The sequence below is a fragment of the Mesorhizobium sp. M0633 genome (assembly GCF_040320645.1).
In the GTDB taxonomy this organism is placed as follows: Bacteria; Pseudomonadota; Alphaproteobacteria; order Rhizobiales; family Rhizobiaceae; genus Mesorhizobium.
Map to the genome: position 1 here is coordinate 1 of NZ_JAMYQC010000045.1, position 41,340 is coordinate 41,340.

Annotated in this window: 42 protein-coding genes and 2 pseudogenes; 24 read left to right on the forward strand and 20 right to left on the reverse strand. The window is 61.4% G+C overall.

The window, feature by feature from the left end; all coding sequences use genetic code 11:
* Positions 1 to 947, forward strand: a 947-nt coding sequence (locus NKI47_RS30885; protein ID WP_352594879.1) for a DUF3363 domain-containing protein, incomplete at its 5' end; no start/stop codon positions are given.
* A gap of 259 nt (positions 948 to 1,206) precedes the next feature.
* Here the strand turns inward: NKI47_RS30885 and NKI47_RS30890 are convergent.
* A complete protein-coding gene (locus NKI47_RS30890) occupies positions 1,207 to 1,434 on the reverse strand; it encodes a helix-turn-helix domain-containing protein (protein WP_352594930.1) in 228 nt (75 codons plus the stop codon).
* Between the two features lie 148 nt (positions 1,435 to 1,582).
* Between NKI47_RS30890 and NKI47_RS30895 the strand changes: the two genes are divergently transcribed.
* Positions 1,583 to 2,236 carry a hypothetical protein gene (locus tag NKI47_RS30895; RefSeq protein ID WP_023675581.1) on the forward strand — a complete coding sequence of 218 codons (654 nt, stop codon included), beginning with the start codon at positions 1,583 to 1,585 and terminating at the stop codon, positions 2,234 to 2,236.
* Positions 2,237 to 2,624: 388 nt separating this feature from the next.
* Here NKI47_RS30895 and NKI47_RS30900 read toward each other — a convergent pair whose 3' ends face one another.
* From NKI47_RS30900 to NKI47_RS30915, 4 genes are read right to left on the reverse strand one after another with little or no spacing between them, the layout of a single operon-like run.
* Entirely contained in the window at positions 2,625 to 2,798 is a 174-nt protein-coding gene (locus NKI47_RS30900; RefSeq protein ID WP_023675582.1) for a hypothetical protein, read from the reverse strand.
* Positions 2,799 to 2,830: 32 nt separating this feature from the next.
* A complete protein-coding gene (locus NKI47_RS30905; protein WP_352594881.1) occupies positions 2,831 to 3,958 on the reverse strand; it encodes a WD40 repeat domain-containing protein in 1,128 nt (375 codons plus the stop codon).
* A gap of 12 nt (positions 3,959 to 3,970) precedes the next feature.
* Entirely contained in the window at positions 3,971 to 4,294 is a 324-nt protein-coding gene (locus NKI47_RS30910; RefSeq protein ID WP_023675584.1) for a hypothetical protein, read from the reverse strand.
* Positions 4,291 to 4,764 (reverse strand): hypothetical protein, encoded by a 474-nt coding sequence (locus tag NKI47_RS30915; protein ID WP_023675585.1) that lies wholly within the window; start codon positions 4,762 to 4,764, stop codon positions 4,291 to 4,293. The genes NKI47_RS30910 and NKI47_RS30915 overlap by 4 nt, the downstream gene beginning before the upstream one ends.
* A gap of 550 nt (positions 4,765 to 5,314) precedes the next feature.
* Here NKI47_RS30915 and NKI47_RS30920 point away from each other — a divergent pair.
* From NKI47_RS30920 to NKI47_RS30965, 10 genes are all read left to right on the forward strand, one after another.
* Complete coding sequence (locus NKI47_RS30920; RefSeq protein WP_023760297.1) at positions 5,315 to 6,988, forward strand: aromatic/alkene/methane monooxygenase hydroxylase/oxygenase subunit alpha; 1,674 nt, start codon at positions 5,315 to 5,317, stop codon at positions 6,986 to 6,988.
* Positions 6,989 to 7,042: 54 nt separating this feature from the next.
* The gene (locus tag NKI47_RS30925) at positions 7,043 to 8,104 is read left to right on the forward strand and encodes an NADH:ubiquinone reductase (Na(+)-transporting) subunit F (RefSeq protein ID WP_352594884.1); all 1,062 of its coding nucleotides are present in this window, start codon (positions 7,043 to 7,045) and stop codon (positions 8,102 to 8,104) included.
* A gap of 47 nt (positions 8,105 to 8,151) precedes the next feature.
* Positions 8,152 to 9,210, forward strand: a complete 1,059-nt coding sequence (locus tag NKI47_RS30930) for an aromatic/alkene monooxygenase hydroxylase subunit beta (protein WP_352458621.1) — start codon at positions 8,152 to 8,154, stop codon at positions 9,208 to 9,210.
* A 16-nt stretch (positions 9,211 to 9,226) separates the two neighbouring features.
* Positions 9,227 to 9,598 carry an MmoB/DmpM family protein gene (locus tag NKI47_RS30935; protein WP_023675589.1) on the forward strand — a complete coding sequence of 124 codons (372 nt, stop codon included), beginning with the start codon at positions 9,227 to 9,229 and terminating at the stop codon, positions 9,596 to 9,598.
* A gap of 87 nt (positions 9,599 to 9,685) precedes the next feature.
* The gene (locus tag NKI47_RS30940) at positions 9,686 to 10,762 is read left to right on the forward strand and encodes an NAD(P)-dependent alcohol dehydrogenase (RefSeq protein ID WP_023675590.1); all 1,077 of its coding nucleotides are present in this window, start codon (positions 9,686 to 9,688) and stop codon (positions 10,760 to 10,762) included.
* A gap of 41 nt (positions 10,763 to 10,803) precedes the next feature.
* Positions 10,804 to 11,826 carry an amidohydrolase family protein gene (locus NKI47_RS30945; protein ID WP_352594887.1) on the forward strand — a complete coding sequence of 341 codons (1,023 nt, stop codon included), beginning with the start codon at positions 10,804 to 10,806 and terminating at the stop codon, positions 11,824 to 11,826.
* Between the two features lie 5 nt (positions 11,827 to 11,831).
* On the forward strand, positions 11,832 to 12,629 hold the full coding sequence (locus NKI47_RS30950; protein WP_023675592.1) for an iron-sulfur cluster assembly protein: 798 nt from the start codon (positions 11,832 to 11,834) through the stop codon (positions 12,627 to 12,629).
* Positions 12,630 to 12,705: 76 nt separating this feature from the next.
* The gene (locus NKI47_RS30955; protein WP_023675593.1) at positions 12,706 to 14,337 is read left to right on the forward strand and encodes a molecular chaperone GroEL; all 1,632 of its coding nucleotides are present in this window, start codon (positions 12,706 to 12,708) and stop codon (positions 14,335 to 14,337) included.
* 47 nt (positions 14,338 to 14,384) lie between these two features.
* Positions 14,385 to 15,428 (forward strand): NAD(P)-dependent alcohol dehydrogenase, encoded by a 1,044-nt coding sequence (locus NKI47_RS30960; RefSeq protein WP_352458624.1) that lies wholly within the window; start codon positions 14,385 to 14,387, stop codon positions 15,426 to 15,428.
* 98 nt (positions 15,429 to 15,526) lie between these two features.
* On the forward strand, positions 15,527 to 16,114 hold the full coding sequence (locus NKI47_RS30965) for a DUF1097 domain-containing protein (RefSeq protein WP_084640982.1): 588 nt from the start codon (positions 15,527 to 15,529) through the stop codon (positions 16,112 to 16,114).
* A gap of 101 nt (positions 16,115 to 16,215) precedes the next feature.
* Here the strand turns inward: NKI47_RS30965 and NKI47_RS30970 are convergent, their stop codons facing one another.
* The 3 genes from NKI47_RS30970 to NKI47_RS30980 all read right to left on the reverse strand — a co-directional run bounded on the left by NKI47_RS30970 (position 16,216) and on the right by NKI47_RS30980 (position 19,369).
* The gene (locus tag NKI47_RS30970) at positions 16,216 to 18,303 is read right to left on the reverse strand and encodes a sigma-54-dependent Fis family transcriptional regulator (RefSeq protein ID WP_352594889.1); all 2,088 of its coding nucleotides are present in this window, start codon (positions 18,301 to 18,303) and stop codon (positions 16,216 to 16,218) included.
* A gap of 100 nt (positions 18,304 to 18,403) precedes the next feature.
* Positions 18,404 to 18,877 carry a hypothetical protein gene (locus tag NKI47_RS30975; RefSeq protein ID WP_023675596.1) on the reverse strand — a complete coding sequence of 158 codons (474 nt, stop codon included), beginning with the start codon at positions 18,875 to 18,877 and terminating at the stop codon, positions 18,404 to 18,406.
* 186 nt (positions 18,878 to 19,063) lie between these two features.
* Positions 19,064 to 19,369 carry a ribbon-helix-helix domain-containing protein gene (locus tag NKI47_RS30980; protein ID WP_023675597.1) on the reverse strand — a complete coding sequence of 102 codons (306 nt, stop codon included), beginning with the start codon at positions 19,367 to 19,369 and terminating at the stop codon, positions 19,064 to 19,066.
* 238 nt (positions 19,370 to 19,607) lie between these two features.
* Here NKI47_RS30980 and NKI47_RS30985 point away from each other — a divergent pair, with 238 nt between their 5' ends.
* Positions 19,608 to 20,003: a VOC family protein gene (locus NKI47_RS30985; RefSeq protein WP_023675598.1), complete on the forward strand. Its 396-nt coding sequence runs from the start codon at positions 19,608 to 19,610 to the stop codon at positions 20,001 to 20,003.
* A gap of 100 nt (positions 20,004 to 20,103) precedes the next feature.
* Here the strand turns inward: NKI47_RS30985 and NKI47_RS30990 are convergent, their stop codons facing one another.
* A complete protein-coding gene (locus tag NKI47_RS30990; protein WP_352594892.1) occupies positions 20,104 to 20,526 on the reverse strand; it encodes a LysR substrate-binding domain-containing protein in 423 nt (140 codons plus the stop codon).
* On the opposite strand from NKI47_RS30990, the gene NKI47_RS30995 reads away from it, so the two are divergent.
* The gene (locus NKI47_RS30995) at positions 20,415 to 20,741 is read left to right on the forward strand and encodes a hypothetical protein (RefSeq protein ID WP_352594939.1); all 327 of its coding nucleotides are present in this window, start codon (positions 20,415 to 20,417) and stop codon (positions 20,739 to 20,741) included. The genes NKI47_RS30990 and NKI47_RS30995 overlap by 112 nt on opposite strands.
* Before the next feature lie 194 nt (positions 20,742 to 20,935).
* Here NKI47_RS30995 and NKI47_RS31000 read toward each other — a convergent pair.
* Together NKI47_RS31000 and NKI47_RS31005 are read right to left on the reverse strand one after the other, a co-directional pair.
* Positions 20,936 to 21,061, reverse strand: a pseudogene (locus tag NKI47_RS31000) (pyrroline-5-carboxylate reductase); the annotation flags it as partial.
* Between the two features lie 29 nt (positions 21,062 to 21,090).
* Entirely contained in the window at positions 21,091 to 21,864 is a 774-nt protein-coding gene (locus NKI47_RS31005) for a sulfite exporter TauE/SafE family protein (RefSeq protein WP_352594894.1), read from the reverse strand.
* 839 nt (positions 21,865 to 22,703) lie between these two features.
* Between NKI47_RS31005 and NKI47_RS31010 the strand changes: the two genes are divergently transcribed.
* The 4 genes from NKI47_RS31010 to NKI47_RS31025 are packed head-to-tail and all read left to right on the forward strand — an operon-like array spanning position 22,704 to position 25,168.
* Entirely contained in the window at positions 22,704 to 23,150 is a 447-nt protein-coding gene (locus tag NKI47_RS31010) for a thiosulfate oxidation carrier protein SoxY (protein WP_352594896.1), read from the forward strand.
* A gap of 21 nt (positions 23,151 to 23,171) precedes the next feature.
* Positions 23,172 to 23,498 (forward strand): thiosulfate oxidation carrier complex protein SoxZ, encoded by a 327-nt coding sequence (gene soxZ, locus NKI47_RS31015; protein WP_352594899.1) that lies wholly within the window; start codon positions 23,172 to 23,174, stop codon positions 23,496 to 23,498.
* Between the two features lie 53 nt (positions 23,499 to 23,551).
* Positions 23,552 to 23,893, forward strand: coding sequence for a c-type cytochrome (locus NKI47_RS31020; RefSeq protein ID WP_352594901.1), 342 nt, complete (start codon positions 23,552 to 23,554; stop codon positions 23,891 to 23,893).
* 6 nt (positions 23,894 to 23,899) lie between these two features.
* On the forward strand, positions 23,900 to 25,168 hold the full coding sequence (locus NKI47_RS31025) for an FCSD flavin-binding domain-containing protein (RefSeq protein WP_352594904.1): 1,269 nt from the start codon (positions 23,900 to 23,902) through the stop codon (positions 25,166 to 25,168).
* Positions 25,169 to 25,176: 8 nt separating this feature from the next.
* On the opposite strand, the gene NKI47_RS31030 is transcribed toward NKI47_RS31025, so the two are convergent.
* The 9 genes from NKI47_RS31030 to NKI47_RS31070 all read right to left on the reverse strand — a co-directional run bounded on the left by NKI47_RS31030 (position 25,177) and on the right by NKI47_RS31070 (position 34,428).
* Positions 25,177 to 27,303, reverse strand: coding sequence for a heavy metal translocating P-type ATPase (locus NKI47_RS31030; protein ID WP_352594932.1), 2,127 nt, complete (start codon positions 27,301 to 27,303; stop codon positions 25,177 to 25,179).
* 56 nt (positions 27,304 to 27,359) lie between these two features.
* A complete protein-coding gene (locus NKI47_RS31035; protein WP_352594907.1) occupies positions 27,360 to 28,088 on the reverse strand; it encodes a sulfite exporter TauE/SafE family protein in 729 nt (242 codons plus the stop codon).
* A 30-nt stretch (positions 28,089 to 28,118) separates the two neighbouring features.
* On the reverse strand, positions 28,119 to 28,241 hold the full coding sequence (locus NKI47_RS31040; protein WP_352450399.1) for a hypothetical protein: 123 nt from the start codon (positions 28,239 to 28,241) through the stop codon (positions 28,119 to 28,121).
* A gap of 153 nt (positions 28,242 to 28,394) precedes the next feature.
* Positions 28,395 to 28,619, reverse strand: a complete 225-nt coding sequence (locus NKI47_RS31045; protein WP_352528399.1) for a hypothetical protein — start codon at positions 28,617 to 28,619, stop codon at positions 28,395 to 28,397.
* Between the two features lie 151 nt (positions 28,620 to 28,770).
* A complete protein-coding gene (locus NKI47_RS31050; protein WP_352594910.1) occupies positions 28,771 to 30,435 on the reverse strand; it encodes a cbb3-type cytochrome c oxidase subunit II in 1,665 nt (554 codons plus the stop codon).
* Positions 30,432 to 31,874, reverse strand: coding sequence for a cbb3-type cytochrome c oxidase subunit I (locus tag NKI47_RS31055; protein ID WP_023718669.1), 1,443 nt, complete (start codon positions 31,872 to 31,874; stop codon positions 30,432 to 30,434). Before NKI47_RS31055 ends, NKI47_RS31050 begins: the two co-directional genes overlap by 4 nt.
* 146 nt (positions 31,875 to 32,020) lie before the next feature.
* On the reverse strand, positions 32,021 to 32,482 hold the full coding sequence (locus NKI47_RS31060) for a c-type cytochrome (protein ID WP_023718668.1): 462 nt from the start codon (positions 32,480 to 32,482) through the stop codon (positions 32,021 to 32,023).
* A gap of 11 nt (positions 32,483 to 32,493) precedes the next feature.
* On the reverse strand, positions 32,494 to 33,639 hold the full coding sequence (locus NKI47_RS31065; protein ID WP_352594913.1) for a metallophosphoesterase family protein: 1,146 nt from the start codon (positions 33,637 to 33,639) through the stop codon (positions 32,494 to 32,496).
* A 90-nt stretch (positions 33,640 to 33,729) separates the two neighbouring features.
* Positions 33,730 to 34,428 (reverse strand): carboxypeptidase regulatory-like domain-containing protein, encoded by a 699-nt coding sequence (locus NKI47_RS31070; protein WP_502898105.1) that lies wholly within the window; start codon positions 34,426 to 34,428, stop codon positions 33,730 to 33,732.
* A 196-nt stretch (positions 34,429 to 34,624) separates the two neighbouring features.
* On the opposite strand from NKI47_RS31070, the gene NKI47_RS31075 reads away from it, so the two are divergent.
* From NKI47_RS31075 to NKI47_RS31105, 6 genes and pseudogenes are all read left to right on the forward strand, one after another.
* On the forward strand, positions 34,625 to 35,230 hold the full coding sequence (locus tag NKI47_RS31075) for an SCO family protein (protein ID WP_352594916.1): 606 nt from the start codon (positions 34,625 to 34,627) through the stop codon (positions 35,228 to 35,230).
* A gap of 80 nt (positions 35,231 to 35,310) precedes the next feature.
* A complete protein-coding gene (locus tag NKI47_RS31080) occupies positions 35,311 to 35,553 on the forward strand; it encodes a hypothetical protein (RefSeq protein ID WP_352594919.1) in 243 nt (80 codons plus the stop codon).
* 173 nt (positions 35,554 to 35,726) lie between these two features.
* Positions 35,727 to 35,858: pseudogene (locus tag NKI47_RS31085) on the forward strand (5-aminolevulinate synthase); the annotation flags it as partial.
* A 93-nt stretch (positions 35,859 to 35,951) separates the two neighbouring features.
* Complete coding sequence (gene groL, locus NKI47_RS31090; protein WP_352594921.1) at positions 35,952 to 37,595, forward strand: chaperonin GroEL; 1,644 nt, start codon at positions 35,952 to 35,954, stop codon at positions 37,593 to 37,595.
* 525 nt (positions 37,596 to 38,120) lie between these two features.
* Complete coding sequence (locus NKI47_RS31095; RefSeq protein WP_352594937.1) at positions 38,121 to 38,735, forward strand: aquaporin; 615 nt, start codon at positions 38,121 to 38,123, stop codon at positions 38,733 to 38,735.
* 702 nt (positions 38,736 to 39,437) lie between these two features.
* The gene (locus tag NKI47_RS31105) at positions 39,438 to 41,156 is read left to right on the forward strand and encodes a recombinase family protein (RefSeq protein ID WP_352594927.1); all 1,719 of its coding nucleotides are present in this window, start codon (positions 39,438 to 39,440) and stop codon (positions 41,154 to 41,156) included.
* The last annotated feature ends 184 nt before the right edge of the window (positions 41,157 to 41,340 follow it).

Consider the following 41,340-nt stretch of genomic DNA (forward strand, 5'->3'; position numbering starts at 1 on the left):
CCAAGGGGCTCGCCGGCGACGAGATGATCGACCGGCTGTCGCTCGTCGTCGATGGCGTGGACGGGCGCACGCACTATGTCGAGACCGCCGATGCGGCAAAGCTAAATGACGTTCAGCGCGGCCATATCGTGGCGCTCGATCCCATCCTGCCGAAGGAAGAGCCGCGTTCGGCTGACCGCAACATCGGCAGCGTAGCCGGCGAGGACGGCGTCTATCGGCCGAGCAGACACCTGGAGGCGATCCGCGAGGCATTTTTGGAGCAGGGCAAGGACCCGGACGCCTTTGTCCGTTTCCATGTCCGCCGTCTCGAAGCGCTGCGCCGGGCCGGCCATGTCGAGCGCATCGACGAAGACCACTGGCGCGTACCAAAAGACCTGTCCGAGCGCGGCATTGCCTACGATGGCCAGAACCGCGCAAAAGACTTCTCCGTCCGCGTGCTTTCGACGCTCGATCTCGACGCGCAGATCGGCAGCGACGGCGCCACCTGGCTGGACCGGGAGCTGGCGGCCAAAAGCCCGGTGCCGCTGGTCCGGTCAGGCTTTGGTCTCGACGTGGATAACGCTCTCGACAGACGGGCTGCCCAGCTTGTCAGGATGGGCCATGCCGAACGCGACGCGACGAGCCGGACCATCACCTTCGCGCGCGACCTTGTTGCCACGCTGGAGCGCCAGGAGGTCACGCGCATCGGCAAAGAAATGGCCGCTGCACGCGGCCTCACCTTCGTGCCCGTCCAGCCCGGCAACCATGTCGGCGGCACGCTCCTTGGCTCGGTCCGTCTGGCCAGCGGGCGCTTCGCCATGCTGGACGATGGTCTCGGGTTTCAACTGGTGCCATGGCAGCCGATGCTGGACAAGCGCATCGGCAAGAACATCACTGGACTCGTGCAAAACAGCGGCGGCATTGACTGGAGCTTCGGCAGAAGACGCAGCATGGGGATTGGGATGTGAGGGTAGCGCGCATTAAACACCCGCGGGTAGGTCACGGTGCCGCGGGGCCGAGATCGTCAGCGTGCCGTTGGCCGGCGAGCCGCGCACGGCGAACAGAAACTCATCCTCAGTTGGCGGGACGTTTTTTCGTTCATAGAGACATTGCCCCGAGGTCATGCTGACTGCCACTGATCTGGCAGCGACTGCCGGCTGTGTATGCCGGTCGTCGGCCGTGGCTGAAAACGATCCTGAATCTTGCGCTCAACCGATCAGCAACCGGCTAGGGCCGCAATCTGACGCCCGGGCGATCGCCATTGGTAAACTCCACGCCTTCGGCTTCAAGAACGGTACGAATCTTTGCTTGGGTTTCGGCGGATACAATCGAACCGTTCTTACCATCGCTTTCGCAGCGCTTAATTGTCGGAACAGATACCCCCGCACGGCGAGCAAGCTCCGCCTGGGCGATACCAATCAACGCGCGGGCTGCCCGCATCTGTCCTGCTGTCACCAAGCCTGTTGATCCCTTTAGATCATTCCTATATGATCCAAAGGTATCAGCGATACCCTTGGGCCGATGGTCCGAGGTGCGGCTAGGCGCGGTGTTGGCGCACCGTGCCCAGCCTGACCACAACCCAAGCTTCTGAGGAGCTCGGATCATGGGTGATTCCGACAATACCACGACTCCGCCGTTCGTCACTCGCAGGGAAGTGCTTGCGGGAGGGATGATCACGTCCACTGCTTTGGGGCTTGAGAAAAGCGCTTCTGGCGGATCGCCCGCAGCCACGAGTATGCCTCTCGCCGACCCAGCGCTGGCGCTCTGGCACGAATGGGAGAGAGTCCACAAATTGACCGGGCAGCTCTGCCGTATGCAGCAACACCTGGAGACGAGGCTTGTTGAGAGCATCGGCTTTCCATGTGTGACCGTCCGCCTGCCGGAGGGAGAAGACGTGACCGTCCACTCGATCGGGGCGGTCAATGATGTACTCGGCAAAGGGCCCGACATGGCGGCTCTCCGCGAGAAGGCCGAAGCTGATTTGGCGGCACATCAGGCCCGCTGGGACGCGGCTGCCGAGGAGGGCGGCTACACCGCAGCGCTCAGGGACGAGCGCGAGGCTGGCGACCGGGCGGAGGATCTGCTTGAAGCGTTCTCAACCACCCCCGCCACGACGCTCGCCGGTGTGGCGGGCAAGCTCGATGCCGTATTGCGCGAGGGCGAAGCCTGGGAGGGATCCTCCGAATTCCCCTGGCCGCAAATCCGCTCGGCGCTCAGTGATCTGGTGCGCATGGTGCAAGAGAAGATGCCTGAATAGTTCTTTCACTGCGGGCGGTGTCCCGAGCTCCGCAAGTGGCGGGCTGGTGCTGTACAGTCGCATAATATGCGGCGTGGAACTCAACAGAGGACCTGATCAGGTTCCTGATCCATCACAACTTGCACCCTGGCAAATCGAGGTAGAAATCATAAGAGGCGGACCGTGAGTGGGGGTCGTTAGCGAAAGAAGGACCAGATTTGCATGTTCAGGAGCGCCGGCCGGCGGCCGACACCTCCGAAGAAAGATCATTGAGACGACTTCGGGCAAGCCCGCGCAGGAGCCCGACCTCATCTGGCGCGCCAGCCGGCATCACCGAGAAGGGCAGGCGAATGGCGTATCCAAACGGTTTGCCGCGCCTGCGTGAGTTCAATCCGTATGGATGCGAACCCTAGTTGGTCTTCAACTGGCCGACGCGGTTTTCCGCGATCCAGCGGGCGGCAAGCACCAGCGCGCCCATGCTGAAATCCTTGCCATGCTTGGCCACCATTTCTTCCGACAGCTTGGCCAGCCGTTCGAAAAATTCGTCCTTGCTCTCGTCCTCGGGGGTGGGTTCGGTCTCCATGTGATCCTCCTGTTTCATGTGGGCTGCGTCCGCTATTTGAACATCTGCGCGGGAAAGGTGACGATCGCGGCGGTGCCATCGACGGAACCCACCGCGAGGTGTCTGCCGTCGCCGGCCCAGGCAAGCGCGGTGACGGCGCTGCCCAAAGGCCTGATGAGGAGTTCGTCGCGCGCGCCGATCTGGGCGATGGTGATACGGCCGTTGGCGTAGCCCGCCGCAATCAGTTTCTTCTGCGGGTGCGCCGCCACCGCCTCGACAAGAACCAGCCCGGCGCGACCTGTCTCCAGCGCACCCGAGGTCTCGCCGCCAACAGGCGGGCCGGTCATCGACCAGCCGGCGATCCTGAACGCGCCGGACGCAAACAGCGCATGCGCCGGCTGGCTCCAGCACACGGTGCGGACCGGCGATGGAAACCCTGCGACGACGTCTGCTCTTCCATCAGCCAGACTAACCAGAGCAAAGCCGCCGGTTTCGAGCCCGCAGGCCAGCCAAGTCCCGTCTCTGCTCCAGCGGATCGACACCGGGCGCGCGGAAAGGGGGATGTCACGTATCAAGGCTGCGTCGCCTTCGACCGCCCAAATCGACAGCCCTTCGCCAAGGCCGCAGGCAAGTCGCCGCCCGCCCGGCGACAAGGCAAGGGCATCTGTCGACGATGTCACACCGCGTTCCAGCCGCGTGGCATTGCCTTGGCCGTGCGACAGGAAGACATCATGCCCGTTGCTGACAGCCGTCATGTCCACCTTGGCGCTGTGGTCGATGGCGACGACTCGTCCGTCGATCTTGAGCAGTGCGGCTGCGACGTCACCGCCGGCGCTCATGTGCAGTACTTCGCCGCTGGCCGCGCCGACGAGAAAGCCGGAATGCGCATAGGTGGCGAGCGGGACATCGCCGTCACCGAATGCCGCCGTGGCAATCAATGGCACTGGCGGCTTTTCCCTGGGGCGGATCGTCGTCTGGCCGAGATCGTTGCTCACCCTGATCCGCGCTTCCGGCGGCTCGTGATCCGCGACCGCGGCGATGGCGACGGTTCCGTCGACTGCGGTGAAAGCGACAGCCGAACCGTCGGCGCTGAAGCGCAGATCGGCGATCGCCGACGGCCGCTGCCAGCTGCGGGCCAGAAGGTCGAACAAGGTCAGGTTCTGCATCCTCTGCTGGTTCATGTTTCTCTCCCATCAGTCCTCGTTCGACGCTGCGGCAAGCTTACGGTCGACGTCCTCGACATCGCCCTCCGCAGCTATGATGCGATCCTCGCAAGCCGAGCACGCCTGCGCGATCACCGCCGCGTTCTGCCCTGCCTCATGCAAGTCCCGCACCAGTTGCTCGGTGGCGCCGCTTCTGCCGATTTCGAGTTCCAGGCGCAGCACGTCCATTTCGATGCCGGCGCGTTTCTGGTTGAGCCGCAGCGCTTCCGCGGTAAGCGCCGAGACGCTGGCGACGAGACGGAGCCGGCGAGCAAGCAGCGCGTCACGCCGGGCTGTGTGGGATCCTCCGGTCATTTTTCGCTCCCCAAAGGCCCCTGCGGTTTCTCGAAAGCCGACAGCAATTTGGGCAATGTGCCGGCCTGCGACTGGAACTGTTTTTCGGCCGTTTCGATGTGGCTCTTGAGCTGGTCCCAGATGTCGACGCGGATCATCGATGTCGTGTCACCGGTCAGGCGCTCGATCTCTTCGATGCGGAACTGGCGCGTCAGCGAAACCCCGGAAAACACGAAGTCGCGCAGCAGGATCGCATGGCTTTCGATGAACAGATGGATCATCGGATGCGTCTTTGTGGTGACGCCGCCGCCGGCAAGCTCGGCCCTGATGAAGTCCTGGAAATGGTTCTGCAGGCGGTGTTGGCTCTCGCCCATGAAGCGCATGACGAAGACCAGGTCGCGCGGCATCAGCTTCACGAGATCGCCGCTGACGCCATCGGCATGGCTGGATATTGGCTCGGGCGGTTCCCTTCGGTCTCTATCGTTCGGCATGGTCTTTCTCCAGCGCTAGGCCTGTGCGTGGGCCATGACCGTCAAATAGTAGAGATAGACGAAGAGTTAAACAGAAAATATGAGTGTTGGGATTTTCTGCAATTGCTAACTAAATATGCTGCGCGTGCGAATATACGGTAAATATTACAGGCGTAAGTTACAACTGTAAAAGAACGTTACAGTTGGCTGCCGGGTGCGCGCCGAAAGAGCGGCAATTTTGCTTTGAGCGCCAGCCATGGGACTGTTTCGAAACTGGCACGACGCTTGCACTGTTCATTCTCACAAGAAGCCCATCGCGCTTGACGCGGTGCCAAAAGAACGAAGGAACGGAGGAAGCAGAACCGCTTCGACACGCCCATCGCAGATGCGGTTGGCGCTGCGGCTCCCTGTCAGACGCCTCGAAACCTTTGCCCCGATCCACTTGAACGGCCGGACCTCGGGTCGCGCCTCGACGCGCAACGCTTTGTCATGCCGCTCGCACTCTCACTGGCGGTGCTTGCCGCTTCATGCCGGGGTCAAGGGACCTGCGGCTCAAACCTGGTGGAGGCTTATGACCATGACGTCTCTGACGCTCAACAAGATTACCTCGCAACGCGGAATCTCCGTCGGCGAGGCGACCAAGAAGATTGCCGATCTCGGCTGGAATCCGTCCTACGTGCAGGAAGCAATGACGTTTCCGACCGACTACAAGATCAACAAGACGCCGCGCGACCCGATGAAGCAGGTCCTGCGGTCCTACTTCCCGATGCAGGAAGAGAAGGACAACCGCGTCTATGGCGCGCTCGATGCCGCCTTGCGCGGCGACATGTTCCGCAATGTCGAGCCGCGCTGGGTCGAGTGGATGAAGCTCTTCCTGGCCATCATTCCCTTCCCGGAAATTTCGGCTGCCCGCTCGATGGCGATGGTCGCCCGCATCGCACCTGGCGAGGAACTCCGGACCGGTTTCACCATGCAGATGATCGACGAGTTCCGCCACTCGACCATCCAGATGAATCTGAAGAAATGGTACATGGAGAACTACATCGATCCGGCCGGCTTCGACATCACCGAAGAGGCCTTCGGAAAATGCTATGCCACCACCATCGGCCGGCAATTCGCGGAGGGCTTCATCACCGGCGACACCATGACCGCCGCTTGCATGTACCTGACCGTGGTCGCCGAGACCGCCTTCACCAACACGCTGTTCGTCGCCATGCCTTCGGAAGCCGCCCGCAACGGCGACTACGCGCTGCCGACCGTCTTCCTGTCGGTGCAGTCCGACGAGAGCCGGCATATCGGCAATGGCCACTCGCTGCTGATGGCAGCACTCAAGGAGCCGGAAAACCATCTCTTGCTGGAGCGCGACCTGCGTTACGCCTTCTGGCAGAACCATGCCATCGTCGATGCGGCAATCGGCACCTTCATCGAATACGGCACCACCAACCGCGACAAGAACAAGGAATCCTACGCGGAAATGTGGCACCGCTGGATCTATGAGGACTATTATCGCACCTACATGCTGCCGCTCGAGAAATACGGCATCAAGGTCCATCACGACGACGTCCAGGCGGCCTGGGAACGCATCACCAAGAAGAACTATGTTCACAAGGTAGGACAGTTCTTCGCGGTCGGCTGGCCGGTCAATTTCTGGCGCATCGAAGCCCAGACCGACAAGGACTTCGAGTGGTTCGAGCATAAGTATCCAGGCTGGTACGCCGAGTTCGGCGACTTCTGGAAATGGTACGCCAAGCTCAGCCACAAGGGCGAGAAGGTGCTGCTGTTCAACAGCGACGTCGGCTACGTCTACCCGCACCGCTGCTGGTCCTGCCTCGTCCCTTGCCTGATCCGCGAGGACATGGTGGTCGGCGAGATCGACGGCCAGCTGCACACCTTCGCCCATGAGCTCGACAAGTGGACCGCAACGGTCGCCTTCGCCGACGAGTATCAGGGCCGTCCGACGCCGGCGATGGGCCGCTTCAGCGGCAAGCGCGAGTGGGAGACGCTCTATGACGGCTGGGATCTGGCCGATGCGATCAAGGACCTGAACTTCGTCCGTTCCGACGGCAAGACGCTGGTTCCGCAGCCGCATCTGCGCTTCGACGACAAGGAGATGTGGACGCTCGACGATGTGCGCGGCAACAAGCTCGGATCGCCGCTCAACGCGCTGCGTGCCATGTCGCCCGCGGACCGCGAGAAGCACCTGGCGGAATACGCCAAGGGCTTCACCATCACCCCCTGCAACTGATCAGGCCAAAGGGGGGCGGGTTGGTCCCGCCCCTTCCTTTCACTGGAGGTCCGTATGTCGGAAACCCACACGGTCAGGCTCAGCCCGGTTGGCGTCGAATTCGACGTCGAGCATGGCGAAACGGTGCTCAACGCCGCCTTCCGCCAGGGCATTGCGCTGCCGCACGGCTGCAAGGAAGGGCAATGTTCGGCCTGCAAAAGCGTGTTGCTCGAAGGCGAAGTCGACATGCTGAAATACTCGACCTTCGCGCTGAACGACATGGAGAAGGAGAGCGGGCACGTCCTGTTGTGCCGCTGCATCGCCTTCTCCGACCTGGAAGTCGAGCTTCTCAACTACGACGAGGAGATTTTGGCGAAAGCGATCGCCGTGAAGACGTACAAGGGCCGGATTGCTCGCATCGAGCAGCTGACCCACGACATTCGCGGCATCGAGATCGAGCTCGGCTCCCCAATGAAGTTCTGGGCGGGGCAATATGTCGACATCACGGTTACCACGCAAAAAGGGGAGACGATTACGCGCTCGTTCTCCATGGCAAATACGCCGGACCAAACCGAAAAACTCTCCTTCATCATCAAAAAATACCCTGAGGGAAAGTTTTCCGGAGAACTCGATTCCGGAGGCATCGAAGCCGGAGCCGAAGTCACCGTCGTCGGACCCTACGGAACCTGTTTCCGCCGCGACGAACGGCAAGGACCCCTGATCCTGGTCGGCGCCGGCTCGGGCATGTCGCCGATCTGGTCGATCCTCAATGACCATTTGAAGAGCGGCGAGAAGCGTCCGGTCTATTTCTTCTACGGCGCCCGCACCCGCAATGACCTGTTCTATCTCGACAGGATCGCCGAGCTGGTCGGCAAACATTCCGACGTCACCTTCATTCCCGTGCTGTCGCACGCGAATGACGACGCCGAATGGCAGGGCGAACGTGGCTTCGTGCACCAGAGTGTCGACGCCGTGCTCAAGCAACTGGCGGTCGACGGGCAGGGCGATGTCCATGCCTGTGGCCCGCCGCCGATGATCGATGCGCTGCAGCCGGTGCTGTTCATGAACGGCTTCGAAACCGAGCGGATATTCTTCGACAAATTCACCACATCGGCGGGTGCAACGCCGGCCCATTGAGGGCGGCCGCGCCAAGCCAACCACAACTGCAACAAGGGAGAGAGACTATGCCTGCAACCTCGAGTTCAGTCGGATCCGGAGCCGCCGGCGCGGCGATCTTCGCCGACTCCGACAGCCGGAAATACCGGTATTTCGACCCGAAAGGCCAGCGAGCCACCCACTACGAGGACATGACGGTCGACGTTCAGCCCGACCCGGAACGCTACCTGATCCAGGACTGGATCATCTCGTTTGCCGACGGCAAGGGCGCCTATGTCAAGCAGAACACCGCCGCGCAGAGTTCCAACTGGCACGCCTTCCGCGCTCCCGACCAGGAGTGGGAGCGCACGCACTACCAGCGCCAGTCGAAGATCGAGACCATGGTGCAGAGCGTCATCAACAATGCGCGCAAGTCAGGCACCCCGAAGACCTTCGACAAGGCCTGGGTCAAGATCCTGCAGACACAGCTCGGCGCCTGGAAACACGCCGAATTCGGGCTCGGCACGTCGCTGATGCAGGCGCAGCGTTACGGCTACACACAGATGATCAACAACGCGACGCTGACCAACTCGTCCTACAAGCTGCGGCTTGCCCAGGACATCACGCTTTACCTCGCCGAGATCGGGATGGACCTCCCCGGCTGGGACGACGAGCTTGGCAAGAAGGCGTGGCTCGAGGACAAGAACTGGCAAGGCACGCGCGAGGCGGTCGAGACCATCATGGGCGCGACCGACTATCTCGAGCAGTATTTCGCCATCAACATCATCTTCGAGCCGCTGGTCGGCGAAGTGTTTCGCTCCGGCTTCCTGATGCAGATCGCCGCCGCCAACCATGATTTCATCACGCCGGCGGTGATTTCGGCAGCGGAGGCCGACTACGAGCGCAACCTCGCCAACACGATCGACCTCATGCACCTGCTCGCCAATGACGAGAAGCATGGCGCGGCCAACAAGAAGCTCTTCCAGGGCTGGGTCAAGAAACATGGCGCGCTCGCCGACAAGGCAGCCATCGGCCTGCAGCCGATCTGGTCGATGCCGCATTCCAAGCCGGTCGCATTCGCGGATGTCCGTGCCAAATCCGAGGAACGGATTGGGCAGATACTCGGCGAACTTGGCCTCAAGCGCTGAAACAGGAGAAATCGTCATGTCACTAGCAGCACGCGACGCAACGCATTCCAACATCTTCAAGGCGATGAAGGACATCACCTTCGAGCAGACGATTTCGCACCAGTGCGGCGTCACCATGAACGACTCGGTCGAAGCCAGGGCCATCGCTGAATTCATGGGCTTGAAACCGAACGTATCCGTCACCTACCAACCGGCGATGATCCGCATCGACGGCACCGGCAAGCTGATCTTCAAGATGGACGAGATCAGCGAATATCTCGGCCGCGAGATGACGGCGGAAACCTTCGAGGTCAACAGCTCCACCCACTACGGCCGCATGGTTCGCGTCGACGACAACACCGTGATCCTGTTCGGCAACATGGACGAGATGTTCGAATACATCGAATAGCCAGCGAAATGAGTGCCGGAAAGGCAGGTATTTTCCGGCACTCCACGCAAGTCGACTGAAAACTGCCGGACTGTAGAGGAAATACGAATGTCTTCGAAAATGAAAGCTGCTGTGTTTGTCGAGAAAGGCCGCATTGTCCTTGAGGACAAGCCAATTCCCGATATCGGGCCTCAAGATGCGCTTATTCGCGTAACCACCACGACCATTTGCGGGACCGACGTCCATATCCTCAAGGGCGAATATCCGGTCGTCAAAGGCCTGACAATTGGTCACGAGCCGGTTGGCATCATCGAGAAGCTCGGATCAAGCGTCAGCGGCTTCAAGGAGGGCCAGCGTGTCATCGCTGGCGCGATCACCCCTTCCGGCTGGAGCCATGCCTGCCTGTGCGGATGTGGTTCTCAGGATGGCGCCGGCACCAAGCACGGCTGGCAGGCGATCGGCGGCTGGAAGTTCGGCAATACCATTGACGGCTGCCAGGCCGAATATGTCCGCGTGCCGGACGCAATGGCCAATCTTGCGCCGGTTGACGACGGCGTCACCGACGAGCAGGTGCTGATGTGCCCGGATATCATGTCGACCGGCTTCGCCGGCGCCGAAACCGGGGGCATCCGGATTGGCGACACCGTTGCGGTATTTGCCCAAGGACCGATCGGTCTCTGCGCCACCGCCGGCGCAAAGCTCATGGGCGCAACGACGATCATAGCCGTCGACACTGTGCCGGCTCGCCTGGAGATGGCCCGCCGGATGGGCGCTGACATCGTCGTCGACTTCAAGAAGGAGAATCCCGTCGACGCCATCATGAGGTTGACGGACGGGCGCGGTGTCGACGTCGCGATCGAGGCATTGGGCACTCAGGCAACGTTCGAGGCCGCTCTGCGTGTTTTGCGTCCGGGCGGCGTGCTGTCCAGTCTCGGCGTCTACTCCTCCGATCTCAAGATTCCGCTCGATGCATTTGCCGCGGGCCTGGGCGACAAATCCATCCGAACGTCCCTTTGCCCCGGAGGCAAGGAGCGGATGCGCAGAATGCTGGGAGTGATCTCGGCAGGCCGGGTCGATCTCGGCGGCCTGGTCACGCACCGCTTCAAACTCGACCAGATCGAGGACGCTTATGAGCTGTTCGCAAACCAGCGCGACGGCGTCCTCAAGGTCGCAATCACAATCTGATCCGCAGCCATTCAAAGCAACGCATTCGCGTGGAGGAAAAAATGTACAGAACACCGGAAGGCAAGGACATTTTCGTGGTCGACGGCCACACCCATTTCTGGGACGGCAGCCCGGAAAACCAAAAGAACATCCACGGCAAGCAGTTCATCGAGTGCTTCTATGCCTATCACACTGGCTTGAGCCCGAAGGACCAGCTGTGGGAGAAGAGCAAGTTCGAGAAATACAGCGCCGACGATCTCTATCGCGACCTGTTCATTGACGGTCCCGACGATGTGGCGATCGTGCAATCGACCTATCTCAAGGACTTCTACAAGAACGGCTTCAACACGATCGAGCGCAACGCCGAGGTGGCCAAGCGCTATCCCGAGCGTTTCATAGTCAACGGCGCCTTCGATCCGCGCGACGGCGAGAAGGCACTTGAGTACATCCACTTCCTCAAGGAGACCTACAACGTCAAGGGCGTGAAGATGTACACGGCCGAATGGAACGGCGCTTCCAAGGGCTGGAAGCTCACCGATCCCGATGCCTACAAGTGCTTCGAACTCTGCGACAAGCTCGGCATCAAGAACATCCACGTGCACAAGGGTCCGACGATCATCCCACTCAGCAAGGACGCCTTCGACGTGCATGACGTCGACCACGCGGCGACGGATTTCCAGAACCTCAACTGGATTGTCGAGCATTGCGGCCTGCCGCGCCTCGACGATTTCTGCTGGATCGCGACGCAGGAAACCAACGTCTATGGCGGGCTAGCGGTGGCGCTGCCCTTCATCCATTCCCGTCCGCGCTATTTCGGCGAGGTCATCGCCGAACTGCTGTTCTGGATCGGGCCGGAGAAAATCCTGTTTGGTTCCGACTACGCGATCTGGACGCCGCGCTGGCTAGTCGAGAAATTCTGGGCCTACCAGATCCCAGAGGACATCGCCGCAGAACGTGGTGTGCAGCTGACCGACGAGATCAAGGAGAAGATCCTCGGCCTCAATGCGGCGCGTCTCTACAACATCGACGTGGAAGCCAAGAAGAAGGCGCTTGCCAGCTCGCCCTTCAGCATCGCGGCGGAGTAGGAGCCATGGCAACCGCCAGCGTTTCCGGCGGCCGCGAGAAGGAACTCTGGCGGCGCCTTGGTGAGGTCAACGACCCGGAACTCGACGAACCTGTCACCGAGATGGGCTTCGTCGAGCGGGCCGCGGTGACGGGCGATGGCAGCGTAGAGATCGACTTCCGCCTGCCGACCTACTGGTGTTCGCCCAACTTCGCGTTCCTGATGCTGGACGGCGTCCGCAAGGCGCTCGACCAGCTCTCCTGGAAGCCGGCCTATCGCGTCAAGCTGCACGACCACATGTTCGCGGAAGAGGTCAATCGCGGCATGGCAGAGGGCAAGGCCTTCGGCGACATCTTCGCTGTGCTTGCCGAGGATCAGGATCTTGGCGCCTTGCGTGAGACCTTCAGGATGAAGGCATTCAAGCGGCGCCAGGAGGCGGTCCTGCGCGGCCTGCGGCAGCACGGCCTGACCGATCGCGAAATCCTCGGCATGGACCTGCCGGCCTACGACGTCGCGCGGTTCGAACCGGGTGAGGCGGCCCAACAGCAGCCGAGGTACCGGGCGGCTCTGCTTGAGCGTTTTCCCGACCGCCGGGCCGACGATCCTGTGTTCGTGACCTGGGAAGGGCAGAAAATCCCACCGGCCGCACTCAGTGCCCACCTCGCCGAACTGCGCGGTGTGCGCATCAACATGGAGTTCAACGGCGCGCTGTGCCGGGGGCTCAAGCAGACCAGATACAAGGAACTGGATGTGATCGACGGCGAACCGACGCTGGTCGATTTCATTCTGGATCGCGTGCCGGCCGGAACGGCGCCGACTGCCTGAAGCAGAACTGACACAACGGCCTCCCTTGCACGAGGCCCCTAACCAACAACCCGCCCGTAAGGCGGAAGGAGGAATCATGCCCAAGATAATGCTTCACAACTCCGAAGCCCGCCGTGCTCTTGCCCGCGGTGTCTTCCGGCTGGCTGCGGCCGTCGAGCCGACGCTCGGCCCCAAAGGCATGAACGCCATGATCGACCGACCGATCGGCACGCCGATGGTGACCCGCGACGGTGTCAGCATCGCCTCCGAGATCGAGTTGCACGACCGTTTCGAAAATATGGGCGCGCAAGTCGTGCGCGAAGTGTCGATGCAGACCAACGAGGTCGCCGGCGATGGCACCACGACGGCGATCGTGCTCGCCAACGCGCTCATCCAGGGTGGCGTCGAGGCGAATGAGCGCGGCGCCAAATCCGTCGATCTCTGCAAGGGCATCGACCTTGCGGTGGCGGCGGTGGTGGCCGCGCTCAAGGCGTCGGCCAAGCCGGCCAAGGGCAACGGCATCTTGGCTTCGGTCGCCAACATCGCGGCGACCAACAGCAAGCTTGGCGCGCTGGTGGCGGAAGCCCATCAGCGGGTAGGCGCCGAAGGCGTCATCACCACCGACTTCAGCGTCACCACCGAGACCACGCTCGACGTCGTCGAGGGCATGTCCTTCGAACGTGGCTATCTCTCCCATCACATGGTGACCGATCAGGAGAAGATGGAGGCCGTGCTCGAGCGGCCCTACATCTTGATGACCGACCTCAAGATCAAGGAGCCCGGGCAACTCGATGCGGTTCGCCGCATTGCCGACGAGGCCGGCCGCCCGCTGCTGATTGTGTCCGAGGAAATGTCGCCGGAAGTGGTGGTGACGCTGCTCGGCAAGCAGGGGCCAGGACGATATCTCGTCGTCCATCCGCCGGAATATGGCCACTGGCGCAAGGCGATGATGGAGGATCTGGCCATCATCACCGGCGGCAAGGTGATCGCGCGCGATCTCGGTGGCCGGCTGGAGGATATCACCGCCGAGGATCTCGGCACGGCCGACCGGGTGAAGACCAGTTCGTCCTACACCTCGATCATTCGTGGCGGCGGCGACCATGCGGCAATCGCCTCGCGCCGTGCCCAGGTGCAGCGGCAGTATGAAGCCGCGCCGCCGAACATCGACCAGGACAAGCTGCGCGAACGCCTGGCCAAGCTCTCCGGCGGAACGGCGATCCTTTATGCCGGCGGCGTCACGCCGGTCGAGCAGAAGCGGACCATCCAGCTGATCGAGGATTCCTTGAATGCGGTTCGGGCCGCATCCGAAGAGGGCGTGGTCGCCGGCGGCGGCTCGGCGCTCGCCCAGATCGCGCCGCTGCTCGACAAGATGGCGGCCGGCGTCGACGGCGATGTCGCCGAGGGCGTGCGCCTGGTGCGGTCGGTTTTGTCGCGGCCGCTGTGGCGCATCGCCGCCAATGCCGGTGCCGATCCTGACGCCGTGGTAGTCGAGGTCACCCGCATCAATGGCGGCTATGGCTACAACGCATCGACCGGCGCGTACCAGAACATGTTCGAGGCAGGCATCATCGATCCGGTCCGCGTCACCTACACCGCCCTCGCCAACGCAGCTTCCGTGGCAACGCTGATCCTGACCACCGAAACGCTGATTGGCGATCTCGCCGAGGATGAGGATCCGACGGCCGGACCGGCGCGTGGCGGCGGCTCGGAAAAGCTCGGCCGCGCCTGAAGCGACAAATTCCAACGGAACGATTTCGACGTTGAAAGGATACGAAGATGAAAGCTGCCAGACTGTACGAATACGATCCCAAGATGAACGTCCTGCTCAAGATCGAGGAGGTCAAGGCACCGACGATCACTGCTCCCGACGAGGTGATCGTGCGGGTGGGTGCCGCCGGCCTCTGCCGCACCGACCTGCACATCATCGAGGGTGTGTGGAAGCCGACCATGGATCCCGAAGGCACGCTGCTGCCTTACATCATGGGCCATGAAAATGCCGGCTGGGTCGAGGAGGTCGGCAGCGGCGTCCGCTCGGTCAAGCGCGGCGACGCCGTGATCTGCCATCCCTTCCGCTCATGCGGCATCTGCCTCAACTGCCGCCATGGCGAGGACATGTATTGCGACAACGGCCAGTTCCCCGGCCTCGGCATGAATGGCGGCTTCGCCGAATACTTCATCACCAGCGAGCGATCGCTGATCAAGCTCAATGCCAACATCACGCCGATCGAAGTGGCGCCGCTGGCGGACGCCGGCATCACCGCCTACCGCGCCGCCAAGCGGGCCGCCAAACTGCTCCGCCCAGGCAGCTATTGCGTGCTGCTCGGCATAGGCGGGCTTGGCCACATCGCGCTGCAATCGCTGCACGCGATTTCGGGCTGTCGCATCATCGCCGTCGATCGCGAGCCGGCGGCGCGGGTACTGGCAAAGGACCTTGGCGCCGATTTCATCCTCGATGGTGGGCCGAATGTCGTCGAGGAAGTCGCCCAGATCACCGGTGGCGGCGCCCATGTGGTGATCGACTTCGTCGGTGAACTCGGTGTCGAGAACATCTGCTGGAAGATGGTGCGCAAGGGTGGGCAATTGTTCGTCGTCGGCTATGGCGGCAACATCAACGTGCCGACCGCGCATCTCGTTATCGAGGAGATCAATATCGGCGGCAGCCTGGTCGGCAATTTCACCGAGCTTGTCGAACTGATGGAGCTCAACGCCGACGGCAAGGTGAAGATGCACTACACCGAGTATAACCTCGCAAGCATCAACACCGCGCTCGACGATTTCAAGAACCGGCGGTTCACCGGACGCGGCGTCATCGTCCCCTGAAACATTTGGACCGAACGTGGCGCGGAACGGCTACCGCGTCCGGTTCGATCTGACTGCTTGCCTGACCCGGCAAGCCTTCCTTCTGAGCTCCGTGGCTGATGCCATGGCATTTCCGTATCGGGACGTCAGCGAAGCGCGATCCTGAAACGAGTTTCCTTGCTTCGTGGTGTGGAAAACGGGAGGACAACATGGATCTTGTTACAGGGCTGGCCGTCGTCATCGGCATTATGGGTGGCATTGCAACGTGGGCAGTGATCACGATCGGCAACCCCTATCTGCTGATCTGGGCGGTATTTGTGGGCTGGGGGAGTTTCTATCACTGTGGCGGCAAGGCAGCCGGGTTCAAGAATTCGGCGGTTGCAAACCTCTGGGGAGCGATCTGCGCCGCCGGCGCATTGATAGCACTGACGTCCATTGGTGTTACGGCGATCATGGCCGGCATTTGCGTCGGCATTTCAATCATAGTCCTGATTCTCGCCGCCAAGCTGCCTTTGCTGAGCGCCATTCCGTCAGCGGTCTATGGCTACGCAACAACCGCCGCGCTTTTTCTGCTTGCCGCCGCCGCTTACGGCGAAGGCGCCAGCGGCATCACCAAGGTCGCGGCCGCTGCGGTGATCTCGCTGATCATCGGCAACATCCTCGGCTATGTCTCAGAGAAAGTGACCGGTGCTGTCGTAAAGGCCTGATCATTTCCGCGTCCGCTGCCTGAAGGCAAGCTAGTCGACGAACTTCCCCCAGCCCCGCGGCGCGAATGCCGCGGGTTTTGTGCCGGTGAACGGACCTGGGTCTAGATGAAACCGCGCCGGATGCCGTATTGTCCGAGCTTGCGATAGAGCGTCGGCCGCGAAATACCGAGCCTCAGCGCGACCTTGCTGAGATTGCCACCCTCTGCGGCGAGCGCGTTCTTGATGACCTGGCATTCTGCATCCTCGAATGTGCACACCGGTGCTTCGAGCATGGCTGCGGGATGATCGCCGTGCATGGTCATATTGTTGCGATTGCCCGTACTGATTTCCCCGGGAAGATCCTGAAGCTCAACGGTGCCGCCGCGCGCCAAGATGTGCAGCCGCCCAATGAGGTTCTTCAGTTCCCGCACATTGCCCGGCCAATGGTAGGCGAGCAGGGCCTCGAGCGCTTCGTGCGAGAATTCAAGCGGGTCCTCGCCTGCTGTGGCGGCGATCTGCCGGTTGAAATGTTCGATCAGCAGCAGCACATCCTCACCGCGCTCGCGCAGCGGCGGGACCGTGATCGAGACCGCACCAATTCGATAATAGAGATCGCGCCGGAAGCGGCCGGCGGCAACTTCCTGCTTGAGATCGCGATTGGTCGAGGCGACCATGCGCACATCCACTGGGCGACCCCGGCTGTCGCCAATGCGGTTGACCACGCGCTCTTCCAGGACGCGCAGCAGAAACGGCTGGATCTCGAGTGGCAATTCGCCGATCTCGTCGAGACTGAGGACGCCGCCGTTGGCGAGCTCGAAAACACCTGGCTTGCCGTCCCGCGAGGCGCCGGTAAAGGCGCCGGCGACATGGCCGAACAATTCGCTGCCAAAAAGATCCTTGGTGATCGCCCCGCAATTCATCGCGATGAACGGATCGTTCGCCGCGCGCCGGCTGCCTGCATGGACGAGCCGGGCAAACAGCTCCTTTCCAACTCCCGTCTCACCTTCGACCAATAACGAAGCCGCGCTGTTCGATTGAGCGACACGACAGGCGATTTCAACGGCGGCCAGCAGCGCCTCACTCTTGCCAACGATCATGGCGACAGCATCCTGAAGGTGCTTGCTCGCTTCCCTACGGACCACCGTCACGCTGGAGACTGTCGGCACGGACGGGAACACCAGTGCCGCGCCGCGGAGATCGCCGTCGAGCTTGAGTGGCGTGATGTGGCAGGATCGCAGATGTGCCGGCAGCGCCTTGGTGAGGTCGGCGTCCGACCCGGACGACGGAAGGTTCATCAGCCAACGGCCACGACCAGGTTCCATCGGACCGTCCATCATTTCTGTGGTCTCGCCGTCGGGCACATTGTTGCAGAAGATGGCGCGGCCGCGATGGTCGACGATCACCAGCCCGTCTTTTCGGCGGTAGCTGGGAGCCGAGGAAATGAAGGCTTCGAGCAGGCGCGTGCGCTGTTCCTGCTGCTGTTCGGCCAAGGCCTTTTCGATTTGCCGGGCTGTGGCGGCAACGAGCGCGGTGTTGTGCGGCCGGAAGATCGGCGAATAGCCTGACAGGTCGACGACGCCGATGATCTTGCCGTCGAGCGGATCGCGGATCGGCGCGCCAGCGCAAGTCCAGGATTTGATGCCGGCGCAGAAATGCTCGGCCGCATGGACGAAAGTCGGCTCTCCGGTCCACAGCGCCGTGCCGATGCCGTTGGTTCCGACGGCATCCTCGTTCCATTTGCCGCCGATGGCGAGGTGGATATCCATGCCGTCATGCAGCGTCTTCTTGTCGCCGATGGCGTCGATCAGCACGCCGTCGCTGTCGGCCAGAACCAGCATCGCGCCCGTCCCATCCAGCAGCTGGCCAAGGGAGGCGAACGACCGCCGCGCCGCCGAAAGCAGTTCGGCATTGGCGCGGGTCAGATATTCGATCTCGTCGCGATCACTGCTCAGCGGCGCTTCAATACCTTGAGCGTTGATGCCGCCGGTGGCGCTGCGATACCAGGAATCGTGAATGAGAGAGCGGACGTGGTTGGGGTGGATTGGACCGCGGGCACATTTGGGCTCGTCGGCCAGAAAAGTTTCCCAGGCGCGCATGGTAGCGCGCTCGTCATAGTCGATGTTGCTCAGAACCATTTGCCCGGCGGCCAGCGACGCACGCGCCGGAACAGCATCGATCTTCATCTGATTGGGGCCTATCTCGCGTTTCATTCAGCCATCATAGAACCTTTTGAGGTATGCCATTTCTGTATGCTGTCGCGTTCGTATGCTGACGCGGATTGGACGTGCACAAGCACAGGCGTCTGCACGGTCAGTCGATGCCGAGTTTCGCGCCGATGTCGGCGGCAAGCTGTTCTTCGGTGTAGGTGGCGGCAAGGCGGGACCCGTCCAGGTCGGCAAGCGCCTCGGCGACGGTTTCGTCGACCGGCGAGAAAAAGCCATTCTGCTTCGTTGCCAGGACGAAGATCTGTTCCCCACTCCGATTGCGGATATCACCGATATGATGAAGTTGGCGGCCTGTGTTCTGATCTTTCGAGACCACGCGGCCGTTCATGGTGACCTGGATGGACGGCCTGGCTTCGGGCACAGGCACCGCGCCGCCACCAACATGGATGATCAGGCCTTCCGCCTTCGGTTGCTGGCGTGGTTTCCTGGAAGCCGAATAGCCGCCGCCGCTGATCTGGTCGGCAAGGCGAACGATGGTCGAACGGTTCTGCTCGATCAGTCTTTTGACTTGTACGTCCTCGCGCCGCGGGCCATCCCGCTTGGAGATAATCTCGACCATGAATCCTCCCAGATTCGCTCAGCATTGCCGTCGATACGGCTCATTTCTTCTTTTGTGGTGAACTCTACACCGCCTCGGTGAAGTTCGCCATTCATATCACATAGCGCCAAAATTCGGGTCGCTGGTAGCAGGCGGCTGCTACACGGGATTTCCGGTACCCCGACGTTTTGAATAAATGCCCGCGGGTCAGGCTGCCTTGTTCGTGAATTCCGAGGGTTCGCTGTCGAGTGGTTGCCTGTCGCGCAGATAGAGCGCGCACGTGGTGCGCAGCATGGAGGCAAAGTTCGGGATATGCCCGTTGATCTCCAGTGCTTCATCGTAAAGCGTCGAGAGGAATTTCGGCGCCGTCATCCCCTGTCCATGGGCGATCTCGTCCAACAGCGTCCAAAAAGTGGCCTCAAGCTGGATGCTCGTTGAATGGCCACCTATTCGAATGGAGCGATTGACCAGCCGATACCCTTCCGGATCCTGCCCGGCAAAGACCTTACACATGCGAAGACCTCCCGTTTGATGGCTTTGTGCGAAAGCGCGGTTTCTGCGCTCATCCGCCGGGATGATACCAACCCGACGCGCATTTTCTGCTCAATTTGCAGTGACTACAATCGGACCTTAGTGCGTAGACCAGCTTTAAGCCAATTTCTCGACGTGGTAACCGGCTGCCACCCCTTTTTGCAACCAATGGGCCACGGTAGGCGCGTTACCGAGACCACGCGGCAGACTGGAGGCTCCTTTGGCGAAAGCAATTCATTCCATGATCCGGGTGGTGGACGAGAGCCTGTCGGTCAGTTTCTACAGAAGGGCATTCGGATTCGATGTTGCGGACCGATTGGATTTCGTCACGTTCACACTGGTTTATCTGCACAATGCGGAAGCCGATTTCGAGCTTGAACTGACGATCAACAAGGGCAGGGAAGAGCCCTACGCGCTTGGTGACGGCTATGGCCACATGGCTCTTTGCGTCGACGATATCGAGACAGAACACAAGCGCTTGGCGGCGGCAGGTTTCAATCCGCGAAAAATTGTCGAGTTCAACCACGAAGGCGAGCTGCTTGCGCGGTTCTTTTTCGTGAGCGACCCCGACGGTTACCAGATCGAAGTGCTGCAGCGCCACGGCCGCTACCAATAGGGCGTTGCGCGCCGCATGTGGCAGTGCAATCTGACTTGGCTGTCGGCCAGGGCATGAGTGCCAGCGTGCGGCTCAGCTGGCGGCCGATCGACGCTGGGGCTTACCGAATCGGCGTCTCGCCGCGAAACAGCGGCTGGTGCGCCCGCATCAAGCCGGCAATCCGGTCGGCGACTTTTCGTACCGGCGGGGAGTGACGTTCCTCATGATGGGTGACGATCCATTGGTCGGTTTCGAGTTCGGGGATAGGCAGAGCGACGCGAACCAGCCGTGGATCGCTGTCACCGACGAAGCACGGAAAGATCGAAAGCCCGGCGCCGGCAGCCACCAGTTCGCGCACCGAATGGGTGTTGTTGCCGCGCACGGCGATGCGGTCGCCGTGATGGGTTTGCAGCCAGCGCGCCGAGACAATGTTTGACCTTCGCCGGTGACGCCGACGAACAACCCGGCGGCGATGCCGTTGATCAGGTGGCGTCCGGAATAAATGGCGTGGGCGACCTTGCCGCTCTGACGGCCGGCCAGCCACTGCTCGGTCGGGCGCTCGCTGCGGATGCCGATGTCGGCGGCACGGCGACCGATGTCGACCCGGTCGGTGGTGGTGACGAGCTCCACCCTTGTGCCGTCATCGACCGTCCAGATCTCGCCGATATGGGCGGCAACGAAGGCCGAGGTCCATGGCCCGGCCGAGACGCGGACAATGCGGGCCCGAGTTGCGAAACATGGTACGCCTCGGACTACTGAGAATAGCAAGCGTTAGACCTGTGGCTAGCGGATGCAATATGCACGAACGTCTTTGGTCTTCCCGTCGATCCAAATCATCCTCGCGCGAAGCCGATGAACCCTGCTTGATCTGCCCTGTTGCCAATGATGATGGAGCAAGGCTCGGGCGTGGTCATCCATGTCACCTCGATCCAGCGCGAGCTTCCGCCGTAGTCGGGCCTCGTCTGCCGATAGGAGAAGGCAAGATCTTGTGGCTTGACGACACCGGCATCGAGCATGGATCCGGCGATCGCGCCGCCCAGCCAGCCCGCTCCGATGCCGATCCTGGTCGAAGTGCTCATTTCCTTGCCTCCGTTCGACTGTCTCACGGTCAGAGCGATCCAGTTAGTTCGAGTGTCTGGTAGCCGGCCAAAAGCGTGATCAGAAATCCCACAAGCCGCAGGAGCGTCCTCTCCCGCAATGTCTTGACCATCCTTCCCGCCAGCGGCGCCGCTAAAACGCCTCCAACGATCAGTCCGGCAACAGATGTTAGGTCGCGGAATTCGCCGGCTTGCTCCCAATGGCCGGTTACAATCGTGGCGAGGAAGCTCAGCGACACTGAAAGTGCAATCAGGAACTCGCTCGCATTGACCGTGCCGATAACGAATCGCGGTTGTCCACCCGCGCCGAGTAGACCGGTGGTGGCAACAGGACCCCAGCCCCCACCGCCTGCGGCGTCCAGGAATCCGGCGGTTGCGCTCAACGGCGCCACGATTTTCAGCTTCACGGGGTTGGTGGGGATACGATGAAACGACCGATATAGTAACCAGCTCCCGATAACCGCGAGATATGCTGTAACGAATGGCTTGACCTGATCTCCGTCAAACGAAGTGAGTACGAAAGCGCCGAGCATACCGCCGCCGACACCAAAAGGGATCAGTCGCCAAAACAGTTTCCAATCGATGTTGCGATGATAAAGATGAGCCGATCCGGAAGCGGCGGTGGTGAACAATTCCGCAGCATGAACTGAAGCTGATGCTTGTGCCGGTGGCACCCCGAAGGTGAGGAGCACCGTCGAAGAGATCACGCCATAGGCCATCCCTAGAGCACCATCGACCGCCTGGGCCAGAAACCCGACGGCTGCAAACAGTAGGAACTCTTCCATGAGTGGCTCCGCGCATGAGTAGCGTCGCGCATAACGAAGCCTCACGTGTGCAGTGGCACACCGAGGCTTTATGGCTCGACCAAGCTGCAGTCGTGATGCTCTTGGCACACAGGAAACGGACCCATGCGTCGGCTTGTTCCGCGAAACTCAGCCCTTAGCGCGGGCCTAATAGCTTAATGGCCGCAAGGCCCATGAATGACGCCAATCCCGCCCGGTTTGGTGGCAATGGCGATGACCTGGCTTCAGGGGCATCCCCATTCTTGCCACAGGGGATAATAAGCAACCGAGAGTTCGGCATTTCTTGGATTGAAGGTCACTAGCAAGACGCTGACCTGACCTTCAACGTGCAATGTCGGCTTCTGGTGCACGTTGTCCTCCGAAATGTTGTGCGGCTGATCTCTAGTCGGACTAGCCGAGACTGAGACGAGCCAACGCGTGGGTCCAAATCGCTCGGCGACGCAGCGACATCGTTCGGTGCGACCCATTAGTCCGGAACCGGAATTTATGACCCTAACCGGTCCTTCTTCAGCCTTATCATGAATGTCGCACATGCTTGTAAATCCGACATTGCGCTGGCGCTGTTCAGAGCGCTCCAGTTAGTTCGAGCGTCTGATAGCCGGCCAAGAGCGTGCTTAGAAATCCGACAAACGCAGGAGCGTCCTTTCCTGCAATGCCTTGACCGTTTCGAGGGCGGCTAAGAGAAGCACTTCTAAGAGATTTGCTCGCAGCGGTTGGCGGTGCTAAACTTCAAAGCTGCCGCACTGATGTGTCCGATTGCGCCGCCTCCTGCCGCTGTTGATGTGTGTCTTCGGAGTGACGCAAAAAAGGCGGAGACCGGGATGATGAGCTTGACGCGCCGCGAGTTGATCGCCGGAAGTGCAGGGTTTGCCGGAGTCGCGCTCTTCTCGCCGCTGAGCGCGCGTGCGAACGATGAAGCGCTGGAACTCGTCAAACAGCTCACCGGGCGGACGGCCACGGAGTCGGACCGCCTTCACCTGATAATGCCGGCGGTCTTCCCAACCGGTTACACCGTGCCTATGAGCCTCGACATCGACAGCCCCATGACTGAGGCCGACCACGTGAGGCAAATCCGCGTGTTCGCGCCGCAGAACCCGATCATCGAAGTGGCCAGTTTCCATTTCGTCCCGCAACGCAGCCTGCCGCGCGTGTCGACCCGCATCCGCCTTGCCAAACCGCAGCATGTCATCGCTGTCGCCGAAATGAATGACGGCAATCTGCTGATGACCACGGCTTGGGTTGACGTCGCCACCAATGGCTGCGCCTGACATCCGAGAGGGAGCCGGACAGTGATAACCCCCACACCACGCGTGATCGTACCAAGCGCTGCGGTGAAGGGCGCCGTCTTTCAGGTCAAGACCATCATCAGCCATGAGATGGAAACAGGGCTGCGCCACGATGATCAAGGCAATGTGATCCCGCGCAAGATCATTAACAAGTTTGTCTGCCGCTGTAACGATGCTGTGGTGTTCAGCGTCGATCTACACGAGGCGATTTCGGCTAACCCGTTCTTCGAATTTTCCCTGCGCGCGACAGAGAGCGGCCGGCTCGATTTCGTCTGGGAGGAAGACGGCGGTGCCGTCTATACGTTGTCGCACCAGCTCACGGTCGGTTGAGGTGGCGACGCAATCGACTCCGCGAATTATGGCGTGACAAGTTGAGTGAGAGCGTGACCGGAAAACTCCGAAACAGACGGGTATTCAGCATGCGCCCCGTCGCGAGATCTGCGATTGTCAGGGGCCTCGTGCTTCTCGTCAGTCAATCCGGCGCGGCGGCGGGGGCCGATCAAGGCGCTCAACTCGCCGCGACCTGTGCGTCCTGCCATCGTCTCGATGGCGGCGGCACAGGCATTCCCAGCATCATCGGGCTTGGTGAGGAGAGGCTCACCAACGCCCTGCTTGCCTACCGGGCGAGCGAGAGTCCAAATCACATCATGCACGCTATCGCGCTGTCGCTCAGCGACGAGGAGATCGCGAGCGTCGCGCGCTACGTCGCAGCGCAGGGAAAGTAGCGCGCCATGAAATTCTTGACGCGTCGCGAGTTCGGCCGCCTGACTGGAGCAGCATTGCTAACGGCTCTCAACCAGCCGAAGGCGCGGGGCCAGGCCAAGGCGCGTGTCGTCGTGATCGGCGGCGGCATCGGCGGCGCAACGGTCGCCAGATATCTCGCCGTCAGCGCGACGGCTATCGAAGTGACCCTGGTCGAACCGCGGCAGAGCTACACGACCTGCTTCTTCAGCAATCTCTATCTCGCCGGGCTCCGCCCGTTCAAATCGCTCAGCCATGGTTATGAAGCGCTGGCAAGGCAATATGGCATCACCGTCATTCATGAGTCCGCTGAAGCGATTGACCCGGCGGCGAAAACCGTTGCGCTGAACAACGGTTCGAAGCTCAGCTACGACCGTCTCGTTGTTGCGCCAGGCATCGCATTCAGGGATCGGGCGCTTAGGGGCTATGACGAAGCTGCGATGGAGATCATGCCGCACGGCTGGAATGCAGGTCCGCAAACCAGGCTGTTGCGCCAGCAACTGGAAAGCATGGAGGACGGCGGCCTATTCGTCATCGTCGTCCCGCCGAATCCGTTTCGCTGTCCGCCCGCCCCCTATGAGCGCGCTTCGCTCATCGCCTCCTATTTCCAACGCAGCAAACCCAAGGCCAAAATTCTGATCCTCGATTCGAAAGACAGCTTCAACGCGCAGGACCTTTTCCAGGACGCTTGGAACCGCCACTATCCGGGAATGATCGAATGGCTACCGGCCCAGTTCACTGGCGGGGTCACGGAGATCGACGCGAAGACCCGGTCGGTGATCACCGAGGGAGCAACATTCAAGGCCGCGGTGGCCAATGTCATCCCGGCGCAAATGGCCGGGCGCTTGGCGCAGCAGGCAGGGCTCGCCAATCAGTCGGGCTGGTGTCCGGTCGATCCGGTCACCTTCGAATCGGCGCTGCAGCCCGGCGTCCATCTGGTCGGCGACGCGATCATCGGCGGGGATATGCCGAAATCCGCCTTCTGCGCCAACAGCCAGGCCAAAGCCTGCGCCTTTGCCATCGTGGCCGATCTCACCGGATCAGCGCGTTTCCCGGCGCATTTGTTCAACACCTGCTACACCTATCTCGCCCCCGACGATGCGTTCAGCAACGCCATCAGCTTCAAGCCCGTCGACGGGAAGCTCAAGAGCGTCATCAGCTTCGTCAGCAAGGTGGGCGAGAGCGCCGATATCCGCCGGCAGGCTGCGCGCGCCGCGGAAGGCTGGTACGACGCCTTCACGCACGACGTGTTTGGCTGAAACGAAACTCAACTCCGCTCGACGGCCGGGCCGGCCATTGCGGAAATGTCGGCACCATTCTGGGCGCGCTCCGCCTCGGCGCCGGATCGTTGCTCCGGGATCAGCGTTGCAACAGGATCGGGCAGCCGCTCCAGCCGAAGCGAATTCACCACCACGAGGATGCTCGAACCGGCCATGACCGCCGCCGCAAGGATTGGCTGCAGAAGTCCGAATGCTGCGAACGTCAGGGCGACGAGGTTGTAGCCGAACGCCCACATAAGGTTGGTCAAGATGGTCCTGCGGACCGCGCGGGCCACGTCGACGATCCAGGGCAGCATCCACAATCCGTCCGCAGGCAGCACGAGCGCCGCAGTCTCGCGGGCGAGATCGGTGGCGGAGCCGACGGCAATACCGACATCTGCGACGGCCAGAACCGGCCCGTCATTCAGTCCATCGCCGACCATCGCCACCGAATCGTGGTCATGGCGGAGCCGATCCAGGGCCAGCCGTTTGGCCTCCGGCGAAAGGCCCGCTTGGACGTCCTCGATCCCGACCAGGGCCGCGATCCGCTCCGCCGCTTGCGCCAAGTCGCCGGTCAACAGCGTGGCGTCGAGCCCGCGCTCACGCAGGGCCGCGATCGCGGCCTGCGCCTCGGGAAGCGGCGAATCATCGAGCGACAGCACGGCGTGAACCCGCTCGCCCCAACCGACATAGACCACCGAATGACCGCTCGCCTCCAGCGACCGCGCACGCTCGGCCAGCGAGGGGGGAAGCGGCCAGCCCAGATCATCCATCAATCTGCCGTTCCCTGCCGCCACGGGCCGGCCTTCGGCGCTGCCGCGGATGCCACGGCCGGGAACCATCCGGACCTCGCGGGTGACGAGCGGCGTGATGCCCCGCTGAGCGGCGGCTGCCGCGATGGCCCGCGCCAGACCATGCTCGGAATGGCGCTCCAGACCGGCGGCGCGCGCCAGTACTTCGTCGATGCCGACCTCCTCGCGGTCGACGCCGACGAGACGCGCTTTGCCGGCCGTCAGAGTGCCGGTCTTGTCGAAGGCGAGCAACCGTACGCGCGCGAGGGTCTCGAGCACGCCGGGGTCGCGGACGAGGCAGCCGTGCCGCGCCAGCCGGCCGATGCCGAGCGATATCGCCATCGGAGCAGCGAGGCCGACGGCACAAGGACAGGCAACCACCAGCACCGAGAGGCCAATCAGCAACGCCCGATCGAACGGCAATGACTGGGCCCAGTAAACGGTCGTCAGCCCGCCGAGGGCGAGGACGAGCGGCACGGACACGCCAACGACGCGATCGGCAAGGCGCTGGGTTGGACTGCGACGGCCCAGCGCTTCGCGCACCGACCGGCAAATCCGTGCCCAGCGGGTTGCGGTTCCGTCACCGCTGCTTTGGATCAGGAGCGGGCCGTCGATATTGATACTGCCGGCAATCACCTTGGAGCCGGCGCGCTTTGTCACTTGCCGGCTTTCTCCGGTAATCACGGCTTCATCGGTGTTCGATTCCCCCTCGACAACCACGCCGTCGACCGGAATGCGCTCGCCTGGCCGGACCCGCACCAGCATGCCGGCCGTCACCTCCCGCACCGGACGGCGGATCTCTGCCGCGCCATCGACCGCGGTCGCGCTCTCGCTTTCTGCGGCCAGAAGAGGTTCGAGGTCGCGCGCCGCCCTGGCGCGGCCAACAGCCTCGAGATAGCGGCCAACTGTGAATAGCATCAGCACCATCACGGCGGTGTCGAAATAGACATGCGTGCTGCCCTCGAACACGGCAAATGCCGAATAGAGGTAAGCGGCAGCGACGCCAAGCACGATGAGTGCCGACGACGTCACTCGTCCCTGAATGCCATTGAGCCACATGTCGCGCAGATAGGGTCCGCCGAGAATCAACACCGCCGGCGTGGCGAAGATCCAGAGCAAAAAGTGAATCCACGGCAGCACGCCCGCATCGACGCCGGTGAACGCGTCCGAATAGAGGAGGAGGCTGAACATCATGATATTCATGGAGAGAAAGCCTCCCACGCCGAGCTGGATCAGAAGCCAGGCGGCTTCCCACTCTTCGTGTCTGCCGCTCTTCACCTGAAAGGCGATACAACAGCCGTAGCAGCAGAACGCGCAAGCCTCACCGTTGAGCCTGCGCTCCATCGGGCGCAGACCGACGGGCAGCGAACAATGGCTACAGAGGATATCGCCATGCGCAGTCATGCGGGATGCCCGCCCGGCCAGGCAAGGCCGATATGCGCGTCGGAAGGCAGGAGACCACGGCCGAGCGTGATGAGACCGAGCAAAAGAATAAAGCCACCAGCCAGCCGCACGCCGCGCTGCCGCCAGGCTGGCCCGAGTATCCGGCCAACGCCGCCCATCATCAACATCGCGGGGAAGGTTCCCAATCCGAACGATGCCATGACGAGAAACCCGGGAAGCGCTCCGGCGGTGCTCGCCGCCTGGGCGGCGAAGGCATAGACCAGGGGACATGGCAGGAAGCCGTTGAAAACGCCAAAGGCGAGCGGTGCGGCGCTGCTCCGGGCCGTCAACAGACCGCGCAGGGACAATGCAAATGTGCTGCCGCCAAATCCGATCGCAAGGCGATGAAAAACCTGCAGCAAGCCGAAGAACTGCAACGCCATGGCAATCATGAGCAGGCCAGCGACGATCGCGAGAATTCGTTGGGCGATGTCGAGGGAGCCGTTCAAGAGCGGCGCCGCCGTTAGACCTTGCGTGGTGCAGATGACCTGACCGATCGCGCCCGCGAGCCCGCCCAGAAAGCAATAGGTTGTCAATCGGCCGGTATTATAGAGCAGGTGGCGAAGGACGGTTGCGCCTCCCCCTCGCTGATCGCGCCCCAGCGCGCAGGCAAAGCCGCCGCACATGCCGATGCAATGAAAGCTGCCTGCAAATCCAGCGGTGAAGATCACGAGGTAGTAGATCATTGGCGTTTGCGCAGTGGCGCGGACGCGGCGCTATTGCCGCACAAGATACAAAAGAAAGAGGATAAAGCCGACGGTGCAGCCGCCATAGATGAGGAAGCCAAGCATCTGCGGCAAGCCGGCGTCAGCAAGCTTGAAGACGGTGTCCTGTAGCATTCGCTGCTCCTATGTCAGCCGAAATAAAGACGAAGCACGTTTATCGCCAGCTCGAAGCACAGGAAAAGGAGGTTCAATGCGGCGACCCCAAGGAGAATTTTGGCTATCATCGTCTCCATCACTCCTGTCTTACCAGCCCTTGCGACCGTCTACTTAGAACAGACGGCCGGGCCCGAGCCCGCCCCAATAAGCATACATGTAGTACAGCCCCCAGGCGAACAGCAGCACGTAGACGACGAGAAGCCATAGCGGAATGAATCCCACACGCGCCTGTATCAGGCCGCCGGCATAGTCCTCCAGTTCAGGGTGCGAGCTTTGACGCACATCCAGTTCCGGATGCGTCGGGCTCTCCGGATCGCTGCTCTGCAGATCGCTCATTCTCCATTTCCCTTTCAAAAAACCCGTTGGCGGCTTTGTCGGTGCCGCTCAACGCGCCGGACAGGACGCCCCAGATGAACAAGAACAGGGCCGCCAGGCTCATCAGCATGGCGCCCGCATAGGGTCCGGTGACTTCAAAACCGAGCATGCGCTAACCTCCGGCGGGCGCCTGTTCCTCGCCAGGCGGAGCTGGCGGGCCGGACGCCGGCACCGACGGATCGGGCACATAGGCTCGCTCCGGCTTGTCAGCGACCAGTTCCAGATCGTTCAGCGCCGCGCGGGCCTCCTTCTTGATCGAGAGCGGCTGCAGCGAGAGCGGGTCTTTATAGGCGGAAAGCGCCACCACGAAATAGGAAAGCGCCCACCGGTCCTCGTCCGGAAAGGCATCCCGATAGGACGGCATCGGCGTGCCGCTGAGGCCGGTAGTTATCGTCCGGAAGATGTCTTCGACGGCCGGGCCAGACTTGAACTGGCCGCTGGTGAGGTCGGCCGGCACGATGGCGAACCCGATATCATCCTTGAGGCCGGCCGCCTTCTCGCCGTCGCCCTTGCCACCTTGGCCATGGCACTCCCAGCACTTCGCCACCTGCCAAACCTCCTTGCCACGGTCCAGCATCGTCTGGGATGGGGTCGGCGGGCGCCCGATATACAACGGTGGGCCAGGCGGTTCCTCGACGAAGAAAGCGTAAGGACTGGCGGGATTGGAACGGTCAACCGCTAGCTCATACTTAATGTACTGAATCACCGCCAGCCGATCGTTGAGCGGCAGTTCGTACCAAGGGGGCATTGCCGTGCCGCGGATGCCGCGAGTAATGGTGCGCAGCATATCGCCGTCCGTGGGCAGGGGCTCCTTTGTCAATCTGAACTTGAACACTGCGGACGTGAAGTTCCTGGGCCGCTGGTTAAACATAAAGGTGGCGGCCGGCCCGTTGCCGTCGCCTTTGGCACCGTGGCAACCGATGCAGCGGCGCTCATAGACTTCCTTGCCATAAGCAATCCATTCCTCGGAGCGCGGCATCGTCGCATCCATGACCTCCAGGCTTTGCGGCTCGAACAGATCGCGCCATTTACCCCGGTTCGTGCCGAGCTTCTGGACGTAGGAAACAAGCGCCGCCAGCGATTCCGTCTCCGCCGCGATGCTGACGGTTTCGCCTGTGTATTCGTCGTTCGGCGTCAGGATGATCGGCCTTCTTTCGCGCGCCTTCAGCGGCACGAACAGCAACCCGTATGCATTGGGCGTCAGCTGGATCGCTTGCTTGCTGTCGAAGTCGAACAGGCCTTTGGTGACCTCTGTCCTTTCCAGGGTCCGATTGCCAGCGCCGTCGTCAACGATACGGACGGCTGCATCGGGCTCGTGGAAGAGGCCGCGATACGGCGCCATTATCGAGTCCGGCACCAGCATCCGCGGATTGTAGAAGTGCGCCAGGTGCCATTCGTCGCTGTATTTCAGGCCGACGCGCGTCAGGTCCGGTCCGATCCGGCGTGTGCCTAACAGGTGCGGCACGTCATAGGCGTATTCGCCCGCCTCGCTGACCGGTCCCCAGCGGCGGATCTCGCCGGTCACCGGCCGCACGAATTGCGAATGGCAGTACCAGCAGCCTTCGCGCAGGTAAATGTTGCGGCCGCGACGCTGCTGCTCGGTGTAGTCCGTCGCCTCTGAAACCGTCCATTTCAGCTGGCCGAAATCCGTGCGCACCACCGAGGTCACGCGCGTAGTTCGCGAGGACGGCTCCACGAAGGGCAGCACGCCCTGCGTGATCACCGCAAGGGTGATGCAGAAGACGCCGGCGAACAGCGCGAAGAAGCGAACGTTCACTGCGCAGGCCCTCCCGCCGGGGCCGGGATAGGCGCCTCCACCGGCCCGCGGGCGCGTCGCGCCTCAGCCGCCGGGCTGGTCAGTGCGGTCAGCATCAGATTCACCACCAGCAGCGACATACCGATATCCATGCTGATGCCTGCCAGGGTCCGCGCCAGCCAGTAGGGCTTCACCCAGACGAGCGAGTCGAGCCATTCGACCCCATTCATCCATTGATAACCCTGCTGCAGCCCGCCCGCTGTGAGGACCAGGCCCATGGTCGTGATGCCGACGGTGATCAGCCAGAACGACCAGTTGCCGAGCTTGAAGGACCAGAGTTCGCGCCCGAACAGCCGCGGCCAAGTATAGAGGAGGCCCCCCATCGCCCAGACGACGAAGGTGCCGAACACGGTGAGATGCGAATGCGAGATGACGAAATCGGTGAAATGGGTCGGCTGCTGCAGCTGCCGCAGCGCCTCGGTCGAGCCCTGGAAGCAGCCGACGAGATACATGAGCGAGCCCATGATCAGGAACTTCGCCGGCAAGTTCCTGCCGAACTCATGCCACCTGCCCATCATGGTGCCGAAGAAGTTCACCAGCACCGTCCACACCGGAATGATCAGCAGCATCGACGTGACGACGGCCAAGGTCTCGGCCCAGTCCGCGATCGGGCTGTAGAGGTAATGGTGAATGCCGACGAACGGGTAGAACAGTGCCAGGGACCAGAAGCCTACCAGCGAGAGCTTATGGGCATAGAGCGGATTTCGCGCGCTGACCGGCAGGAAATAGTAGATGATCACGTAGCCCGCGGGCGTTATCCACAGCCCGACGATGTAGTGGAGATAGAGGCCATGGAAGGCGGCGCTGTTGATGCCCGAGATCGTGTATGGCAGGATGAAGCTTCCAAGCACGAAGTTCATCGTCGTCCACACGAAAGTGGCGATCAGGTACCATAGCGCGACATAGATCGCCGGCTCGAGCCTTCGACTGATCGTGATCAGGAACTGCGCGGTAGCAACAGCCACCACGATGAAGAATGCGACCTTCGCGTAGAGCGGAAGCTCTCCGGCTTCCAAACCGTCACTGTCGCCGAGCAGCAAGCCGACCAAACCGGCAAGCGTTGCGACGTTCCAGACCCATGCGAGAAGAACCGACCACTCCGACCATATCACCCGCACCCCCGACAGACGCGGCACGAGATAGTAGCAAAGGCCGATGAAAAGCGTCGAGAAGGCGCCGAAGATGACACCGTTGACGTGGACCGGGCGCAGCCGGCCGAAGGTGAGCTCGAGGTTCCCCGATCCGAGATAATCGGGGTAGTTGAAGGTGCCCGAGATCATGACGCCGACGGATGGCGTCACCATCAGCCAGAACATGCCGAAATAAAGCCAGGTCCGCACGACCCGTTTGTCGACCAGCGCATCCAAGTCCACATTCGCGAACTTGCCGCGCAGCTCCATCGCAGTCTCTGCCAACGCATGGCCCTCCCCGCGCGGTTCAAGGGCCGCACGACTGCTTTAAGCCCACCGTTCCCCATCGAGGTGTCACTCCGATGGCGGACTCGCTTCGCGCTCCCTGAAGCCGGTGCCCCCGGCTATCGACGAGACTAGTATTTGCCTGGCACCAACACCGAGCCGCTGTTCGACCAGGTGATGTACGCCTCGAGCGCCTTCATCGCCTCCGATTCGGGATCGATCTTCTCGCCCTGGCTCGGTTTCTCGATGCACCAGTTGATCATGTCGCGCAGTGTCGCGAACTTGGCCATCGACGCCTGGAACTTCGGGAACGCCTGCGGGTGGGTATCGGAGGCCATCGGATGGCACATGGCGCAGGCCCACCCGGTGGTCGACAGCTTGACGCCCAACTGCTCCTTCATCGCCGCATCACCATGGAACAGGAGGTCTCCTTTCCTGACCTCCTCCATGAACGCTTCTTGATAGAGTTTCAGCTGCTTTGGCGTTACCGGATCCTTGTTGGCACTGGCCGGCCCGACGACGGCAGCTGCGACGACTGCTCCGGCGACGATGGAACGCCTCAGAATGCAGAGGAATGTCGATGTGTTTATCATAGCCACCACCCTTATGGATTTGCCCATGGGTACTGTTTGTCGGCGATGCGTGACCGTATGACCTCCGCAATGCTCTTGTCGTGGTCCTCCGGCGACTGGACGAACACCTCCTTGCGGCCCCACATGATGTACTCGACATCGACCTTATCGTCGGCGTTGACGTTCACGGTTTCCCAACCGACCCCGTCGAAGGGATCGCCCGGATCGACACGGATCATCGGCTTGGTAAGCTTGGGCAAGCCTTCCGGCGCATACGGCCACGGCCAGGAGGTCGCCAGCATGCCGATCGAGCGCATGCTGCCGATCTCGTTGTAGAGCACCTGGTGCACGTGACCGTGGATGTTGGTGACCTTGGTATAAGGCTTCAGCACGTCATTCACTTCGCGCCAGTCGCGCACCCAGAAGTTCCAGGGCGGGTAGTACTCGTACAGCGGATTATGGCTGAAGATGACGATCGGTTTGGACTTATCCCAGTCGGCGAGTGTCTTCTGCATCCAGTCGAGCTGGTCGCGGCCGACGCCGGCCCACGCGCCGGCAACCGTGCCGTCGAGGGTAGCCATATGGCCCATGCGCTCCTCTGGCGTCATCTTCTTCGCTGTCCAGTAGTCTGGTCCCCGGCTGACCGTATCGAGCCCAATGAAGCGCACGCCTTTGTGATCGAAGGTCCAGTTGGGTTGGCCGAACAACTCGCCCCACTTCTTGCCCATATCCAGATACCAGTCATGCTCGCCCGGGATGTAGTATTTCTTGATCGTCAGATCCTTGAGGAGCTCAACGCCAAGCTCAAGTTCCTCGATCTTTCCGAGTTGGGCCAGGTCGCCGCCGAAGATCAGGAAGTCGGCCGGCGGATCCATGGCCTGGACCTCTTGCACGGCGCGCACCACCTTGTCGACGAAGCGCGTGTTGAGGGATCTCTCGTAGAGATGGGTGTCCGAAATCCAGGCAAACTTGAAGGGCGTTTCGGCGGCGTGAGCGACGTCGATGGTGTTGAGCAGCGGCCACCACGCGAAGGTCTGGCCGACGGAAGCAGCGCCGAACAGCAGCGATCTGTGAATGAAGGTGCGGCGGGTGATTTGGAGCGAGTCGTCGGGGCGTACGCCCGGCTGCTGCAGCACCGCATGCATTTCGCGCCGAATGCGGTCAAGCTCGTCAGACATCAGGGTTCCTCCTCAGTGCAGACCGTTTCTTAAAGCGTCGGTCTTCTCGCAGGAACGCGACCCTGTTGAATCAGTGGGTCGCCCATTTTGTTATTTTTTCAGTTCAATCGTCAGACTGGTGGCCTTATTCTCCTCTACCGTGACGGGCTGCTCGATGGGCCCGGTGAAGGGATGGATCGCCACGAGCTTGTAGTCCCCCGGCGGAACATCGGTTATGCTGAATTTGCCATCGGCGCCGGTGACCGCGTAGTAGGGATTGTCCACCACATAGACCCAGCCCTCCATCCAGCCATGCGCGTCGCAATCGATGCGGACAGTGCCGGCACGCTTCAGTTCGACCGGTATGCGCTGGCCCTTATTGGGCAGCGCCACGTTGAAGGCGGTGCGCTTGCCATAATAGCCGTGGGTGTTGTGGAGAACTGGGTCGCTGTTGACCACCTCCAACGAACCGGCCGGTATCATCTGCACCGCGGGCTCAAAGCGACATTTGAGGTTGTTAAGCTCAGGCAGCTTTCCGGGCTGCGGCCAGGCCTTTCCCTGTGCCACGTCGACCAGCTGCACCGCCGCGTTCAGCACGGCCTGATCGCTGCCGACTTCGATCAGCGGCTCCTCGCGGGGGTCGCCGCACACCTCGATATTCTTGGTGGGGATGATCTTTGTTGTCGGCACGTCGCCGCGGTAGACGATCGTACCCTCGATCGTTCCACCCCCCGTGACCGGACCCACTTCGTAGGCTTGCACAGGCGCGGACATTGTCGCAACGAAAGCGATCGTCGCTAGTCCGCTCATCAATTCGCGAATCGTCATAAAAGCCACCTCCTTCAAGAGAGATGAGGGGCAACTCTTAAAAATAGAGCCAAACCAGTGCCATGTCTAGCCATCCAGCAACAAAATATGATAAAGTGGGTTGGTTTAGGCGAGTTTGTTAATCACAAACACACGCGGAGGGTTTGGCGCGTCATTCTCGAAGTGCCGGAGGTCCTTGATGAAGCGACGGCATGGACTCCTCCGCCCTTGGGCCTACGGTCCGCATACCCTCTTCTGCATCATATTCGCAGCGGCCCTGTCGATCTGCCAACCGCTCGTGCGAGCTGACACGGCGCCTGTGACGGTCGGTGGCCCATTCACGCTCACGGCGCCGGACGGAACGACGGTCACCGATGAGACTTATCGCGGCAAATGGCTGCTGGTTTTCTTCGGCTATACGTCTTGTCCCGACATCTGTCCGACGACTCTATCCGAAATCGCCGCGGCGATTGAGGAACTCGGCCCCGACGCCGCAAAACTGCAACCGCTCTTCATTACCGTCGATCCCGAACGCGACACGCCTGAGGTGATGGGAAGCTTTACCGCGGCGTTCGATCCGCGCATCGTGGGGCTGACCGGCAGCCCACAACAAATCGCTGCGGTTTCGGAGGCATATGGCGCCTACGGCGTGGCGCGCCAGGGCGAAGCGGGCGGTGACGACTACCTAATGGATCACGGCACCTACATCTACATCATGAACCCGCAGGGGCAATTCGTGGAGGGGCTAGACTCTGACACACCAAGCAGCGGCATTGCCGCTAAGTTGGGTGAACTGGTGCGATGACACGATCCCTGGGATGACGGAGATCACGATTATGCAGTTGATCGATCCATAGAAAGTTGTCTTCCGGAAGGAGAGCGGCAATGCAAAGACATACAAAGCAAGCTTCGGAGCTTAAGGCATTGATCCTCGCGGATCTTCATAAGGAGCCGGGATGCGGGGACGTCACCGATTTTGTGATTCAGCGGCTCGAAACCAAGGAGAACGGGGCAAACTGGACTGTCAAATATCTGGATCCTAATCAAGATAAGGTCTGCGAGACGATTCTGATAAACATAGCGCGAATGTTGCAGCTCAACTTCGACCTTCCTGAACGCGGGTCGTGAGGAACGATGCGAGCGGGATCGGCGTGGATCGCGCCTCGACATAATTCGTATGCAAGCATGGGAATCGGGCGATGGCGGAACCCACAGCGTTGCACACCGGCAAACCTGGCGGCGTAAAGAACGTCATTGCGCCGCGGCGATTTGGACCTCCGATGACCGGAGATGCGGGCGATATGGCCGATCGGCAAGGCAGTATCTTGGAGCCAGGCATTACGAGTTATGACGGTTTCTTTGCGGATGCGATCGCGCGTCTGCAGGGGGAATGGCCCTACCGTGTGTTCGCGGACCTTGAGCGTATCGCCGGACGGGCTGCCACGCGACAATCTCGCCTGAGCGGCGAATGAAGCTTCGCCGTTGCCCGGACGTTCCCCGAAGATTGGGTCTTAAGGTTCAAGGAAATGGCTGCCAAGGAAATCATGTTCTCGTTCGAGGCTCGCGACAGAATGCTGCGCGGCATTGACACCCTGGCGAATGCGGTGAGCGTCACGCTTGGCCCGCTAGGGCGCAACGTCGCGGTCGGTAGGGAGCACGGCGCGCCGCGGGTCACGAAGGACGGCGTGACCGTCGCCAGGGAAATCGAACTCGACAACAAGTTCGAGAACATGGGCGCCCAGATGGTGCGCGAGATCGCAACAAGAACCTCCTATCAGGCCGGCGACGGCACGACCACCGCCGTCGTGCTCGCACATGCGATCGTCCGGGAGGGCGCCAAGGCGGTGGCCGCCGGCATGAATCCCATGGACCTGAAGCGCGGCATCGATCTCGCGGTCGAAGCCGTCGTCGCCGAACTCAAGAAAAACGCCACGAAGGTCACCTCGAACGTCGAGATTGCGCAAGTCGGCACCATCTCGGCCAATGGCGATAGGGAGATTGGCCGCTGCCTAGCCGACGCCATGAAGAGGGTCGGCAATGACGGCCTGATCAGTGTCGAGGACGGGACCTCGCTCGAAACCGAACTCGAATTCGTCGAGGGCATGCAGTTCGATCGCGGCTATATCTCGCCCCATTTCATCACCAATCGCGCAAAGATGCGGGTCGAGATGCAGGATGCCTATGTCCTCATCAGCGAGAAGAAACTGTCCAGCCTGAACGAAATACTGCCGCTGCTGGAGAAGGTGGTGCAGGCCGGCAAGCCGCTGCTCATCATCGCCGAGGATGTCGAGCGTGAGGTGATTGCGGCGCTGGTGGTCAACAAGTTGCGCGGCGCTCTCAAGGTTGCAGCCGTGAAGGCGCCGGCCTACGGAAACCGCCGCAAGGCGATGCTGCAGGATCTCGCGCTGATGACCGGCGGAACGGTGATCTCGGAGGATTTGGGCATCAAGCTCGAGCATGCTTCCCTCGATATGCTCGGGCGCACCAAGAAGGTGATGATCGACAAGGCAAACACCACGATCGTCGGCGGCGCCGGCAAGCGGGCAAGCATCGAGGCCCGCATCGCTGAGATCAAGCTCGAGCTTGCGGAAACCACCTCCGATTACGACCGCGAGGAGCTCCAGGAGCGGCTGGCCAGGCTCGCCGGTGGCGTCGCCGTGATCCGGGTCGGCGGTGCCACCGAAGTCGAGGTCAGGGAGAAGAAGGATCGCATCGATGACGCGATGAACGCGACAAGAGCCGCGGTCGCAGAGGGCATTCTCCCGGGCGGCGGGGTCGCCTTGCTGCGCGCCGGCAGGGCGCTCAAGAAGCTCAAGGGCGGCAACGAGGACCAGCAGGTCGGCATCGCGATCGTCAGGAAGGCGATCACCTGGCCGGCTCGGCAGATCGCGATCAATGCCGGCCTGGAAGACTCGGTCGTCATCGCCGGGATCCTCGAAAACGACGACAACGCCTATGGCTACGATGCCCAATCGGGCGTGTACGGGGATCTGGTGTCAAAGGGCATCATCGACCCGGCCAAGGTGGTGCGAACGGCGCTCCAGGGCGCGGCCTCGGTTGCGGGCCTTCTCCTTACAACGGAAGTCATGGTGGCCGAAGTGCCTGGCCCGCCGCCGCCGGAGCTTCCCGGTCACGAGCATCATCATCACAACATGGATATGGATTTCTGAGCGCATTGCGGGCGGCGAAAGCACGGAAGTGCCCGGACTGGATCGCCGCTGGCGACTGCTAGAGAAAGCCCACTCGTCCGAACCGCGGCCAACAACAGCAGTATTCGGGATCAACTCCTGGAGGCACTCCGGGTTGAGCCATGATCATCGGTGGGCGATTCCGGCGTGACGGTGACAGGCGGGGTGGTTCAATTTTGGGGTACCTATCGTCCAAAGAGGATCGGGCTGCATCGCGCGGTCTGGCCGAGACTATCGCGGGCCTGCGCGAAATTCAGGATCATCGGGTCTCGATCGAAAAAATCCCCCACAGCGTCTGACGCCACCCGGCAAGCGCGTCGCTTGGTATTCTATCCGCCCGTGTGCGGTAGAGATCTAGCTGCACACAGCCGCATCTTCCGCTTACTGTCGTGGCGGACGGTTGTCCGCGCGCGCAGTGGCTACCCGCAGCGCTGCGGGCCAACAAATCCGGTCCATGGCCGCAACGGCGCATTGTCGGCTCCAAGTCGTGAAGAGTGAGGCCTCACAATTCCAAGGGGATTTGATCATGAAAGCGTCGCCGCCGAGCTTTTCGGCACCTTCTGTCTTGTCTTCCTCGGCTGCGCGTCAGTGGTGACAGGCGGCTTTGGCGGGCTGCTGCCGGCTCGGTCGCTGGGCATCGGCCTCAGCTTCGGCATCGCTGTAACCGCCCTGGCTTACGCGATTGGGCCAGTCTCGGGCGCGCACCTCAATCCGGCCGCCACGCCGTGGACGCCTCCCACAAGGGCCGCATTGTATCCTGTTTCCCACATCGCCGCAGTCCTCAACGAAGGTCTGCAGATGGCGCATTTGGTCCTTATCGGCTGCCGCAGAGCCAATCGCTCTCGAGTGCAGGCACTCCAATGGAGTCCAGACGTTGGATTGGACCCTCGACCTCTACAAAAGCACACTGAGCTTCCGGTCGGGCTACGACGGCATTCCGAAGCGATCGCTTCGGCGAGAAGTCGTCGTTCTCAATCGGGCGACCGGGGATACATCGGCGAAGACGGCATAAGGGAGGATGGGCCAGACCGAGCCGACGGAAGGGTCGTAGCCAAGGCCTTGGAGCGCATAGCGCCTGGCCGGGAGGCCGCCGCCAGTCAGACTTACGCGGCGCGTCGTTGATCGAGGTGGAGACCCGAACGGGCTCGACGAGGGTCCACGGCGGTCATAATGTTGTGGTGGTGATCGCAGTAGACGCGATCCGGCGAAGTTGGCCCGGCACAAAAACGATAACCGCCGGGTATTGACGGGTCTTCGCTCACCGGGAAGCGGCACTGATAGAGGCCTAGCTGAATGAGGGGGACGTCTCTCGAAGTTAGTCTGATATTTTCAGGCATGATGGTTTCCTAGTTCATAGCAATTGCCGGCTGACGACCGCAGTGCGACCCGTCGGGGCGAGCTAGACAACGGTCGAAGCCAGTCCGTGATTTGAACCTATGGCTTCGGATCGACAATCAGCGGGTTGGCCGCATCCAGGTGGCAAGTGTCCAACAAACTCAGCAGATGATCTTGCTGGCGGCTGTCCTTTTCACACGTCGTCGCATCCGATCTGTACGACCATGCGCCTGGCCCTCTTCCTTAGCACCGCACGGCCTCACATCCTTCACTCCGATGAAACAGTCGGAGAACAAACGGAATGCTGCGGGGCCAAGTGCCTGCATGCGTCAGGCGTTGGAGCATGCGCTCGATCCCACGTTAGTTCAGTTCGTGGAAGCTCTTGCGATTGCCGATGCTAGGCGCGATCATCTCGCCACCCAAGCTAAGTGCTTCGACACCTAAACCAAATGTCGTCGAAGCAATTGGCCGCAATGGCGAGGTTCATGAATGATACGCGCAGCCATCTACGCCCGGTTCTCGACCGAGTTGCAGAACGAGAAATCCACCGATGACCAGATAGTCCTTTGTCGCGCGTATGCAGCACGGCATCAACTTGATGTGATTGCGGCTTACGAGGACAAAGCTCGCTCTGGCGCTTCGATGCTTGGCCGTGACGGCCTCATGAGATTGATGGATGCGGCGCGCGAACGAAAGTTTGATGTCGTCATTGTTGAGGCACTGGATCGCCTTTCGCGCGATATGGAGGATCTCGCTGGACTTCACAAACGACTGTCATTCCTAGGGATCGAGATCCAAGCTGTTCACGACGGCACAGCTGACGCAATCTTGATCGGAATTCGAGGTTTGGTGGGCCAGATGCAGCGCGAGGACGGCGCAAAAAAGGTACGTCGAGGAATGGCCGGAGTGGTCCGGGACGGGCGCCATGCCGGCGGTCGCGCATACGGTTATCGGGCAGTTCCTGGGCGCCCCGGTGAACTGGAGATCGTTGAAGAGGAGGCTGCGGTTGTTCGCCGCATTTTTGCAGCTTACGCCTCTGGCCGGCCACCACGAGAAATCGCACAAGATCTCAATCGCGAAGGCGTTTGTCCGCCTCGCGGCACTCGTTGGAACGCCTCTACCATCAACGGAAATGCACAACGCGGCGCGGGGATGATTTTGAACGAGCTTTATTTTGGGCGCATCGTCTGGAACAAGGTTCGGATGGTTAAGGACCCAGATACCGGCAGGCGCCTGTCCCGTCCGAATAGCCGCGACCAGTGGCAGACAATTGATGTCCCACGGCTGCGTATCGTTGACGAAGAAATATGGCGATGCGCGCAGGACCTGAAGGCAGAAAGATCTCGCCTGAAATCGAATGTGAAGCGGCGGCCACCGCATCTCCTCTCGGGCCTGTTGCGATGTGGCTGCTGCGGTTCGGGCATGTCGGTGCACGATCGCGACAAGACTGGCAAAACACGAATCCGCTGCTCGACCGTTCGTGAGAGCGGCAGCTGTCCCAATCGTCGCATAGTCTACCTGCGGAGCGTGGAGAATGCTGTATTGGATGGAATGCGTGACGAGCTGAAGGACCCGCGTCTCATTGAGATCTACGTGCGGAATTATAATGAAGAGCGTCAACGGCTAGCAGCCCGTGCGTCCAACGATCGGGTCACCCTTGAGACAAAGATCGCACGGATTGAAGCCGAGCGACAACGCAACATTGACCTGGTAGTCAAGGGAATCATTGGTGATGACGACGCCCGAGAACGTATCGCCGAACTGAAAGATCGACGCATCGAGGCGGAGGCAGAACTTGCCAAACTTGAAGAGGCGCCATCAACCCTTGCCGTACATCCAGCAGCGATAGAGAGGTATGTCAAAACGGTCGATGAGCTCGCTTCGGTCTTACCTCATCACGCCGAGGCGGATGACGATCGGGGCGCGCTGGTGAAGAGCTTCCGCGCGCTCGTTCACAGTGTGACAGTCCATCCCAAAGGGGCGCGACAGGGTATTGAGATCGAGGTCAAAGGCAAGCTTGCCGCTCTCATCGGCGGCAACACATTCCCCCAAGCGCGATATGCTGGGCAGCGCGCGGTGGCCGAGGACCGCGACAGGCAAGATCCCACTATTACGCACGATAGTGGGTTGAGGGTGGTAGCGGGAGAGCGCTACCGCCTTTCCCCCCACTCGGAGAGCATGCGATATTTTCTACAGTGTCGGGCGTGATGGGCCTGTCTCGGTGCTGCAAAGACCGGTAGGGAGCGGGAGAGTCTGACCCGAAAGCTATCCACGACGCGAACGGCAGCTTTGCGCCAATGAACGAACCCGCTCGCGGGAGGGGCGCGGGGTTTGAGGCGTGAGCTTTGTTGGCAGCGTCGGTGAGGCTTTAATCGATCAGGGGTGACGGACG

Bases quoted from the DNA above. Each gene is read 5' to 3' on its own strand.
- NKI47_RS30895 (WP_023675581.1), top strand. From the start codon at position 1,583: ATGGGTGATTCCGACAATACCACGACTCCGCCGTTCGTCACTCGCAGG.
- NKI47_RS30900 (WP_023675582.1), bottom strand. From the start codon at position 2,798: ATGGAGACCGAACCCACCCCCGAGGACGAGAGCAAGGACGAATTTTTC.
- NKI47_RS30905 (WP_352594881.1), bottom strand. From the start codon at position 3,958: ATGAACCAGCAGAGGATGCAGAACCTGACCTTGTTCGACCTTCTGGCC.
- NKI47_RS30910 (WP_023675584.1), bottom strand. From the start codon at position 4,294: ATGACCGGAGGATCCCACACAGCCCGGCGTGACGCGCTGCTTGCTCGC.
- NKI47_RS30915 (WP_023675585.1), bottom strand. From the start codon at position 4,764: ATGCCGAACGATAGAGACCGAAGGGAACCGCCCGAGCCAATATCCAGC.
- NKI47_RS30920 (WP_023760297.1), top strand. From the start codon at position 5,315: ATGACCATGACGTCTCTGACGCTCAACAAGATTACCTCGCAACGCGGA.
- NKI47_RS30925 (WP_352594884.1), top strand. From the start codon at position 7,043: ATGTCGGAAACCCACACGGTCAGGCTCAGCCCGGTTGGCGTCGAATTC.
- NKI47_RS30930 (WP_352458621.1), top strand. From the start codon at position 8,152: ATGCCTGCAACCTCGAGTTCAGTCGGATCCGGAGCCGCCGGCGCGGCG.
- NKI47_RS30935 (WP_023675589.1), top strand. From the start codon at position 9,227: ATGTCACTAGCAGCACGCGACGCAACGCATTCCAACATCTTCAAGGCG.
- NKI47_RS30940 (WP_023675590.1), top strand. From the start codon at position 9,686: ATGTCTTCGAAAATGAAAGCTGCTGTGTTTGTCGAGAAAGGCCGCATT.
- NKI47_RS30945 (WP_352594887.1), top strand. From the start codon at position 10,804: ATGTACAGAACACCGGAAGGCAAGGACATTTTCGTGGTCGACGGCCAC.
- NKI47_RS30950 (WP_023675592.1), top strand. From the start codon at position 11,832: ATGGCAACCGCCAGCGTTTCCGGCGGCCGCGAGAAGGAACTCTGGCGG.
- NKI47_RS30955 (WP_023675593.1), top strand. From the start codon at position 12,706: ATGCCCAAGATAATGCTTCACAACTCCGAAGCCCGCCGTGCTCTTGCC.
- NKI47_RS30960 (WP_352458624.1), top strand. From the start codon at position 14,385: ATGAAAGCTGCCAGACTGTACGAATACGATCCCAAGATGAACGTCCTG.
- NKI47_RS30965 (WP_084640982.1), top strand. From the start codon at position 15,527: ATGCCATGGCATTTCCGTATCGGGACGTCAGCGAAGCGCGATCCTGAA.
- NKI47_RS30970 (WP_352594889.1), bottom strand. From the start codon at position 18,303: ATGAAACGCGAGATAGGCCCCAATCAGATGAAGATCGATGCTGTTCCG.
- NKI47_RS30975 (WP_023675596.1), bottom strand. From the start codon at position 18,877: ATGGTCGAGATTATCTCCAAGCGGGATGGCCCGCGGCGCGAGGACGTA.
- NKI47_RS30980 (WP_023675597.1), bottom strand. From the start codon at position 19,369: ATGTGTAAGGTCTTTGCCGGGCAGGATCCGGAAGGGTATCGGCTGGTC.
- NKI47_RS31005 (WP_352594894.1), bottom strand. From the start codon at position 21,864: ATGGAAGAGTTCCTACTGTTTGCAGCCGTCGGGTTTCTGGCCCAGGCG.
- NKI47_RS31010 (WP_352594896.1), top strand. From the start codon at position 22,704: ATGATGAGCTTGACGCGCCGCGAGTTGATCGCCGGAAGTGCAGGGTTT.
- NKI47_RS31025 (WP_352594904.1), top strand. From the start codon at position 23,900: ATGAAATTCTTGACGCGTCGCGAGTTCGGCCGCCTGACTGGAGCAGCA.
- NKI47_RS31030 (WP_352594932.1), bottom strand. From the start codon at position 27,303: ATGGAGCGCAGGCTCAACGGTGAGGCTTGCGCGTTCTGCTGCTACGGC.
- NKI47_RS31035 (WP_352594907.1), bottom strand. From the start codon at position 28,088: ATGATCTACTACCTCGTGATCTTCACCGCTGGATTTGCAGGCAGCTTT.
- NKI47_RS31040 (WP_352450399.1), bottom strand. From the start codon at position 28,241: ATGCTACAGGACACCGTCTTCAAGCTTGCTGACGCCGGCTTGCCGCAG.
- NKI47_RS31045 (WP_352528399.1), bottom strand. From the start codon at position 28,619: ATGAGCGATCTGCAGAGCAGCGATCCGGAGAGCCCGACGCATCCGGAA.
- NKI47_RS31055 (WP_023718669.1), bottom strand. From the start codon at position 31,874: ATGGAGCTGCGCGGCAAGTTCGCGAATGTGGACTTGGATGCGCTGGTC.
- NKI47_RS31060 (WP_023718668.1), bottom strand. From the start codon at position 32,482: ATGATAAACACATCGACATTCCTCTGCATTCTGAGGCGTTCCATCGTC.
- NKI47_RS31065 (WP_352594913.1), bottom strand. From the start codon at position 33,639: ATGTCTGACGAGCTTGACCGCATTCGGCGCGAAATGCATGCGGTGCTG.
- NKI47_RS31070 (WP_502898105.1), bottom strand. From the start codon at position 34,428: ATGAGCGGACTAGCGACGATCGCTTTCGTTGCGACAATGTCCGCGCCT.
- NKI47_RS31075 (WP_352594916.1), top strand. From the start codon at position 34,625: ATGAAGCGACGGCATGGACTCCTCCGCCCTTGGGCCTACGGTCCGCAT.
- NKI47_RS31080 (WP_352594919.1), top strand. From the start codon at position 35,311: ATGCAAAGACATACAAAGCAAGCTTCGGAGCTTAAGGCATTGATCCTC.
- groL (WP_352594921.1), top strand. From the start codon at position 35,952: ATGGCTGCCAAGGAAATCATGTTCTCGTTCGAGGCTCGCGACAGAATG.
- NKI47_RS31105 (WP_352594927.1), top strand. From the start codon at position 39,438: ATGATACGCGCAGCCATCTACGCCCGGTTCTCGACCGAGTTGCAGAAC.